The 54,210-nt window shown below is 71.3% G+C and carries 57 protein-coding genes and 1 riboswitch (1 of these 58 only partly in view); of the genes, 24 read left to right on the top strand and 33 right to left on the bottom strand.

Features of this window, described 5'->3' with window-relative positions; translation table 11 throughout:
- Together AB0C33_RS48770 and AB0C33_RS48775 are read right to left on the bottom strand one after the other, a co-directional pair.
- On the bottom strand, positions 1-560 hold a 560-nt coding region (locus AB0C33_RS48770; protein ID WP_358302080.1), incomplete at its 3' end, for a hypothetical protein.
- Between the two features lie 78 nt (positions 561-638).
- Positions 639-1,394, bottom strand: a complete 756-nt coding sequence (locus AB0C33_RS48775; RefSeq protein WP_358301922.1) for a hypothetical protein — start codon at positions 1,392-1,394, stop codon at positions 639-641.
- 151 nt (positions 1,395-1,545) lie between these two features.
- Between AB0C33_RS48775 and AB0C33_RS48780 the strand changes: the two genes are divergently transcribed.
- A complete protein-coding gene (locus tag AB0C33_RS48780) occupies positions 1,546-2,364 on the top strand; it encodes a nucleotidyltransferase domain-containing protein (RefSeq protein ID WP_358301925.1) in 819 nt (272 codons plus the stop codon).
- On the opposite strand, the gene AB0C33_RS48785 is transcribed toward AB0C33_RS48780, so the two are convergent.
- Positions 2,365-2,853, bottom strand: coding sequence for a hypothetical protein (locus tag AB0C33_RS48785; RefSeq protein ID WP_358301928.1), 489 nt, complete (start codon positions 2,851-2,853; stop codon positions 2,365-2,367).
- Between the two features lie 116 nt (positions 2,854-2,969).
- Here AB0C33_RS48785 and AB0C33_RS48790 point away from each other — a divergent pair, with 116 nt between their 5' ends.
- The gene (locus tag AB0C33_RS48790) at positions 2,970-3,446 is read left to right on the top strand and encodes an anthrone oxygenase family protein (RefSeq protein ID WP_358301931.1); all 477 of its coding nucleotides are present in this window, start codon (positions 2,970-2,972) and stop codon (positions 3,444-3,446) included.
- 100 nt (positions 3,447-3,546) lie between these two features.
- On the opposite strand, the gene lpdA is transcribed toward AB0C33_RS48790, so the two are convergent.
- On the bottom strand, positions 3,547-4,926 hold the full coding sequence (lpdA, locus tag AB0C33_RS48795) for a dihydrolipoyl dehydrogenase (protein WP_357708034.1): 1,380 nt from the start codon (positions 4,924-4,926) through the stop codon (positions 3,547-3,549).
- Between the two features lie 39 nt (positions 4,927-4,965).
- Positions 4,966-5,340: a tautomerase family protein gene (locus AB0C33_RS48800; RefSeq protein WP_358301934.1), complete on the bottom strand. Its 375-nt coding sequence runs from the start codon at positions 5,338-5,340 to the stop codon at positions 4,966-4,968.
- Between the two features lie 18 nt (positions 5,341-5,358).
- On the opposite strand from AB0C33_RS48800, the gene AB0C33_RS48805 reads away from it, so the two are divergent.
- Genes AB0C33_RS48805 through AB0C33_RS48815 form a run of 3 tightly spaced genes read left to right on the top strand, consistent with a single transcriptional unit; the run spans position 5,359 to position 7,647 of the window.
- On the top strand, positions 5,359-6,009 hold the full coding sequence (locus AB0C33_RS48805; protein WP_358301937.1) for a response regulator transcription factor: 651 nt from the start codon (positions 5,359-5,361) through the stop codon (positions 6,007-6,009).
- Between the two features lie 6 nt (positions 6,010-6,015).
- On the top strand, positions 6,016-7,068 hold the full coding sequence (locus AB0C33_RS48810; protein WP_358301940.1) for a quinone-dependent dihydroorotate dehydrogenase: 1,053 nt from the start codon (positions 6,016-6,018) through the stop codon (positions 7,066-7,068).
- Between the two features lie 18 nt (positions 7,069-7,086).
- Positions 7,087-7,647 (top strand): GNAT family N-acetyltransferase, encoded by a 561-nt coding sequence (locus AB0C33_RS48815; RefSeq protein WP_358301943.1) that lies wholly within the window; start codon positions 7,087-7,089, stop codon positions 7,645-7,647.
- 7 nt (positions 7,648-7,654) lie between these two features.
- Here AB0C33_RS48815 and AB0C33_RS48820 read toward each other — a convergent pair whose 3' ends face one another.
- The 4 genes from AB0C33_RS48820 to AB0C33_RS48835 form a co-directional block, all read right to left on the bottom strand.
- The gene (locus AB0C33_RS48820; protein WP_358301946.1) at positions 7,655-9,247 is read right to left on the bottom strand and encodes a beta-N-acetylhexosaminidase; all 1,593 of its coding nucleotides are present in this window, start codon (positions 9,245-9,247) and stop codon (positions 7,655-7,657) included.
- On the bottom strand, positions 9,244-10,092 hold the full coding sequence (locus AB0C33_RS48825; RefSeq protein ID WP_358301949.1) for an N-acetylmuramoyl-L-alanine amidase: 849 nt from the start codon (positions 10,090-10,092) through the stop codon (positions 9,244-9,246). The genes AB0C33_RS48820 and AB0C33_RS48825 overlap by 4 nt, the downstream gene beginning before the upstream one ends.
- Positions 10,093-10,223: 131 nt before the next feature.
- Positions 10,224-10,472 (bottom strand): hypothetical protein, encoded by a 249-nt coding sequence (locus tag AB0C33_RS48830; RefSeq protein ID WP_125645653.1) that lies wholly within the window; start codon positions 10,470-10,472, stop codon positions 10,224-10,226.
- A 208-nt stretch (positions 10,473-10,680) separates the two neighbouring features.
- Positions 10,681-11,673: a LacI family DNA-binding transcriptional regulator gene (locus AB0C33_RS48835; RefSeq protein WP_358301952.1), complete on the bottom strand. Its 993-nt coding sequence runs from the start codon at positions 11,671-11,673 to the stop codon at positions 10,681-10,683.
- A gap of 257 nt (positions 11,674-11,930) precedes the next feature.
- Between AB0C33_RS48835 and AB0C33_RS48840 the strand changes: the two genes are divergently transcribed.
- Positions 11,931-12,542, top strand: coding sequence for a TetR/AcrR family transcriptional regulator (locus AB0C33_RS48840; protein ID WP_358301955.1), 612 nt, complete (start codon positions 11,931-11,933; stop codon positions 12,540-12,542).
- Between the two features lie 121 nt (positions 12,543-12,663).
- On the opposite strand, the gene bldC is transcribed toward AB0C33_RS48840, so the two are convergent.
- Together bldC and AB0C33_RS48850 are read right to left on the bottom strand one after the other, a co-directional pair.
- Entirely contained in the window at positions 12,664-12,867 is a 204-nt protein-coding gene (bldC, locus tag AB0C33_RS48845; RefSeq protein WP_013133571.1) for a developmental transcriptional regulator BldC, read from the bottom strand.
- Between the two features lie 322 nt (positions 12,868-13,189).
- Positions 13,190-14,053, bottom strand: coding sequence for a hypothetical protein (locus AB0C33_RS48850; protein WP_358301957.1), 864 nt, complete (start codon positions 14,051-14,053; stop codon positions 13,190-13,192).
- Between the two features lie 105 nt (positions 14,054-14,158).
- Between AB0C33_RS48850 and AB0C33_RS48855 the strand changes: the two genes are divergently transcribed.
- Complete coding sequence (locus AB0C33_RS48855) at positions 14,159-15,238, top strand: Glu/Leu/Phe/Val dehydrogenase dimerization domain-containing protein (RefSeq protein WP_352320458.1); 1,080 nt, start codon at positions 14,159-14,161, stop codon at positions 15,236-15,238.
- 151 nt (positions 15,239-15,389) lie between these two features.
- On the top strand, positions 15,390-15,614 hold the full coding sequence (locus tag AB0C33_RS48860; protein ID WP_358301959.1) for a DUF3073 domain-containing protein: 225 nt from the start codon (positions 15,390-15,392) through the stop codon (positions 15,612-15,614).
- A 91-nt stretch (positions 15,615-15,705) separates the two neighbouring features.
- Here the strand turns inward: AB0C33_RS48860 and AB0C33_RS48865 are convergent, their stop codons facing one another.
- Positions 15,706-16,548: an alpha/beta hydrolase gene (locus AB0C33_RS48865; RefSeq protein ID WP_358301962.1), complete on the bottom strand. Its 843-nt coding sequence runs from the start codon at positions 16,546-16,548 to the stop codon at positions 15,706-15,708.
- Positions 16,549-16,634: 86 nt separating this feature from the next.
- On the opposite strand from AB0C33_RS48865, the gene AB0C33_RS48870 reads away from it, so the two are divergent.
- Entirely contained in the window at positions 16,635-17,180 is a 546-nt protein-coding gene (locus AB0C33_RS48870; RefSeq protein ID WP_358301965.1) for a CGNR zinc finger domain-containing protein, read from the top strand.
- A 33-nt stretch (positions 17,181-17,213) separates the two neighbouring features.
- On the opposite strand, the gene purM is transcribed toward AB0C33_RS48870, so the two are convergent.
- The 4 genes from purM to AB0C33_RS48890 all read right to left on the bottom strand — a co-directional run bounded on the left by purM (position 17,214) and on the right by AB0C33_RS48890 (position 20,969).
- Positions 17,214-18,239: a phosphoribosylformylglycinamidine cyclo-ligase gene (purM, locus tag AB0C33_RS48875; RefSeq protein WP_358301968.1), complete on the bottom strand. Its 1,026-nt coding sequence runs from the start codon at positions 18,237-18,239 to the stop codon at positions 17,214-17,216.
- On the bottom strand, positions 18,236-19,672 hold the full coding sequence (gene purF / locus AB0C33_RS48880; RefSeq protein ID WP_358301971.1) for an amidophosphoribosyltransferase: 1,437 nt from the start codon (positions 19,670-19,672) through the stop codon (positions 18,236-18,238). The genes purM and purF overlap by 4 nt, the downstream gene beginning before the upstream one ends.
- Before the next feature lie 51 nt (positions 19,673-19,723).
- The gene (locus tag AB0C33_RS48885; RefSeq protein WP_358301974.1) at positions 19,724-20,470 is read right to left on the bottom strand and encodes an SDR family NAD(P)-dependent oxidoreductase; all 747 of its coding nucleotides are present in this window, start codon (positions 20,468-20,470) and stop codon (positions 19,724-19,726) included.
- Positions 20,471-20,561: 91 nt separating this feature from the next.
- Complete coding sequence (locus AB0C33_RS48890; RefSeq protein WP_358301977.1) at positions 20,562-20,969, bottom strand: MarR family transcriptional regulator; 408 nt, start codon at positions 20,967-20,969, stop codon at positions 20,562-20,564.
- A gap of 1,789 nt (positions 20,970-22,758) precedes the next feature.
- Here AB0C33_RS48890 and AB0C33_RS48895 point away from each other — a divergent pair.
- The gene (locus AB0C33_RS48895; RefSeq protein ID WP_358301980.1) at positions 22,759-23,025 is read left to right on the top strand and encodes a DUF4190 domain-containing protein; all 267 of its coding nucleotides are present in this window, start codon (positions 22,759-22,761) and stop codon (positions 23,023-23,025) included.
- Here AB0C33_RS48895 and AB0C33_RS48900 read toward each other — a convergent pair.
- Positions 23,022-23,444 (bottom strand): sterol carrier family protein, encoded by a 423-nt coding sequence (locus tag AB0C33_RS48900; protein ID WP_352361113.1) that lies wholly within the window; start codon positions 23,442-23,444, stop codon positions 23,022-23,024. The genes AB0C33_RS48895 and AB0C33_RS48900 overlap by 4 nt on opposite strands.
- A 129-nt stretch (positions 23,445-23,573) precedes the next feature.
- Here AB0C33_RS48900 and AB0C33_RS48905 point away from each other — a divergent pair, with 129 nt between their 5' ends.
- Together AB0C33_RS48905 and AB0C33_RS48910 are read left to right on the top strand one after the other, a co-directional pair.
- Positions 23,574-25,646, top strand: a complete 2,073-nt coding sequence (locus tag AB0C33_RS48905) for a PhoX family phosphatase (protein ID WP_358301983.1) — start codon at positions 23,574-23,576, stop codon at positions 25,644-25,646.
- Between the two features lie 55 nt (positions 25,647-25,701).
- Positions 25,702-27,582 (top strand): ABC transporter ATP-binding protein, encoded by a 1,881-nt coding sequence (locus tag AB0C33_RS48910; protein ID WP_358301986.1) that lies wholly within the window; start codon positions 25,702-25,704, stop codon positions 27,580-27,582.
- Here AB0C33_RS48910 and AB0C33_RS48915 read toward each other — a convergent pair.
- Entirely contained in the window at positions 27,543-28,964 is a 1,422-nt protein-coding gene (locus AB0C33_RS48915) for an MFS transporter (RefSeq protein ID WP_358301989.1), read from the bottom strand. The genes AB0C33_RS48910 and AB0C33_RS48915 overlap by 40 nt on opposite strands.
- 73 nt (positions 28,965-29,037) lie before the next feature.
- Between AB0C33_RS48915 and AB0C33_RS48920 the strand changes: the two genes are divergently transcribed.
- Entirely contained in the window at positions 29,038-29,691 is a 654-nt protein-coding gene (locus AB0C33_RS48920; protein WP_358302074.1) for a TetR family transcriptional regulator, read from the top strand.
- A 10-nt stretch (positions 29,692-29,701) separates the two neighbouring features.
- Positions 29,702-30,448, top strand: coding sequence for a methylenetetrahydrofolate reductase (locus AB0C33_RS48925; protein ID WP_352320480.1), 747 nt, complete (start codon positions 29,702-29,704; stop codon positions 30,446-30,448).
- Here AB0C33_RS48925 and AB0C33_RS48930 read toward each other — a convergent pair.
- The 3 genes from AB0C33_RS48930 to AB0C33_RS48940 are packed head-to-tail and all read right to left on the bottom strand — an operon-like array spanning position 30,409 to position 34,631.
- Positions 30,409-31,878, bottom strand: a complete 1,470-nt coding sequence (locus tag AB0C33_RS48930; protein ID WP_358301992.1) for an MFS transporter — start codon at positions 31,876-31,878, stop codon at positions 30,409-30,411. The genes AB0C33_RS48925 and AB0C33_RS48930 overlap by 40 nt on opposite strands.
- Positions 31,879-31,923: 45 nt before the next feature.
- Positions 31,924-32,586, bottom strand: a complete 663-nt coding sequence (locus tag AB0C33_RS48935; RefSeq protein WP_358301995.1) for a Crp/Fnr family transcriptional regulator — start codon at positions 32,584-32,586, stop codon at positions 31,924-31,926.
- Between the two features lie 32 nt (positions 32,587-32,618).
- Complete coding sequence (locus AB0C33_RS48940) at positions 32,619-34,631, bottom strand: adenylate/guanylate cyclase domain-containing protein (protein ID WP_358301997.1); 2,013 nt, start codon at positions 34,629-34,631, stop codon at positions 32,619-32,621.
- Positions 34,632-34,827: 196 nt separating this feature from the next.
- Between AB0C33_RS48940 and AB0C33_RS48945 the strand changes: the two genes are divergently transcribed.
- Positions 34,828-35,760: a hypothetical protein gene (locus AB0C33_RS48945; protein ID WP_358302000.1), complete on the top strand. Its 933-nt coding sequence runs from the start codon at positions 34,828-34,830 to the stop codon at positions 35,758-35,760.
- A 57-nt stretch (positions 35,761-35,817) separates the two neighbouring features.
- On the opposite strand, the gene purL is transcribed toward AB0C33_RS48945, so the two are convergent.
- The 4 genes from purL to purS all read right to left on the bottom strand — a co-directional run bounded on the left by purL (position 35,818) and on the right by purS (position 39,736).
- The gene (gene purL, locus AB0C33_RS48950) at positions 35,818-38,070 is read right to left on the bottom strand and encodes a phosphoribosylformylglycinamidine synthase subunit PurL (protein ID WP_358302003.1); all 2,253 of its coding nucleotides are present in this window, start codon (positions 38,068-38,070) and stop codon (positions 35,818-35,820) included.
- Positions 38,067-38,750 (bottom strand): phosphoribosylformylglycinamidine synthase subunit PurQ, encoded by a 684-nt coding sequence (gene purQ, locus AB0C33_RS48955; RefSeq protein ID WP_358302006.1) that lies wholly within the window; start codon positions 38,748-38,750, stop codon positions 38,067-38,069. Before purQ ends, purL begins: the two co-directional genes overlap by 4 nt.
- Before the next feature lie 129 nt (positions 38,751-38,879).
- Positions 38,880-39,269, bottom strand: coding sequence for an ATP-binding protein (locus tag AB0C33_RS48960; protein WP_352361053.1), 390 nt, complete (start codon positions 39,267-39,269; stop codon positions 38,880-38,882).
- A 221-nt stretch (positions 39,270-39,490) separates the two neighbouring features.
- Positions 39,491-39,736, bottom strand: a complete 246-nt coding sequence (gene purS / locus AB0C33_RS48965; RefSeq protein ID WP_352320496.1) for a phosphoribosylformylglycinamidine synthase subunit PurS — start codon at positions 39,734-39,736, stop codon at positions 39,491-39,493.
- A 228-nt stretch (positions 39,737-39,964) separates the two neighbouring features.
- Between purS and pdhA the strand changes: the two genes are divergently transcribed.
- Genes pdhA through AB0C33_RS48980 form a run of 3 tightly spaced genes read left to right on the top strand, consistent with a single transcriptional unit; the run spans position 39,965 to position 43,559 of the window.
- Entirely contained in the window at positions 39,965-41,056 is a 1,092-nt protein-coding gene (pdhA, locus tag AB0C33_RS48970; protein WP_358302009.1) for a pyruvate dehydrogenase (acetyl-transferring) E1 component subunit alpha, read from the top strand.
- Positions 41,053-42,033 (top strand): alpha-ketoacid dehydrogenase subunit beta, encoded by a 981-nt coding sequence (locus tag AB0C33_RS48975; protein WP_358302012.1) that lies wholly within the window; start codon positions 41,053-41,055, stop codon positions 42,031-42,033. Before pdhA ends, AB0C33_RS48975 begins: the two co-directional genes overlap by 4 nt.
- Positions 42,034-42,050: 17 nt before the next feature.
- Positions 42,051-43,559 carry a dihydrolipoamide acetyltransferase family protein gene (locus AB0C33_RS48980; protein WP_358302015.1) on the top strand — a complete coding sequence of 503 codons (1,509 nt, stop codon included), beginning with the start codon at positions 42,051-42,053 and terminating at the stop codon, positions 43,557-43,559.
- A 106-nt stretch (positions 43,560-43,665) separates the two neighbouring features.
- On the opposite strand, the gene AB0C33_RS48985 is transcribed toward AB0C33_RS48980, so the two are convergent.
- The 4 genes from AB0C33_RS48985 to AB0C33_RS49000 are packed head-to-tail and all read right to left on the bottom strand — an operon-like array spanning position 43,666 to position 47,397.
- Positions 43,666-44,838, bottom strand: a complete 1,173-nt coding sequence (locus AB0C33_RS48985) for an adenylosuccinate synthetase (RefSeq protein WP_358302018.1) — start codon at positions 44,836-44,838, stop codon at positions 43,666-43,668.
- A complete protein-coding gene (locus tag AB0C33_RS48990; protein WP_358302021.1) occupies positions 44,835-45,803 on the bottom strand; it encodes a hypothetical protein in 969 nt (322 codons plus the stop codon). Before AB0C33_RS48990 ends, AB0C33_RS48985 begins: the two co-directional genes overlap by 4 nt.
- A gap of 11 nt (positions 45,804-45,814) precedes the next feature.
- Entirely contained in the window at positions 45,815-46,669 is an 855-nt protein-coding gene (locus AB0C33_RS48995; protein WP_358302024.1) for a molecular chaperone DnaJ, read from the bottom strand.
- Complete coding sequence (locus tag AB0C33_RS49000) at positions 46,666-47,397, bottom strand: NUDIX hydrolase (protein WP_358302027.1); 732 nt, start codon at positions 47,395-47,397, stop codon at positions 46,666-46,668. Before AB0C33_RS49000 ends, AB0C33_RS48995 begins: the two co-directional genes overlap by 4 nt.
- A gap of 79 nt (positions 47,398-47,476) precedes the next feature.
- Between AB0C33_RS49000 and AB0C33_RS49005 the strand changes: the two genes are divergently transcribed.
- Positions 47,477-47,770, top strand: a complete 294-nt coding sequence (locus AB0C33_RS49005) for a Dabb family protein (RefSeq protein ID WP_358302030.1) — start codon at positions 47,477-47,479, stop codon at positions 47,768-47,770.
- On the opposite strand, the gene AB0C33_RS49010 is transcribed toward AB0C33_RS49005, so the two are convergent.
- The 3 genes from AB0C33_RS49010 to AB0C33_RS49020 form a co-directional block, all read right to left on the bottom strand.
- Positions 47,767-47,991: a hypothetical protein gene (locus AB0C33_RS49010; protein ID WP_358302033.1), complete on the bottom strand. Its 225-nt coding sequence runs from the start codon at positions 47,989-47,991 to the stop codon at positions 47,767-47,769. The two genes, AB0C33_RS49005 and AB0C33_RS49010, sit on opposite strands and share 4 nt — an antisense overlap.
- A gap of 71 nt (positions 47,992-48,062) precedes the next feature.
- Positions 48,063-49,001: an MBL fold metallo-hydrolase gene (locus AB0C33_RS49015; RefSeq protein ID WP_358302036.1), complete on the bottom strand. Its 939-nt coding sequence runs from the start codon at positions 48,999-49,001 to the stop codon at positions 48,063-48,065.
- A 61-nt stretch (positions 49,002-49,062) separates the two neighbouring features.
- A complete protein-coding gene (locus AB0C33_RS49020) occupies positions 49,063-50,868 on the bottom strand; it encodes an acyl-CoA dehydrogenase (RefSeq protein WP_358302040.1) in 1,806 nt (601 codons plus the stop codon).
- Between the two features lie 103 nt (positions 50,869-50,971).
- On the opposite strand from AB0C33_RS49020, the gene AB0C33_RS49025 reads away from it, so the two are divergent.
- The 4 genes from AB0C33_RS49025 (at position 50,972) to AB0C33_RS49040 (ending at position 53,096) form a co-directional block, all read left to right on the top strand.
- Positions 50,972-51,769 carry a methyltransferase domain-containing protein gene (locus AB0C33_RS49025; RefSeq protein WP_352361077.1) on the top strand — a complete coding sequence of 266 codons (798 nt, stop codon included), beginning with the start codon at positions 50,972-50,974 and terminating at the stop codon, positions 51,767-51,769.
- Between the two features lie 23 nt (positions 51,770-51,792).
- Positions 51,793-51,854: riboswitch (guanidine-III (ykkC-III) riboswitch) on the top strand.
- A gap of 33 nt (positions 51,855-51,887) precedes the next feature.
- Positions 51,888-52,208 (top strand): multidrug efflux SMR transporter, encoded by a 321-nt coding sequence (locus tag AB0C33_RS49030; protein WP_358302043.1) that lies wholly within the window; start codon positions 51,888-51,890, stop codon positions 52,206-52,208.
- A gap of 4 nt (positions 52,209-52,212) precedes the next feature.
- Positions 52,213-52,596 (top strand): VOC family protein, encoded by a 384-nt coding sequence (locus AB0C33_RS49035; protein ID WP_358302046.1) that lies wholly within the window; start codon positions 52,213-52,215, stop codon positions 52,594-52,596.
- A 47-nt stretch (positions 52,597-52,643) separates the two neighbouring features.
- Positions 52,644-53,096 (top strand): zinc-binding dehydrogenase, encoded by a 453-nt coding sequence (locus tag AB0C33_RS49040; RefSeq protein ID WP_358302077.1) that lies wholly within the window; start codon positions 52,644-52,646, stop codon positions 53,094-53,096.
- Here the strand turns inward: AB0C33_RS49040 and AB0C33_RS49045 are convergent.
- Positions 53,062-53,511 carry a hypothetical protein gene (locus tag AB0C33_RS49045; protein WP_358302049.1) on the bottom strand — a complete coding sequence of 150 codons (450 nt, stop codon included), beginning with the start codon at positions 53,509-53,511 and terminating at the stop codon, positions 53,062-53,064. The two genes, AB0C33_RS49040 and AB0C33_RS49045, sit on opposite strands and share 35 nt — an antisense overlap.
- A gap of 75 nt (positions 53,512-53,586) precedes the next feature.
- On the opposite strand from AB0C33_RS49045, the gene AB0C33_RS49050 reads away from it, so the two are divergent.
- Positions 53,587-54,210 carry the 5' portion of a GNAT family N-acetyltransferase gene (locus AB0C33_RS49050; RefSeq protein ID WP_358302052.1) on the top strand. It continues 303 nt past the right edge of the window, so only the first 624 of its 927 coding nucleotides appear in the window; it begins with the start codon at positions 53,587-53,589; its stop codon lies beyond the right edge, outside the window.

The raw sequence follows: 54,210 nt of genomic DNA on the forward strand, positions 1-54,210 counted from the left end.
AAGCTGCTGGCCATCTGCCAGCGCTCCGACGACGGCCGCTCGTTCGGCGTGCGGGTGCACCCGGCGATGATCCCGCGCACCCACCCGCTGGCGGACTTCGACAGGTAGAGGGTCTTCCAGGTGCCGGCGTACAGGCAGTTCAGGGACGGCTTGGAGCCCTTGCCCTCGGCGCAGACCTTCAGCTCGACCTGGTAGACGTCGTGGTACTCGAAGGAGAACCGCTTGGCGGAGCTGGAGGAGCAGTTGCGGATGCCGCGCTCCTTGTTGGGCAGGTTGCTCCCGTCGCGGTAGGTGATGCGGAACACCGCCCAGCCGCAGGCGGAGTCCTTGCGGGTCGAGTCGGTCAGCTTGCCGGAGATCCGCACCACGTCGGCGGTCGGCAGGTCGGCGTGGTCCTCGCCGGTCGCGCTCAGCGTGCCGGTCGCCTTGGCGGCGTGCCCGGGGGCGTAGTAGGGACCCCAGGGTGCGGCCGAGGCGGCCTGGGCGGGGGAGGAGGCGAGCGCGACCAGGGCTGCGGCGGCGACACCGGTCAGGACGGCGGCGGTACGGGAGGCGGTCATCGAGGGGTTCCTTCCTCTCTGGGATGACCACACAGTGCATTGGCCCGATTTCAACCGGCTTGCGGGGCCGCTTGCAAGCTAGTTGTATTTGTACTGCCGCGTCGCGACCCGGTGGGAGCCGTTGTAGACCGACGCGCGGTACATGCTGATCGACTGGTCGCCGTGCTCGGCCTTGCCGCAGGTGTTGAGGCCGGCGAGCTGGTGGATCTCGTAGCGGGCGGTCGGGTCGCCGGCCACGAAGTACTCGGCGCGTGCCTGGTACTCGTCGGCCCTGGTGTCGCAGGCGAAGACGTACGTGTCGCGCTCGTGGAAGCACACGCTGGCCCCGCCCTTGGTGTACGAGCACAGCTTCGACCGGCCCCGAGCGGCGGCCGGGGTGACGCCGGTGTCGCGCTTGACCGGGTATTTGGTGAGGTTGCGGACGGTCTTCCAGCGGCCCACCCGGACGCGGTGGTTGCCCTCGTACACGGCGGCCCTGAACGTCACGGTCCTGCCGATCTCGCGGTTGCCCCGGATCTCGCCCTTGCCGGCCAGGTTGTGGATGACGTACTTGGTGCCCAGGTACTCGTTCAGGTGGTATTCGACGGCGGCGTGCAGCTTGTCGTTGCGGGTGTCCTCGACCCAGATGCCGGGCCGGTCGCTGCCGTCCGGGCCCACGCACACCTCGGCGCCCTTGACCCGCATGCAGGCGGGCTCGGCGACGGCGGCGGGGGTGGTGGTCAGAGCCGTGGTGGTCACGGGGGCCGGCTCCTGAACGGCGGCGGCGGCCGGGCGGGCCTCGCCCCGGGCCACGGCCCCTCCTGTGGTGAGCGCGGCGGCCGTCATCACGGCCATGGCTACGAGTTTGCGACCTGACGCCACTTCGGTCTCTCCAGTCTTATGGATCACACACCGGGCTGTGCTTGAGTGTGACGCGGAAAATGCCGGAGTGGTTCTGAAATATGCGGTTTGGGCCTTCGGTAGGTTGGACGCATGGCGGACCGGCATGCGTGACGAACGGCTGCGGGAGATCGCGGCGAAGCTGGCCGAGGTGCCCGGCGTGGTGGCGGTCGCGCTCGGCGGCAGCCGGGCGCGCGGCACGCACCGGCCGGACTCCGACGTCGATCTGGGCCTGTACTACCGGGGGCCGCTCGCCGTCGGCGACCTGCGCGCCCTCGCCCGGGAGATGACCGGCGAGCCGACCGAGGTGACCGAGCCCGGCGGCTGGGGCCCGTGGGTGGACGGCGGCGGCTGGCTCACCGTCGAGGGGTGGCGGGTGGACTGGATCTACCGCGACCTCGACCGGGTGCGCCGCGTCTGGCAGGACTGCCGCGCCGGACGGTACGAGATCGGCGTCCAGCCGGGCCATCCCCTGGGCTTCTACTCCCACGCCTACGCGGGCGAGGTGGCGCTGTGCAAGGTGCTGGCCGACCCGTCCGGCGAGCTGGCGGCCCTGCGCGCCGAGACAGCCGCGTACCCGCCCGCGCTGCGCGAGGCGCTGGTCCAGGGGTTGTGGGAGGCCGGCTTCTCGCTGACGATCGCCGCATACGGCGCCGCCGGGCGCGACCCGGTGTACGCCGCCGGGGCGCTGTTCCGCGCGATCGGCGTCGCCTGCCACGCCCTGCACGCGGCCGACGGCGCCTGGCTGATCAACGAGAAGGGCATGGTCGCCGCCGCCGACCGGCTGCCCTCGGCGCCCGCCGGCTTCGGCGAGCGGGCCCAGGCGCTGCTCGCCTCCGTCGGCGGCACGCCGGAGGAGATCGCCCGTACGGTGGCCGCCGCCGAACGGGTCATCGCCGACGTGCGGGCCGCCTGCGGGGTGTGATCAGGCGTTCCCCCTGGCCCTGGCGGGGGCCAGCGTGGTCAGCAGCAGCAGGAGCGCGCTCTGGGCGAGCATGCCGGGCGCGAGCGGCGGGGCCGGGCCGACGGACTTGGTCAGCGCGTACCACCATTGGGTGAGGGGCGAGAGGGTCTGCCAGGTGTCGGCGTGGCGCGGGTCGAAGGCGCCCATGTCATGGTTGGCCGAGATGTGCGCGTACACGCCGTAGGCGGAGGCGAGCAGCACCACCAGTGCGATCCCGCGGACGACCTTGAGCGTGAGGGGCGAGGCGTCCAGGGCCAGCAGCACGAGCGCGGCCCCGAGCGCCAGCAGCGCCACCCAGGGGACGAACTGCTGCCAGGACTGCCAGTGGCGTTCGAAGGCCAGCTCCAGGCCGGCGCCCAGGATGCCCAGCGCGACCAGCCCGAAGAGCCCCAGGCGTACCGTGACGGCCCCGAGCCGTCCGATCTGTGTTTGCGCGTTCGTTGGAGGCACGGGCACCACGGTGTGCTCCCGGTCTCAGAGAGATCTCAGGAATACATGAACGTTCAATGAGAATCGCGGATCTTCCGCCGTTTCTGGACAAGCGCGACTTAAGGGATCATAGGGACGTGAGCGTACTCGCGGTCGTCTCCTCGGTGCTCGCCCTCGTCCTGAACGGGCTGATGGCGGGCGTGTTCTTCGCCTTCTCCACCTCCGTCATGCCCGGCCTGGACGCCGTGGGGGAGTCCGTGGGGAAGGAGGGCGCGGCGGCCGCCATGCGCAGCATGAACAGGAAGATCCTGAACCCGGGGTTCCTGTCGACGTTCACGCTGGCGCCCGTGGCCTCGCTGCTGGCCGGCGTGTTCCTGCTGATCGGCGGGGACGGCGGGCCGGCGATGCTGGCGTTCGCGGCGGCCGTCGTCTACTTCCTGGGCTCGATCGCCGTCACGGCCGCGATCAACGTGCCGATGAACAACGCCCTGGAGGCGGGTGACCTGGCCTGGCAGGCGTACGCGCCGCGCTGGACCCGGTGGAACACGCTGCGCGGCTGGGCCTCGGCGCTGGCCGTGGCGCTGCTGGGCGTCGCCCTGTACGTCTGGGTCTGACCCGGCGTACGTCTGGGTCTGACCCGGCGTACGTCTGTGTCTGACCCGGCCGGATGCATCCCGATGGACGAGCACCGGGATGCGCATCCGCGCGACGGGATCACATGTTGATCATGTGGCCCGCGAGGCCGTGGATCGCCTCCTTGACCGCTTCGCCGAGCGTCGGGTGCGCGTGCACGTTGCGCGCGACCTCGTGCACGGTCAGGTCCCACTGCTGGGCCAGCGTGAGCTCGGGCAGCAGCTCGGTGACCTCGGGGCCGATCAGGTGGGCGCCGAGCAGCTCGCCGTGGGTGTTGTCACTGATGATCTTGACGAACCCGGCGGTGTCGCCCAGACCGTGGGCCTTGCCGTTGGCCGTGAAGGGGAACTTGGCCACCTTGACGTCGTAGCCCAGGTCGCGGGCCTGCGCCTCGGTGTAGCCGAAGCTGGCCACCTGCGGCTGGCAGTACGTGGCCCGCGGGATCATCACGTAGTCGAGCTCCATGGTCTCGGCGTCGCCGATGGTCTCGGCGGCGATGATGCCCATCGACTCGGCGGCGTGGGCCAGCATGAGCTTGGCGGTGACGTCGCCGATGGCGAAGATGTGGGGCACGTTCGTGCGGCAGCGGCCGTCGACGGCGATCGCGCCGCGCTCGGTGAGCTGCACGCCGGTCTTCTCCAGGCCGTAGCCGTCGACGCGCGGCTGGAAGCCGATGGCCTGCATGACCTTGTCGGCCTCGAGCACCTGGGTCTGGCCGTCGCGGGTGACGGTGACCTTGACCGAGCCGCCGGTGTCCTCGATGCCGTCGACGCGGGTCGAGGTCAGCACCTCGATGCCGAGTCGCTTGTAGCGCTTGGCCAGCTCGGCCGAGACCTCTTCGTCCTCCAGCGGCACGACCCGGTCGAGGAACTCCACGATCGTCACCTTGACGCCGTAGTTGTGCAGCACGTACGCGAACTCCACGCCGATCGCGCCCGCGCCCGCGATGATGATGCTGCGCGGCAGGTTCTCGGTGAGGATCTGCTCCTCGTACGTCACCACCCGCTCCGACAACTGCGTGCCCGGGATCAGTCTGGTGGTGGCCCCGGCCGCGATGATGCAGTGGTCGAACGTGATCGTCTCATCGTTGACCTGCAGAGTGTTGGCGTCGAGGAAGGTGCCGCGCCCGTCGTACTCGGTGATGGCGTTCTTCTTCATCAGGTAGTGAACGCCCTTGACCCGGCCGTCGGCGACCTTGCGGCTGCGCTGGAAGGCCGCGCCGTAGTCGAAGCTCACCTCGCCGCTGATGCCGAACGTCTTGGCCTCGTTGTGGAAGATGTGGGCCAGCTCGGCGTTGCGCAGCAGCGCCTTGGACGGGATGCAGCCCACGTTCAGGCAGACGCCACCCCAGTACTTCTCCTCGACGACCGCGGTACGCAGCCCGAGCTGGGCGGCGCGGACGGCGGCCGTGTATCCTCCCGGACCCGCGCCGAGAACGACGACGTCATAGTGAGTGCTCATGACTCGGACCATACCGCCCGCCCCAGGCCACCCTTGACGCTAGACCTCCACCTTGTACGGCAGCGTCAGCTCGTCGGCCGGAACGCCCCGGATTCCCCAGTTCACCTTGGGCATCTCAATGATCGTGATCTTCACATCCTCAGGGTCGTATCCCGACTTTTCGTAGATCGACCGGATCAGCGCGCGCTTGGCGTCGTCGCTGCGTCCCGTGAAGCACACGACCTCGATGATCAGGTAGTTCGCGCTGCGCCCCGGGCAGACGAAGTCGTCGGCGTCCAGCAGCAGGAACCGGTGGAACCGCTTCTCCTCGGGCACGCCCCACGCGCTGACCAGGCACGACTGCAGCAAGTCGGAGATCTCCCGCTGCCGTCCGGCCCACACGTCACGACGCCCGTAAACCTTCACCTGTGCCATGTCGGCAATATAGAGGGCGTGATCCGCGTACTCCTCGCCGACGACGAGGCCATGATCCGGGCCGGGGTCAAGGCGATCCTCGACTCCGACCCGTCCCTGGAGGTGGTCGCCGAGGCAGGCGACGGCAGACAGGCCGTCGACCTGGCCATCGGCCACCGTCCCGACGTCGCGCTGCTCGACATCCGCATGCCGCGCCTCGACGGCCTGGCCGCCGCGGCCGAGCTGCGCCGCGTCGCGCCCGCCACGGCCGTGGTGATGTTGACCACGTTCGGCGAGGACGACTACATCGCCAGGGCGCTGGAGGTGGGGGCCGCCGGGTTCCTGCTCAAGTCCGGCGACCCACGCGAGCTGATCGCCGGCATCCACGCGGTCGCCGACGGCGCGGCGTACCTGTCGCCCAAGGTGGCCCAGCGCGTGATCGCCCAGCTCGCCGGCGGCCGGATGGTCCGCGAGGCCGAGGCCCGCGACCGCGTCGGCGTGCTCACCGACCGCGAGCGGGAGGTCCTCGCGCTGCTCGGCGCGGGCCTGTCGAACGCGGAGATCGCCAAGCGGCTGCACATCGTGGAGGGCACCGTGAAGGCGTACGTGAGCACGATCCTGACCCGGCTCGACGTGCGCAACCGCGTCCAGGCCGCGATCATCGCCCACGAGGCGGGATTGGTAGCCTGACCCGTGATGTATCGCCTCGTGTTCACGCAGGTCTTGCGGCGTTTCGACGCCGAGGCCGTGCACCGTCTCACCGTCAAGGGCCTGGCCGTGCTCGCCCGGCTGCCCCTGCTCAAGCGGCTGCTCCACCGAGCGTTCGCCCCGCACGACCCGGTCCTGCGGGTGACCGCGTTCGGCGTGCACTTCCCCGGCCCGTTCGGCCTGGCCGCCGGGTTCGACAAGGACGCGGCCTGCGCCGAGGCGATCGCCGCGCTTGGCTTCGGCCACGTCGAGGTCGGCACCATCACCGCGCACGCCCAGCCCGGCAACCCGCAACCGCGCCTGTTCCGGCTGGTGGGGGAGCGGGCGGTGATCAACCGGATGGGCTTCAACAACTCCGGCGCCCGGGCCGCCGCCCGGCGGCTGCGCCGTACGCGCGGGGTGCCGGTCGTGGTCGGGGTGAACATCGGCAAGACCAAGGTGGTGCCGGAGTCCGAGGCGGTGGCCGACTACGTGACCGGCGCCAGGGAGCTGGCCCCGCTGGCCGACTACCTGGTGGTCAACGTCAGCTCGCCCAACACGCCCGGCCTGCGCAACCTCCAGGCCGTCGAGCTGCTGCGCCCGCTGCTGGTCGCGGTCAAGGAGGTCGCCGACGCGACGCCGCGCCGTACGCCGCTGCTGGTGAAGATCGCCCCCGACCTGGCCGACGAAGACGTCGACGCGGTCGCCGACCTGGCCGTGGAGCTGGGCCTGGACGGCATCATCGCGACCAACACCACCATCAGGCACGGCGGCGAGACCGGCGGCCTGTCCGGGCGTCCGCTCAAGGGGCGCTCGCTGGAGGTGCTGCGCCGGCTGCGCGCCAAGGTCGGCGACCGCCTCACGCTGGTCTCCGTGGGCGGCGTCGAGGACGTCGACGACGTCTGGGAGCGCCTGCTGGCCGGGGCCACCCTGGTCCAGGGGTACACCGGCTGGATCTACGGCGGCCCGCTGTGGGCCGCCCGCATCCACCGGCAGCTCGCCCGCCGGGTCCGCCGCCACGGCCTGTCCTCCGTCACCGAGGCGATCGGCCGCACCGCCTAGGGCCCCTATCGTGGAATCGTGATCAATGCCGAGGTGAAGCTCACCGACGACGTCGTCATGCGTCCCGTCGCCAGGTCCGACGCGCGGGCGCTGGCCGACGCCTACCGCCGCAACCGCGACTTCCTGCGCCCCTGGGAGCCCCGCAGGCCGGCCGACTTCTTCACCCCCGCGGGCCAGGCCGCACGCCTCGAACGACTGGCCGAGGACCGTGCGGCCGGCTTCGTGATGCCGTGGGTGCTCACGGACGGCGACCGCGTCGTGGGCAGGATGAACCTGAACAGCATCATCCGCGGCGCCGCCCAGAGCGCGTCGCTGGGCTACTGGGTGGACGCCGCCTACAACGGGCGGGGGCTGGCCACCAAGGCGGTGCTGGAGGCGTGCCGGGCCGCCGACGAGGACCTGAGCCTGCACCGGGTGGAGGCCGGCACGCTGCTGCACAACAAGGCCTCGCAGGCGGTCCTGCGCAAGGCGGGCTTCGAGGAGTACGGCATGGCCCCACGCGCCGTCAGCATCGACGGCGCGTGGCAGGACCACGTGCTGTTCCAGCGCATACTCAACGACCGCCCCGCGCCCATGTGACCGACGGTCAGACGCTCGGCCGGGTCGACTCCGCGTCGTGCGTCATGGCGTCGATGCGCTCCATCACCTCGTTCACCTTCACGCCGCTCGGCCGGTGCGGACGCCGCCGCTGCCACGGGTGCGGGCCCGCCGCCGGCCGGTACTCCACGCCGATGGCGTCGAGCCGCCGCAGGTGACTCTCCAGCCGTCCGGCGAACCCGTCGCCGTCCGAGCCGGCCCAGGCCACCTCCGCCAGCGCGCACGACCGCGGCCAGAGCCGGTAGTCGACGGTCCGGGGGTCGGGCACCCGCTCGGTCCAGAGCTGGGCCTGCACGCCCATGACGCGTGCCCGCTCCTCGTCCGTCCAGTCGGCGGGGGCCGGGTCGAACGCGGCCACGTCGGCCACCGTGGTGGTGTCGCCGATGGCCATCGGCTCGTCGGCGGAGGCCGCCTCGGCGTAGTCGAAGTAGAGCGGGAACACCGGGGTGGCGACCACGTCGTGGCCCGCCGCGGCGGCCCGCCGCCCGACGCCCATGCCGCGCCACGGCATGACGACGGTGTCCTGGCGCAGCCCGCCGCTGACGAACGCCTCGTCCCACACCACGGCCCGCGCGCCGCGCTCGGCCAGGGCGTCGGCGAGCGCGCGCAGGAACCACGCCTGCAGGTCGGGCACCGTGGACAGCCCCAGCGACTCGCGGTAGGCCGTGATCTGCGCCGACTGCGCCCAGTGGTCGAGCACGACCTCGTCCCCGCCGATGTGGAAGAAGGGCACCTCGCCCAGCGCGCCGATGATCTCGTCGAAGATCGTGATCAGGAACTCGACGGTGGGCGGCAGCGGCGACAGGATCGCCGGCGAGATGCCCCACCGGTCGAGCACGTCGTAGGGCTCGCCGGTGGCGCCGAGCGCCGGATAGGCGGCCAGGATCGCCGAGGCGTGCCCCGGCACGTCGATCTCGGGCACCACCGTGACGAACCTGGACCGCGCGTACGCGCCGATCTCGGCCAGGTCCTCCAGCGTGTAGTAGCCGCCGTGCGGGATGTCGTCGTACGCCTCCGGCTCCCGGTAGTAGTTGACGGCCGTGCGCGGCCGGTGCGAGGAGACCTCGTGGAGCAGCGGGTAGGCCCGGCTCTCCACCCGCCAGCCCTGGTCGTCGACCAGGTGGAGGTGCAGCCGGTTCAGCTTGTGCACGGCCATCAGGTCGATCAGCCGCAGCACCTCCCGCTTGGGGGAGAAATGCCGGGCCACGTCGAGGTGCAGCCCCCGCCAGGCGAACCGCGGCGCGTCCTCGATCCGCACCCCGGGCACCGGCCACGACGCGCCCTCGGCGAACCGGTAGGAGGCGTCCGGCAGCAACTGGTGCAACGACTGCGCGGCGTAGAACGCGCCCGCCGCCCCGCCGGCGACGATCTCGATCCCCCGCGACCCGGTGGTCAGCCGGTAGGCCTCCGCGCCGAGCGCGGGATCCTGGCGTACCTCGATCTCGCCCGAGTCTCCCGGGCGCAGGTCGAGGAGGGGCAGCGCGCGACGTACCGCGTCCGCGTACGGACCGGCGACGGTCGCGCCCGAGGTCAGCTCGAAGGAGCCGGAAAGATCACTGAGCAGCTTGGGGCGAGGAATCATGCTTCGAGATAGTGCTGCATCCCGTTCGCGAGTGCCAAGGCGATCCGCTGCCTGAACTTCGGGTCCTGGAACTTGGCCGCGTCGATGGCGTTGCGCATGTTGCCGCACTCGACGAGGACCTTCGGCACGGTCGAGAGGTTGAGCCCGCCGATGTCGTTGCGGAAGTTCAGCGCCTTGGCGCCGACGTAGTTGGAGTAGGGGATGCCGGTGCCCTTGAGGTAGGCGTCGCGTACGTCGATCCCCAGCTTGGTCGAGGCGCCCACGACCTTGTCGACCGGCCCGTTGATCTTCTTCGGGAGGATCACGTGGAACCCCCGGTGCGAGGGGTTGTCCGAGCCGTCGCCGTGGACCGAGATCGCGGCGTCGGCACGGGCCTTGTTGCCGATCGCGGCCCGCTTGTCGATGCACGGGCCGACGCCGTCGTTGCTCGACCTGGTCAGCTTGACGGTCGCGCCGCGCTGCTCAAGGATCTTCGCCATGCGGTTGGAGACGTCCCAGGTGAAGGCGGCCTCGCTGTAACCGCTCTTCGTGGCCGTGCCGGTCGTGTCGCATTCCTTCATCTTGGTCAGCACGTTGACCTTGCGGTTGATCTCCGCCGGATGGCGGTAATTGGCGCCGTTGTGCCCGGGGTCGATGACGATGACCTTGCCGGCGAGCGGTTTGGCGCCGGGCGGTGCCTGCTTCGCCGTGGCCGTCTCCGTCGGCCCGTCCTGGACGGACGCCTTGCCGGTCTCCTGGACGGTGGAGGGGGCCTGACCTGCCGCGGCGCCACCAGGCTCGGTGCCGCCGCACGCGGAGGCGATCAGGCCGCAGACGGCGAGGACGGTGGCTGGTAGAGCACGCATGAGCTCCAACTTACGTGAAGCCACGCGTTCAGGCCCGTATCAACAGCAATCCTGCGAGTCGGTCCGCGACCCCGCCGAAGTGCCGGACCGGGACCGCTGCGACGGTCCGCCTGGCGGTTTCGCCGTCCGCTTCACCACACGTGCTCGCCAACCTCCTGCCGTTCGAGCAGGGCGGCCAGCTCCCGCGCGTCCTCGGCGTCGAGGCCGAGGACGACGCGGGGGCGGCCCCACGGATGGTCGAGGGAATGCGCCACGTAGCTGGCGACGGACTCGGCGCCGACGTCGGTGCCCCGCCCCCTGCCCGCCCGCCAGTGCCCCCAGGCGCGTTCGAGCTCGGCCGCCGCGCGCTGGGCGCAGGACACCAGTTCTGGATCACGCATGACTGTCCCCCGGATCAGATCGTGACCGAACCAGATTCGGCCACAATTAGCATGACCCTGACGAGTAAACCGCCGTCCGGCGACGCTGCCGTACGGCTTGACCCAGGCTTTGGGCGGGCTTGCTGACGAGAGACCTGCGCATTGGCCCGCCGTGCCATTGCGGCGCCGGTAAAGGCCCGCAACGGCAGCGCAACCGGCAGATATCCCCTCAGGCGGGTCCCGTGCTGCGGCGCACGATCAGCTCGGGTTGGATCTCGCGCAGCCGGGCGCCCTTGGCCGGCTCGCCTATCCTGTCGCTCAGCAGCGCGGCCGCCGACCTGCCCATGGCACGGCGCGGCTGGTCGACCGAGGTGAGCGAGATGTGCCGTGAGGCCGACAGGTGGGTGTTGTCGTAGCCGACCACGGACAGGTCGTCCGGCACCCGCAGCCCCAGCTCGGCCGCGGCGGCCAGCACGCCCAGCGCCACCACGTCGTTGGCCGCGAACACGGCCGTCGGCCGCGGGTCGCGGGTCAGCAGGGCGATCGCCGCCTCGCGGCCGCCCTCCTCGGTCGCGTCCGCCGCCTCGACCATGATGTACGGGGCCAGCGAATGCCTGCGCATCGCCACGAGGTAACCCTCGCAGCGCGAGGACCGGGGGCCCTCGATGTGCGCGATCCGCTTGTGCCCCAGGTTCACCAGGTGGTCGATGGCCAGGCGGGCGCCGAGCCGGTCGTCGTCGACCACGATGTCGACGCCGTCGAGCTCGATGTCACGTTCCCCTACGACGACGGTCGGGGTGTAGGCGGTGGCCTCGATCAGCGTCTCGCTGGTCGGCGCGATGCCTAAGAGCACCAGCCCGTCGACCCGGAGCTCCAGGAAGGCCTCGACGGCCTCGTCCTCGAACGCCGGGTCCCACTGGCTGTTCCCGATCAGCATGCGCAGCCCGTCGCCGTGCAGGCTCTCCTGCAGGCCGTCGAGGAACTCGGCGTAGAACGGGTTGTGCAGGTCGGCGACGAGCGCCCCGACCAGATGTGTACGTCCTTCCACCAGGCTGCGCGCGACGGCGTTCGGCCGGTAGCCGAGCTCGCGCGCCGCCTGGAGCACTGCCTGCCGCCGATGCTCGCTCACGTGCGGGGATCCGCGCAGCACGAGTGAGACCAGCGACTTCGAGACGCCGGCTCGCTCGGCGACGTTGCGGATGGTGGGTCGTGGCCGAGGCAATGGCTCTACCTCGCGGAGCTCGGCGATGGTTGAAGTGTTGACGGGCGGTCCTGACATGTGTCTCCCCCGCGATGCGGATATGGGCACCTGTCTCACCAAACGATCGAGTAAGCCGCAGGGTACGGCTTCGGGTTAGGGAAGCCTGATATTGACCCATTCGCCACACGTCCGCTATTGGGCATGCCGTCGGATACTGTGCAGGTGTGACACCCGGGAAGTCAGCCGAGACGGCACGCCCCGCACGCCGAAGGCTGAGCGTGGACCGCCGTCGCGAGGAGCTCATGGCGGCCGCGCTGGAGCTGTTCAGCACCCGTGACGCCGAGGACGTCTCGATCGACGACGTCGCCTCCGCGGCAGGCGCCTCGCGGGCGCTGGTCTACCACTACTTCGGCGGCAAGCAGGAGCTCTACGTGGCCGCGCTGAGGAGCGCGGCCGAGCAGCTGGAGTCGCGGTTGCGCCCGGCCGAGGGCGGCAGGCCGCTCGACGAGCTGGCCGCGGGCCTCGGGCGTTACTTCGACTTCGTCGAGGAGCACGCCGCCGGCTTCGCCGCGCTGCTGCGCGGGGGGCCCGCCAACCGGGCGGGCGAGGTCGGGGAGATCGTCGACGGCGTGCGCCGGAGGCTGTTCCGCCTCATCCAGAAGCAGATGCGCGTCGAGGAGCCGAGCCCGGTGCTGCGCACCACGCTGCGCTCGTGGATCGCCTCCGTGGAGACGGCCGGCCTCGACTGGCTGGAGCACCGCGACGTCGAGCGGCCGATCCTGGAGAAGATGCTCGTCGACCACATGGTGGCCCTGCTCGGCGTGGCCGCCGCCTACGACGGCGAGGTCGGGGAGCTGCTCGACGTGCTCACCGGCGAGCAACTGGGGTAGCGGGGGAAGAGTGGCGCCGGGCGGGCGACGCCAACTTCCCCGTGCGACGTCACGTCGGTGGACCGGGCAAGCGTACCTGGTCCACCCTCAACCCCCCTGAGGTTCGTGACGACCCTTGCGACTACTCGGAACGCTGCTGCGGAATGCCCGCGAGCAGTGCGCGAACCTCGGTCTCCCGGTAACGCCGATGACCGCCGAGGGTACGAATCGACGTCAACTTGCCCGCCTTGGCCCACCGCGTAACGGTCTTGGGGTCGACCCTGAACATGGTCGCGACCTCAGCGGGCGTGAGCAGTGGCTCGGCCTCGGGTGTACGAGCTGACATTTGTGCGGCCTCTCCTCCGTGTGGACCGGCTTAGCGATCCTGTGACTGCCTTTGCGCGTGTCACGGATGTCCCCCTATGGCGCAGAGCGTGCGGCTTTTCTGAGCCATATGCGGCATCACCCGATGTGACCATACCGCCACGCAGAGCGATTGGCGAGCCCTTCTTTGACCCAACTGCCCGCCCCCATGGCGATGTCACGCTCGGTGATTCTAGCGACACGGTTCGTGGTATCGCAGTGAAAACGGCAAACTACTCAGTTCGCAGAAGAGAGCAGCCGCGAGACGTGACCTACTCATGCAGGTCAGACGGTTGTTTTGGGAATCAGTTGGCGGATTCCAGCTGTTGCATTGACTTCCACCGAAGGATGACGCGCTGGTACATGGCATAGGCAAGTTCTTCTTGACCCGTGTCCAGACCGGTCAAAGCGGCCGAAAGCTCAGCAACCGACTGGTCGGCCTGGAGGGCGTCGTCGTTCATCAGGTGGACCAGGCCGCCGTAGTCGAGTTCGACCAGCGAGTGCGGGTGGAACTCCTCCAGCCAGCGCGCGATGTCCTCCACGTCGAAGTTGGACGACGCGTCGCCGAGGTGCCGGCGCATCACGTTGAGGGCGCGGGCCGCCCGCCTCCTGGCCTGCGCCATGGAGGTGACGTAGATGAGGTTACGGCCCGTAGTGGTCGTCACGTCCTGTCCCGGGGTGGAGGAGCCGAGCACCAGCCAGCGCTCGTTCCCATCAAACGGCACGAACCACGATGGCGGCACATGCCACGCCGTGGTGCGAATGTGCGTACGCAAGGCGGACGAACCGGCCCGGCGCTTGAACCGGTCGAAGTCGTCGGCCGTCTGCTCGGCGATGGCCTTGGGCACGAGCCGGTCCATCAGCTTCACGGGAGTGGCGCCACGAAGCCTTGAGAAGGCCAGCCACGACCGCAGACGGGTCTGCCAGGGACATACGTACAAACGGTCCTCAACGCGCCGCAGATAGGCATTGGGGCTCTCCTGGGCGGGAACGGGCTGAGGGGGCATGCCGAGCAGGCGCATGACCGACTCGCTGTGCTCCGCGTTGAGCGCGTTCGCCCGGCGCGGACGGTCGCGTGAGTCGGCGTAGTCGGTCCACAGCTTGCGCTCGGACTCGGCGAACGCGGTCAGTGGCTCATAGACGCGGAGGTAGGCGGCATAGGGCAGCACGGAGGCATCGTGTCACGAAGAGCACCTGCGCGCACCGTCGGGCTCACTAGTCTGAGAGTGACCTCCGCCGCGAAGGAGCGGTGGACCGGACAGGGAGTCACTACCGTGACCGACGTCTTCGGCACGTCCCACAAGGACGTCCACGAGCAGGTCGTCTTCTGCGCCGACGAGCAGAGCGGCCTGCGTGCGATCATCGCCGTCCACAGCACGGCCCTCGGGCCCGCGCTCGGCGGCACCAGGTTCTATCCGTACGAGAACGAGCAGGCGGCCCTGGCCGACGTGCTCAACCTGGCCAAGGGCATGTCCTACAAGAACGCCCTGGCCGGCCTCGACCTCGGCGGCGGCAAGGCCGTCATCATCGGCGACCCGGCCAAGGTCAAGAGCGAGGCGCTGCTGCGCGCCTACGGCAGGTTCGTCGAGTCGCTCGGCGGGCGCTACATCACCGCCTGCGACGTCGGCACCTTCAGCGAGGACATGGACGTCGTCGCCCGCGAGTCCCGCCACGTCACCGGCCGCACCCTGGCCCACGGCGGCGCCGGCGACTCCTCGGTGCTGACCTCGTTCGGCGTCTTCCAGGGCATGCGCGCCTCGGCCGAACGGGTCTTCGGCACGCCGTCGCTGCACGGCAGGCGGGTCGGTGTCGAGGGGGTCGGGAAGGTGGGCCACCGCCTGGTCGACCTCCTGCGCGAGGACGGCGCCGAGGTCGTGATCTGCGACGTCGACCCACGGGCCGTCGAGCGGGTGCGCCAGCGGCATCCGGAGGTCGAGGTGGTCGCCGACGCCCAGGCGCTCACCACGTCCGACATCGACGTCTTCGCGCCCTGTGCGCTGGGCGGCGCGCTCGACGACGCCACGGTGGCCGGTCTGCGGGCGAAGATCGTCTGCGGCGCGGCCAACAACCAGCTCGCGCATCCCGGCGTCGAGAAGCAGCTGGCCGACCGCGGGATCCTGTACGCGCCCGACTACGTGGTCAACTCCGGCGGCGTCATCCAGGTCGCCGACGAGATCGAGGGCTTCAGCATGGACCGGGCCAGGGCGAAGGCGGCCCAGATCTACGACACGACTCTGAAGATCTTCGGGATCGCGGCGGACGAGGGCGTTCCGCCGGCTGTGGCAGCGGATAGGCTAGCTGAGCGCAGAATGTCGGAAGTCGGGCGTATTAGGGCCATTTGGCTGGGCCACTGACGCCCCACGCCCATACGACGTACCGAGCTGGGCACAAAACAGGTACGGTAATAGGCGAACGATAGGCTGACGTCCAAAGTCAGGCGGCGTCAGTGTGTGGTGCGTTAGCGACGAGGGGTCGGGGACGACCCCACACGAGGGGGTCGAGCCAATGGGGCGCGGCCGAGCAAAGGCCAAGCAGGTCAAGGTTGCTCGCCAGCTGAAGTACAACAGCGGTGGCACGGATCTTGACCGTCTGCGCGACGAACTCGGGGTCGGAGACTCCAGCAATGACGACGCCGACGACCTCAACGATGAGCTGGCGGATCGCTATGCCGATTACGCCGATGACTACGGCTCCGGGGACGACGAAGACGGCCGTCCCGGTCGCCGATAGCCGTTCTTCAGAGTGACGTGGCCGAGGATCCGGCATGTGCCGGGTCCTCGTTCATGAGCGTCGGGCCCCACGGGCAACCGTGGGGCTTTCGTCACGCTTGCGTGCGGTCGAGAAAGCCCGCGACCAGCGGCGCGATCTCAGGGAGCCTGTCCTCCAGCGCGAAGTGCCCGGTGTCGAGCACGTGCAGCTCGGCGTCCGGCAGGTCCCGCAGGTAGGCGTGCGCGCCCGGCTCCGGGAAGAAGGCGTCGTTGCGGCCCCACACGATCAGCGTGGGCGGCCGGTGGCGGCGCAGCCATGCCTGCCAGTCGGCGTAGAGCGCGAGGTTGGAGCGGTAGTCGAGCGCGAGCGCGAGCTGGGCTTCCCGGCGTCCGGGCAGGTCCAGGAAGTGCTGGTCGAGGGTCCATCCGTCGGGTGCGACCGCTGAGACGTCCGACGCGCCGCCCTCGTACTGGCCGCGCGTGACGGGCAGGGTGAACAGGTCGCCCAGGCTCTCCGCGGGCGCGTGGATGGTGGTGCGCGCCAGGTCCGACAGGCCCTCGTCGTAGGCGTTGGCGTTCTGGACGATCAGGCCGGCGATCCATTCGGGGTGCCGGGTGGCCAGGCGGAAGCCGACGGGGCCGCCGAAGTCGAAGGCGTACCAGACGAAGCGGTCGAGCCCGATCTTCTGCACGAAACCTTCGACCACGTCGGCCAGGCGGTCGAAGGAGTAGACGAAGTCGCCGGGGGCCTCGGTGTGGCCGAAGCCGGGATAGTCCGGCGCGATCAGGCGGTAGCGCGCGCCCAGCGCGTCCATCAGGCGTCTGTACTGGTGGGAGGCCGAGGGGAAGCCGTGCAGCAGGAGCACGGGGATGCCGTCGCGCGGGCCCGCCTCCCGGTAGAACACCTGCACGCCTTCCACGTCCACGAAACCGTGGCGGATCTCCGGGATCTCCATGCCTAATGCCTTTCTCGCGCAATGATGCGTTAGTTATAGCGAGCAGGCTTCTAACGCGTCAAATGGGGGATGTAGCATTAGAACCCATGGAGTTCCTGATCGGTGAGCCGCTCGCGCTGGACCTGGTGAACACCCGGGCCCAGGACTTCGACGTCCTCGACACGCCCGAGGTGTTCGGGAACTGGCTCGATCGTCAGGCGGGCCGGCTGACCTCCGTCGGGGGGCCGTACACGGCGGACGACCTGGGCGTGGTCCGGGAGTTGCGGGCGCATGTGGCGGCGGCGGTCGACGCCGTGCGCCGGGGCGAGAGACCGCCCGGCGAGGCGGTCGGGGCGATCAACGACGCGATGCGCGCCGCGCCCGCGTACGGGCAGCTGGACGTCACGGACGGCGGGCTCACCAAGGGCGCGCGCAGGGACGGCGACCGGCTCGCCCGCCTGCTCGCGCAGCTCGCCGAGGCCGCGGCCGACCTGCTCACCGATCCGGCGGCGAGCCGGATCCGGGCCTGCGAGGGGCCCCGGTGCCTCATGATCTTCCTGCCCGCCCATCCGCGGCGCCGCTGGTGCTCACCGGAGCTGTGCGGCAACCGGGTGCGCGTCGCCCGCCACTACCAGCGGCACAAGACCGGCTGAACGGGGGCCGGGGTCGAGCCGGCCCCCGTCGGGTCAGCGGTAGCGGGCCTGGCCCGAACCCTGGACGATCTCGCCCAGCACCCACGCGTGCAGACCGCGCTCGGCGAGCAGCCGGATGGCCTCGTCGGCCGAGCGGGGCGCCACCACGGCCGCCATGCCCACGCCGAGGTTGAACGTACGGTCCATGTCCTTCTGGGCGATCCGCCCGTGCCCGGCGAGGACGCCGAAGATCGCCGGCGGGGTCCAGGACGACCGGTCGAGCAGCGCGTCGAGGTGGCCGGGCAGCGACCGCGACAGGTTGGCCTCCAGGCCGCCGCCCGTGATGTGCGCGTAGGCGTGCACCTCGGTCGTGCGGGCCAGGTGGAGGCAGTCGAGCGAGTAGACGCGGGTCGGCTCCAGCAGCTCCTCGCCCAGCGGACGGCCCAGCTCGGGCAGCACCGCGTCGAGCGACAGCGACGCCTCGCGCAGCACGTGCCGCACCAGCGAGTAGCCGTTGGAGTGGATGCCGGAGGAGGCCAGCCCGAGGACCACGTCGCCCTCGCGGATCCGGTCGGGGCCCAGCATGGCGTCGGCCTCGACCACGCCGGTGCCGGCTCCGGCCAGGTCGTACTCGTCGGGGCCCATGGCGCCCGGGTGCTCGGCGGTCTCGCCGCCGACCAGCGCCGCGCCGGCCAGCCGGCAGCCCTCGGCCACGCCGCCGACGATCTCGGCGACGCGCTCGGGCACGACCTTGCCGACGGCGATGTAGTCGGTCATGAACAGCGGCTCGGCCCCGCAGACCACCAGGTCGTCGAGGACCATGCCGACCAGGTCGATGCCGATCGTGTCGTGCTTGCCGTAGCGCTGGGCGATCATGACCTTCGTGCCCACGCCGTCGGTGGAGGAGGCGAGCAGCGGACGCCGGTAGCGCAGCAGCGCCGAGGCGTCGAAGAGCCCGGCGAAGCCGCTGGCGTCGTCGACCACCTCCGGCCGGCGGGCCCGCGCCACCTTGTCCTTCATCAGGGTGACGGCGCGCTCGCCCGCCTCGATGTCGACGCCGGCGGCCTCGTAGGTACTCACGCTTTGCTCTCCAACACGAACTTGCCCACGTTGTCCTGGTCGATGGGGATCGGGTACGAGCCGTCGAAGCAGGCCCGGCAGAGCCGCTCGGCGGGGATGGTGGTGGCCTTGGTCAGGCCCTCCAGGGAGATGTACCCCAGCGAGTCGGCGCCCAGCGAGGCCCGGATCTCCTCGACCGACAGCGAGCCGGCGATCAGCTCGGCGCGGGTCGCGAAGTCGATGCCGTAGAAGCACGGCCAGGCCACGGGCGGCGAGGAGATGCGGACGTGCACCTCGCGCGCCCCCGCCTCGCGCAGCATCTTCACGATGGCGCGCTGGGTGTTGCCGCGCACGATCGAGTCGTCGACGACCACCAGGCGCTTGCCCGCGACGACCTCGCGCAGCGGGTTGAGCTTGAGCCGGATGCCGAGCTGGCGGATGGTCTGCGAGGGCTGGATGAACGTGCGGCCCACGTAGGAGTTCTTCACCAGGCCCTGGCCGTAGGGGATGCCGCTCTCCTCGGCGTAGCCGACGGCGGCCGGGGTGCCGGACTCGGGCGTGGGGATGACCAGGTCGGCCTCGACCGGGTGCTCGCGGGCCAGCACGCGGCCGACCTCGACCCGGGTGACCTGCACGCCGCGGCCCGCGATCGTGGTGTCGGGGCGGGCGAGGTAGACGTACTCGAACAGGCAGCCCTTGGGGTCGGGCAGGGCGAACCGGCGGGACCGGACGCCGTCCTCGTCGATGGTGAGCAGCTCGCCGGGCTCGACCTCGCGGACGAACGTGGCGCCCACGATGTCGAGGGCCGCCGTCTCGGAGGCCACCACCCAGCCGCGCTCCAGGCGGCCCAGGACCAGCGGGCGGATGCCCTGCGGGTCGCGGGCCGCGTAGAGCGTCTTCTCGTCCATGAACACCAGCGAGTACGCGCCCTTGACCTGCGGCAGCAGCTCGGCCGCCGAGTCTTCGATGGAACGCGTGCGATCCTGGGCGAGCAGCGAGGCCAGGACCTCGGTGTCGGTGGTCGCCCGGGTGGAGCCGGGAGCCAGGCGCTCGGCCAGCTCCGGCGTGTTGATCAGGTTGCCGTTGTGCGCGAGCGCGAGCCCGCCGACCTCGGTGGAGCTGAGGGTCGGCTGCGCGTTCTCCCACACGCTCGAACCGGTGGTGGAGTAACGGCAGTGGCCGATGGCCAGGTGGCCGCGGAGGGTGCCCAGCACCGACTCGTCGAAGACCTGGGCCACCAGGCCCATGTCCTTGTAGACGAGGATGCGGCTGCCCTCGCTGACCGCGATGCCCGCGGACTCCTGGCCGCGGTGCTGCAACGCGTACAGCCCGTAGTAGGTGAGTTTGGAAACTTCCTCGCCTGGCGCCCAGACGCCGAAGACGCCACAGGCGTCTTTGGGTGCGCGGTCGTGGGGGTCCAGGTCATGGCCGAGCCGGCCGTCGCCCTTCAGCACATGCCTCAGTTTAGGTTGCGGGCTTCCGTGCTCGCACACCCGGGTGCTCCATCAACCGGCGTGGGACGATCTGCCGGCGTTGGATCCGTCGCGGACGAACTCTCCGGTGACGTTGCGGTTCGCCGCCGATCCGAGGAAATGGATCAGCGCCGCCATGTCGTCGGCGGTCGAGAGCCGGCGGCTCGGCGTGCGGGCCGCGACGCGGTCGAGGGCCTCCTGGGTGACCGGGCGCTCGGCCTCGGTGATCGTGAGCCCGGCCACGGCCACGTTGACCAGCACGCCGTCCCTGCCGGCCTCCCAGGCCAGGGCGCGGGCCATGCCGTGCAGGGCCATCTTGGCGGTGCCGTACGGGCCGGGGCCCGGCTGGCCCTCCTCGGCGGCGCCCGAGGAGACGAAGACGATCCGGCCGAAGCCGTTCCGCCGCATCCCGGGCAGGAGGGCCTGGACGAGCAGGGCGTTGCCGACGACGTTCGCGTGCAGGGCGGCCGTCCATTCGGCGGCGGGCACGTCCTCGAAGCTCATGCTGTTGGGCATGATCGTGCCCCAGCGGACGGCGTTGAGCACGAGGGCGTCCACCGGGCCCGCCTGGGCGGCGGCGGGCGCGATGGTGGCGTGGTCCTCCAGGTCCAGGTGGACGGCCGCCGCCTGGCCGCCCGCCTCCTCGATGCGCTTGACGACCTCGGCGGCGCGGCCGGGGCCGGTGTTGTAGGTGATCGTGACCCGCGCGCCGGCCCTGGCGTAGGCGAGCGCGGTGGCGGCGCCGATGCCGGAGGAGCCGCCGGTGATGAACGCGTGCATGGGGATGCCTCTCTTGATTAGCCGACTAATTAGCCAGCTAAGTCGCTTTTGGCCGCTGGAGGCAAGGGGGTTTCGCTCTCGGTGAAGAGGGTTACTGGGGGATGGCGCGGACGAGGCGGGACAGCAGGGCGCGTTCGGTGTCGTCCAGGCCGTGCTGGAGTTCTTCGTCGGTCCTGGCCCAGATCTCCTCGACCGGCTCGCGCAGCGCCCTGCCCGCCTCCGTCAGGTGCACGCGGCCCACCCGCGGGCGGTCGGGGTCGGGGGAGCGCTGGACGAAGCCCGCGCGTTCCAGGCGCTGGAGGGTCTTGGTGACGGTCGGCGGCTCCACGCCCAGCCGGGCGATCAGCTCGCCCTGGGTGAGGCCGTCCTGCCGCCACAGCTGGTTGAGCAGCAGCTCCTGGCCCGTGTGCAGGCCCAGTGGCGCCAGGGCGGCGGCCATCCGGTTGCGGTGGGTCTTCATGACCATGATCAGGGCGTACGTCAGGGTCTCGTCCAGCATGCACTCATCTTGCCCGCCGCCTGCCGCTTTGGCGCATGGTGACCCAAGGATGGCGCCCGTCTTACCGTGTCGTGCGCTTTAGCCGATGCCCTCCGCGAAAAGGTGAAGTATCCGGCATGCAGACCCGTCGGGAGACGCAGACGTGACCACACCTGGGGACCCCAACGAACCCCGCGAGGGGCAGGACCCGCAGCACCCCGAAGGCCACCCCCGCGAGGGCCGGCCCGAATCCGCGCCGCCGCAGCACACGCCCGAATGGTGGCGGGAGGGGACGGCCGAGGAGGATCGGCCGGCGCCTGAGGAGGATCGGCCTGCGCCTGAGGAGGAGCCGCCGGAGATCGGGCCGTACGAGGGCGGGCCGACGAGCAACGAGTGGCGTCCGAGCGAGTGGGCCGTCGGTGGCCCGCCCGGCGCCGGGCCGACCGGCGGCGCGGGCACCCCGGAGGGCTGGACCGCCCCCGACCACGAACACGCCCCTGGACACGAGCACGCTCCTGGACGCGAACACGCCCCTGGACACGAGCACGCCTCTGCTCACGAGCACGCCTCTGGTCACGAGCACGGCGCTGGTCATGCGGACACTCCGCAGGGCGCGGCGTCCGGCGAAGGCGCCGGTCCCGTAGAGGGAGGCCGGTCGGGCGGCGGGCGGCACGAGGGTGGGCGGTCCGAGGGTGAAGGAGCTGGGGGGCAGCCCGGGGGTGGGCGGTGGGCGGATGAGTGGCCGTTCGAGGAGGAGCGGGAGGGCGAGGAGCCGATCGCGCCCGTGCCGCCCGTGGTGCCACCGCCGCCACCTGACGTGCCGCCGTCGCACGAGCCCAGGCCCGGGGGCCGTCCCGACCATCCCGACCTGCCCACCTCGCCCGAGACGCCGGGACCGGCCGAGGGCGGCGCCGGCAGGACGCGGTGGTCCGGCGGGGACGCCGAGGAGACGCAGGTCTATCCGGTGCCCGGCGGCACCCCGGCCTATCCCGGCTGGGGCACGCAACCGGACGAGGAGCCGAGCCGCCCCGCGCCCTCCCGGTACGAATACGGCGACGTGCCCACCTTCGAGCCCCCGCCCACCGGCACCCACGCGGCCAGGGGCCCCGAGGAGCCGGGCGGCGCTGAGGGCGCTGAGGGGGCTGAAGGGGCCGGGGGCATCGCAGGCGCGCCGGACTTCCGGAGCCCGCCGGGCGAGGGCGCACCGGGCCAGGCCGGCACCCCCGCGCCAGGAGGTGCAGGAGGCCCTGGCGGTGCCGTAGGCCCAGGAGGTGCGGAAGGCCCTGGCGGCGCCGTAGGCCCGGGAGGTGCTGAAGGCCGTGGCGGGGCCGTAGGCCCAGGTGCCACAGCCGGCGCGGGAGGCGTGACGCCGACCCCCGGAGGCGCGGGTGTGCCCCCAGGAGGGCCTGGCGCCCCTTACGGGGGCGAAGGAGCTTACGGCGGGCCGGGGGCGCCGTACGGGGGCGAGGGAGCCTACGGCGGCCCCTCAGCGCCCGGCGGCGGGGAGGGGCCCCATGGAGGGCCGGGATCCGGTGGCGAAGGGCCCCATGGGGGGCCGGGGGCTGGTGGCGGCGAGGGGGCCTATGGGGGGCCGGCGGCCGGCGGGTCCTATGAGGGGGCTCCGGGGGCGTACGAGGCCGGGGGCCGGGACGCGTCCGTTCCCGGTACCACCCCCTCCAGCCCCTACGGCGGCCCGCCCGGTTACGGCCCGCCGCCGGGAGCCCCCGCCTACGGCCAGTACGGCCCCTACGGCGCCCAGCCGACCGCGCCGCCGGGCAGCGGCCTGGCCACCGCCTCGCTGGTGCTGGGCGTGGCGAGCCCGTTCCTGGTGTTCGTCTGCTTCACCGGCGTGCTCACGGCGATCCTGTCGATCGTCTTCGGCTGTGTGGCGCTCGCCAAGCGGGTGGGCAGGGGCCGGGCCATCGCCGGGATCGTGATCAGCGCATTGTCGCTGGTGTTGTTCGCGATCGTCGCGATCTGGTTCTGGAAGGTGGTCCAGGAGTGCGGCCAGCTTCCCGGCCAGCTCGCCGACCAGTGCTTCGAGAGCAGGTTCCCCTGGATGGGCAAGGGCCGCTAGAGCGGCAGGTGGGCTGACAGGTCGGCGCGGGAGCCGCTCGCCGCGACCGAGCCCCTGGCCATGGCCTCGTCCCAGGTCAGCCGGCCGAGCGCGAGCTCCAGCCAGGTGCGGGCGTCGGTCTCCACCACGTTCGGCGGCGTGCCGCGGGTGTGGCGGGGGCCGGGGACGGCCTGGACGGCCGCGTAAGGCGGCACGCGCACCTCGACCGTGCGGCCGGGAGCCGCGGCGGCCAGCTTCTCCAGCAGGTGGCGCACCGCCTGCCTGGCCGCGTCGCGCTCGGGGGCGAGCCCGCGGTCGTAGGCGGTCAGCACCGCGGCGACCAGGGCGTCGGGCAGGGCCGAGGCAGGGCCGTCGTAGGGCGGTTCGTCGAGGGCGACGAGCTGGCCGTCGAGGGCCGCGCGCAGCTTCTCCGGGTCCATCTTGCGTGGTGGCACGGGTCCATTGTCTCGCGGCAAGCGTTCATCGGGGCGGAGGTCGTCGTTCACCCCGGGTTTCGTTGACGACCGTAACGTCCCCGCCGTACAACCGCGCACATATCTGGAGGACCTGTGGCGAACCCTGAGGCGGGGCGGCTGCTGCCGCTGCTTTCCACCCCGCACAAAGGTGGCCGATCCGCTCTGACCTGTCAGTTCCGTTGCGGGAACGCGTGCGCGCACGACGTGGCCAACACGACGGGCAACGCCTACTTCGGCGACGTGGTGAAGGAGGCGCTGACGCGCCGCGGCGTGCTGCGCGCGGGCGCGCTCGGCGCGCTGGTGGCGGGCGTGGGCGTGGCGGGCGCGGTCCCGGCGCTCGCCGACGAGCCGGCGGCCGAGACCGCCGCCGCGCCGGTCGCGGTGGGCGGGCGCGGCCCGGGTGAGATCGCCTTCGCCCCGGTGCCGCCGAACAAGGACGACGCGCTGCGCATCCCCGACGGCTACACCTCCTCCGTGGTCGTGCGCTGGGGCGACCCGGTGCTGCACGACGCGCCGGCCTTCGACTTCGACAACCAGACGGCCGACGCCCAGAACAAGCAGTTCGGCTACAACTGCGACTACGTGACGTTCTTCCCGATGGGCCAGAACCGCGGCCTGCTGTGGGTGAACCACGAGTACACCGACGAGAACCTGATGTTCCGCGGGTACACGGGCGGCGCGGCCGCGACCGAGGAGCAGATCAAGATCGCGCTGGCCGCGCACGGCGGCTCGGTCGTGGAGATCGAGCGGGCGCACGGCACCGGCGAGTGGAGGCTCACCACCAAGGGCCGCCGCCGCTACAACCGGCGCGTCACCGCGCAGACGCCGATGCGCTTCTCCGGCCCCGCCGCCGGTCACGCCCTGCTCAGGACGGCCGCCGACCCCAAGGGCCTGGCGCCGGTCGGCATGCTGAACAACTGCTCGGGCGGTTCCACCCCGTGGGGCACGGTCCTGACCGCCGAGGAGAACTTCGACCAGTACTTCGTCAACGGCGACAAGGTCCCCGAGGCGCAGCGGCCGTACATCTCGCGTTACACGATCACGACGGGCACCCCGGCGAGCAGCCGCCGCTTCGACCGGGTCGAGGAGCGCTTCGACCTGGCCAAGCACCCGAACGAGGCCAACAGGTTCGGGTGGATCGTGGAGATCGACCCGTTCGACCCCGACTCCACGCCGATCAAGCGCACCGCGCTCGGCAGGTTCAAGCACGAGGCCGCCAACACCACCCTGGCCGCGGACGGTCGTCTGGTCGTCTACATGGGTGACGACTCGCGCTTCGAGTACATCTACAAGTTCGTCTCCAAGGACCGGTACATCCCGGGCTTCGACCGTCACAACCGCACCCTGCTGGACGAGGGCACCCTGTACGTCGCCAAGTTCACCGGCGACAGCCCGGCCGCCGAGATCGACGGCTCCGGCAAGCTGCCCTCCGACGGGCTGTTCGACGGCTCGGGCCGGTGGATCCCGCTGGTGTCGGGCGACAAGTCGTACGTGGACGGCATGACCGCCGCCGAGGTGCTGGTCTACACCCGTACCGCGGCCGACAAGGTCGGCGCGACCAAGATGGACCGTCCGGAGGACATGGAGCGCAACCCGGTCACCGGCGGCGTCTACGTGGCCCTGACCAACAACTCCAACCGCACCGCCGCCCAGGTGGACGAGGCCAACCCGCGCCCGTCCAACAAGCACGGTCACATCCTGGAGGTGGCCGAGCGGCGCAACGACGCGGGCGAGACCACCTTCGCCTGGTCGCTCCCGCTCGTCTGCGGCGACCCGAACGACCCCGCGACCTACTTCGCCGGCTTCGACAAGACCAAGGTCTCGCCGATCTCGTGCCCGGACAACGTGACGTTCGACGCCGACGGCAACCTGTGGATCTCCACCGACGGCAACCAGCTCGGCAGCAACGACGGCCTGTTCGTCATGCCGGTGCGCGGCTCCGACCGCGGCCACCTGCGCCAGTTCCTCACGGTCCCGCTCGGCGCCGAGACCTGCGGCCCGCTGGTCACCGCGGACCAGAAGAGCGTGTTCGTGGCCGTGCAGCACCCGGGCGAGATCGACGGCGCGACCCCGGAGAACCCGGCCAGCCGCTGGCCCGACGGCGACCAGCCGCGCCCGTCGGTGGCGGTGGTCTGGCACGGCGGGGGCAAGAAGATCGGCAGCTGATCCCTGGCGAAAACCAGTTGACCTCAAGTTAACTTGAGGAAATAGTCTCCCATGCATGAGCATGGAAGTGACCGCCTGGCATCAGCTTTACTCGATGAACAACCGGCCGGAGCGTCGCCCGCTGAACAGGGCGACGCTTCGGCGTATCGGCGGGTTCGCCCGTCCCCACCGCCGCAGGATCGTGCTGTTCCTGGTGCTCAGCGTGGTGCTGGCGGGTTTGGCCGTGGTGTCGCCGCTGCTCGCGGGGCGGGTGGTCGACGCGATCTTCAACGGTGAGCCGCTCGGCGTGGTGGTCGTGGTCGCGCTGCTGATCGCGGGCCTGGCGCTCGCGGAGGCCGGGCTCGGCCTGCTGAACCGCTGGCAGTCGGCCACCATCGGCGAAGGGCTGATCCTCGACCTGCGCACGGCGGTCTTCGACCACGTGCAGCGCATGCCGGTCGCGTTCTTCATGCGGACGCGCACCGGGGCGCTGGTGAGCCGGTTGAACAACGACGTGATCGGCGCGCAGCGGGCCTTCACCGACACCTTGTCCAGCGTGGCGGGCAACCTGGTGCAGCTCGTGCTGACGCTCACCGTGATGATCGGCATCTCGTGGCAGATCACGCTGCTCGCGCTGCTGCTCCTGCCGGTGTTCGTGCTGCCCGCGCGCCGGATGGGCGTCAGGATCGCGCAGCTGCGGCGCGAGGCCGCCGACCACAACGCCGCCATGGGCACCCAGATGACCGAGCGGTTCTCCGCGCCGGGCGCGACGCTGGTGAAGCTGTTCGGCCGTCCGGCGCGCGAGTCGGCCGAGTTCGCCGCGCGGGCGCGGCGGGTGCGCGACATCGGCGTGCGCTCGGCCATGAACCAGTCGGTGTTCGTCACGGCCCTGACCCTGGTCTCGGCGCTCGCGCTGGCCCTCGTCTACGGCCTCGGCGGCTTCTACGCCCTGCGCGACCAGCTCGAACCCGGCGCCGTGGTGTCACTGGCCCTGCTGCTGACCCGCCTCTACGCGCCCCTGACCGCCCTGGCCAGCGCCCGGGTGGACGTGATGAGCGCCCTGGTCAGCTTCGAGCGCGTCTTCGAGGTGCTCGACCTCAAGCCGCTGATCCAGGAGCGCGCGGACGCCCGCGACGTCCCCGAGGGCCCGGTCGCGGTCGAGTTCGACGACGTGCGCTTCGCCTACCCCGCCGCCGACAAGGTGTCGCTGGCCTCGCTGGAGGAGGTCGCCACGCTGGACTCGCGGGGTGGCGAGGAGGTGCTGCACGGCATCTCGTTCACGGCACTGCCGGGCCAGATGGTGGCGCTGGTGGGCTCGTCGGGGGCCGGCAAGTCCACGATCGCCCAGCTGCTGCCCAGGCTGTACGACGTCGACTCCGGCGCGGTCCGCCTCGGCGGCGTGGACGTACGGGACCTGACCTTCGACGCCATCCGCGACACCCTCGGCATGGTCACCCAGGACGGCCACCTCTTCCACGACACGATCAGGGAGAACCTGCTGCTGGCCAGGCCGGCGGCGAGCGAGGAGGAGATCTGGGACGCCCTGTCCAGGGCCCGGCTGCGGACGCTGATCGAGTCGCTGCCCGACGGCCTGGACACCGTGGTCGGCGAGCGCGGCTACCGGCTGTCCGGCGGCGAGCGCCAGCGGCTCACGATCGCCCGGCTCCTGCTGGCCAGGCCGCGCGTGGTGATCCTGGACGAGGCCACCGCCGCGCTCGACTCCACCTCCGAGGCGGCCGTGCAGGAGGCCCTGGGGGAGGCGCTGGCGGGCCGGACCGCCGTGGTGATCGCGCACCGGCTGTCGACCGTGCGGGCGGCCGACCAGATCCTGGTGATCGAGGACGGCCGCGTGGCCGAGCGGGGCACGCACGCCGAACTGCTGGCCATGGGCGGCCGCTACGAGGAGCTGTACCGCACTCAGTTCGACGAGCCGACGGTCGCCGGGGCGGTGGCCTGAGGCTCGTCCGTCACCGGCGGGCGGCGGGACGGGCGCAGCGCGTACAGGCCGAGCGGGACGGCGGCCAGCACGATCACCGCCGCGATGACCAGCGTGAACTGGTAGGCGTCGAGGAAGGCGGCCAGCGGGGGCCGGTCGCTCCCGCTCTGGCGGGAGCTGAGGATCGCGCCCAGCACGGTGATGCCGAGCAGGCCGAACACCTCGCGCGAGACGTTCAGCACGCCTGAGGCCACGCCCGCCCTGTCCTTGGGCAGGCCGCCGAGGATCGCCGAGGTCAGCGGCACCAGCAGGCCCCCGCCGAGGCCGTAGAGCAGGAACCAGGGGGCGACGTCGGCGTAGTCGCCGTCGGCCCCGACGCCGGAGATCAGGTAGATCGCCGCGCCCATGAGCGCCATGCCGAGCGCCACCGTGCGGCCGGTGCCGAGCCGCGCGGAGATCCGCTGCGAGGTGATGGCGACGACCGCCATGACCAGGGCCATCGGCACGAACGCCAGGCCGGCCTGCGTGGGGGAGAAGCCGAGCACGTTCTGCAGCCACAGGGCGCTGAAGAAGTAGATGCCGAACACGCCGAACGACCAGATGCCCATGGTCAGCGCGCCGCCGGTGAACACCCGCGAGCGGAAGAGCGACAGGTCGATCATCGGGCGCTCGGATCGCGTCTCGACCAGCGCGAACGCCACGGCGGCCGCCGCCGCGAGCCCGAACGCGGCCAGGATCTCGGCCGACGTCCATCCGGCGCGGTCGCCCTCGATGAGCGCGTAGGTCAGGGAGACCAGCGCGAGCGCCGAGGTGGCCAGGCCGGGCAGGTCGAGCCGGTGCCGGCGGCGGGTGAAGTCGGGCCGGACCGCCCACAGGGCCAGGCCGAGGGTGGCGATCCCGATCGGCACGTTGATCAGGTAGATCCAGCCCCAGTGCAGGTGCTCGCTGATGAAACCGCCGGCCGCCGGGCCGAGCGCCATGGACAGCGCCCCGGACGCGCTCCAGATGCCCACGGCCCTGCCGCGCTCGCCGGGCTCGGGGAAGATCTGGCTGATCAGGGTGAGCGACGTGGGCGTGAGCAGCGCCGCCCCCACGCCCTGGACGGCCCGCGCCGCGATCAGCGCGCCGCCCGAGGTGGCCAGCCCCGCGCCCAGCGAGGCCGCGGTGAAGACGGAGAGCCCGGCCAGGAACACCACGCGGGCCCCGAACAGGTCCGCGAGCCGGCCGCCGACCAGCATGAGCCCGGCGAAGACCAGGATGTACGAGCTCACGATCCACTCCAGCCCGGAGATCGTCAGCCCGAGCTCCCGCTGGATCGTCGGCAATGCGACGTTCCCCACGTTGTTGTCGAGATAGGTCATGAAGGTGCCCAATGTCACGGCACCCAGCGCCCACCATCGCATGTCGCCAACCTCCTATACGTCGTACTTGTACGTCGTACAGTTCAACTTGTACGGCGTATAGTTGTCAACCGTGATGGGAAAACTGGACGCGCGGACCATCGCCGAGCGGGCGTTGGAGATCGGCGACACCGAAGGGCTCGACGCCGTGACGATCCGCCGGCTGGCGACCGACCTGGGCGTGACGCCGATGGCCCTCTACTGGCACTTCAAGAACAAGGACCAGCTCCTGGTCGGCATGGCCGACCACCTGGTCGGCGGCTTCGTGCCGGAGCCGGCCGACGAGCGGCCCTGGCAGGAGCAGCTCCGCGACCTGACCCACGGGCTCATCAGGACCCTGCGCACCCATCCCTGCGCCAAGAACGTCATCGAGCAGATCGACCCGATCTCCGTCCCCAACTTCCTGGTCGTCTGGGACAAGGCGCTGGGCCTGGCCCGTACGGCCGGGTTCGACGTGGAGGAGAGCTGCCTGATCACCAAGTACCTGCTGCAGAGCGCCCTGTCGATCGCCGACGCGCCCGTGCACTTCAAGGCCGGCCGGACCGGCGAGGAGATCGCCGAGATGGTCAGGGTCAAGCGGGCCGGCCTCCAGTCGCTGCCGCCCGAGAGGTACCCGTACCTGGTCGAGATGGCCTCACCGCTGGTCGCGGGCGCCGACCCGGCCTTCTACGACTCCTTCGGCGTCGATCTCGTGCTGCGCGGCATCGAGGCGCTGGCCGCCGAGCGTTAGGGTCGGGATCATGCCTTTCGAGCTGGTCTGCGAGATCGAACCGCCCACCAAGCCCGATCTGAAGCGGGTACGCCACCAGATCGGCACGCTCAGCCAGGTCGCGCATTCCTTCCTGATCCCCGACAACCACATCGGCCGGGCCACCGTGTCCAGCGTGGCGGTGGCCCACGAGGTCGAGGCGATGGGCGGGCGCAGCATCGCCTGTCTCAACTCCCGCGACCGCAACCTGCTCGGCTTCCACCGCGACCTGCTGACGGCCGCGGCGTACGGCGTCGACCAGTTCCTGTTCGTCCACGGCGACAAGCCCGCCAGCGGCAGCCGGACCAGCGATCTGACGGTCCGCTCGATGATCGAGGAGGCCAGGGGCTTCTCACCGGCCTTCCGCGTCGGCGCGGCGGCCGGGCTGCGCCCGCTGCCCGCCTGGAAGCGCGCGGCCGACTTCCTGTTCGCCCAGGTCAGCTTCTCGGTCGAGGCGCAGGTCCGGTGGCGCGAGGCCAACCAGGTCGACGTGCCGGTCTACGCGGGCGTCATGGTGCTGGCCAGCGAGCGCCACGCCCGTACGCTGGCCGCCGCCATCCCCGACATCGCCCTGCCCGGCGAGCTGGTCGAGCGGGTGGCCGCCGACCGCATGGCGGGCGTCGAGGCGGCCTGCGAGCAGGTGTTCGCGCTGCGCGACTCGGGCGCGTTCGACGGCGTGCACCTCATCCCGGTCTCGCGCTACCGTGACGTGGAGTCGAGGCTCGCCGGAGCCCTCTGAGACCGGGCGAGCGCGGCCAGCACCGCGCCGGCCAGCGCCACGGCGAACAGCACCGCGTACGCCCGCTGGAAGCCGTCCATGAGCTGCCCGACGGCCACCGGGGAGAGCGTGGACAGCGTGCCCGCGTACACCTGGGCGCGCAGCTCCGGGCCCACGGAGCTGGTCACGACGCTGAGCGACAGGCCCACGCTGATCACGATGCCGACGTTCATGATCATGACTCGGAAGCCGTTGACCACGCCCAGGCTGCCGCTCGGCAGGGCGGCCATGACCTGGGTGGTGTTGCCGGTCAGGAACGTCCCGCTGCCGCAGCCGGCCACGAACAGGGCGATCCCCGTCACCCAGTACGGCGTCGCCGGGTCGGCCGTCAGCATGAGCGCGCCCAGCCCCAGCGCGCTCATCGCCGCGCCGCCGATCGACAGCCCGTACGGCGAGACCCGCGGCCCGAGCAGGCCCGCGATCGGCGAGGCCAGCCCGATGCCCACCGGCACCGGCAGCACGCTCAGCCCGGCCGAGAACGCGTCGAGCCCGCGCGCCGCCTGGAAGTAGAGCGCGACCACCAGGATCAGCGCGGAACGCGCGAGCGCGTTGCAGAAGGAGGCCAGGTTGGCGTAGGCCAGCAGCCGGCCGCCGAACAGCCGCAGGTCCAGCACCGGGTTGGCCGAGCGCCGCTCGGCCAGCACGATCAGCGGCACCAGCAGCACGAACAGCGCCGCCCCCGTCAGGACGACCGGGCTGGTCAGGCCGCCCGACCCGGCCTCGTTGACGGCCAGCAGCACGGCCGACAGCGCGGCGAACACCAGCACGTTGCCGAGCGCGTCCACCGGCTGCCTGGGCCTCTTCGGCATCTTGCGTAAGATCACCGCGCCCCAGCCGAGCGCGATCAGCCCGGCGGGCACGTTCACCCAGAAGATCCACTGCCAGCCGGCGGTCTCGGCGATCAGGCCGCCGAGCGTCGGACCGGCGAGCTGGGCCACCGACAGCGTGCCGATGTAGACGCCCATGCCCTGGCTGAGCCGTTCGGGCGGGAACGCGTCGGTGATGATCACCGTGCCGTTGGCCAGGATCATGGCCGAGCCGATCGCCTGGAGCACGCGCATGCCGACCAGGAACCAGACGTCCGGTGACAGCCCGGCCAGCAGCGAGGCCACGGTGAACAGGGCGAAGCCCGCCAGGTACACCTCGCGCCGGCCGAGCAGGTCGGCGACCCGCCCGAAGAACACCAGGCTCGCGGTGTTGACCAGCAGGAACGCCAGCAGGATCCATCCCGACTGCGTCGCGTCGGCGTGGAAGTGCCGCACGACGGTCGGCAGCGCGACGTTGAGCGTGCTGCCGGCGATGCCGATGAGGACGAGGCCCAGGCTGGTGACCGAGCACACGCGCCAGGCGTAGCGCATGCGGGTGCCGGCTTCGGGGGTGACCGCGACCATGCCTCCCACTATGACGTACGTCGTACGTCCGTTTTGTACCAGGGGTCACCTGGCTCGCCTGCGTAACCCCTCGACGTCGTGGATGACCACCCGTCGCCGGCCGGTCTCGATGAGCCCGCGGTCGCGCAGGGTCCGCAGCGCCTTGCTCACCGCCTCCCGCGAGGAGCCCGTCCAGCCGGCCAGCTCGTCCTGGCTGAGCGGCAGGGCCACCCGCACGCCGGTGCTGGTGCGCTCGCCGTACCGGTCGGCCAGTTCGAGCAGCCGGGTCGCCACCCGGCCGGTGGTGTCGAACGCGCCGTACTCGACGCGCTTGCGGTCGGCGTCGCGCAGCCGGCCGACGAGGAGCTGCAGGAGCAGGACGGCGATGCGGCCGTGCGCGGCCAGGAAAGCGCTGAAGTCGCGGACCACGATGCCCTGGATCGGCTCCAGCGCGGTCACGGAGTTCGAGCGCGGCGAGCCGTCCACGGCCGACATGTCGCCCAGCAGCGCCCCTGGGCCGCGTACCGCGAGGATCACCTCGGTGCCGCTGCTCGTGTGCGAGGACACCTTGACCCGGCCCTGCGTCAGCACGAGCACCCAGTCGGCCGCGTCGCCCTCGGTGATCACCGTCGTGCCGCGGTCCCATCGGCGCGGGCGCCCGGCGGCTCGCAGCGCCTCGACCTCCTCGGCGGTGAGCAGGGAAAGGAACTCGCCGGGCTCTGGATCCATGCGCCGATTATGTACGCACGGCTATTGCCGTTCTATGGCATTCCAGTCAGAACGTACGCGGCCACGAGCTCTTCCTTGCCCTTCAGGCTGAGCCGTCCGAGGGCGTTCACCGAGGCGTCGCGGCCGAGCTGTCTGAGTGTCGTCTCGCCGATCACCACCGTGCCCGGCTCGGCCAGGGCCTGGAGCCTGGCGGCCACGTTGACGCAGTCGCCCATCGCGTTGAAGCCGCGTAACTCGGGGCTGCCGATGTTGCCGACCAGCGCGGGGCCGGTGTTGACGCCGACCCGGAAGGTCGGCCACTCCACCTCGTCGACGCGTTTCCAGGCCATCTCCTCGGCCACCTCGGCGGCGGCCCGCTGCATCTCCAGCGCGGCCCGGCAGGCCGCCCTGGCGTGACCGGCCTGCGGGGCGGGCGCGTTGAACAGGGCCAGCATCGCGTCTCCGACGAACTGCACGATCGTGCCGCCGTTGTTCAGCACGCAGGGGACGGCGGCCGTGTGGTAGCGGTTGAGCATCTCGACGATCTCGCCGGGCGCGACCTGCTCGGAGAACGAGGTGAACCCCTTGAGGTCGGCGAAGAGCGCGGTCAGCTCCCGCAGCTCGCCGCCGAGCGCCGCCCGCGCCGGGTCGGCGAGCAGGGCGTTGGCCACGTCGGGCGACATGTACTGGCGGAAGAGGGTGTCCAGCTCCTGGTAGAGGCGGGCGTTCTCCAGCGAGATGGACAACTGGCCGGCGAGCGTGGCGGCCAGCGCCTCGTCGTGGCCGCCGCGGCCCACCGGCACCTCCAGCACGCCGGCGAGGTGGCCCCTGACCGTGAGCGGGTAGGCCAGCCGGTGGTCGCGGCGGATCGGGCCGTCGCCCTCGAACTCGTACGCGCGCGAGCCGATCTGGGTCTTCCCCTCCGACACCAGTGCGATCTTGACGTCTCCGTACGCCTGCCTGACCCGGTCGAGCGCGGTGGTCAGCAGCTCGCCCTCCGGCAGGCCCACGCGGGTCTGCGCGCTCACCGCCACCAGCGCGGCCAGCCGCTCCGACAGCTCCCGCTCGTGGGCCAGCGCCGTCCCGGCCCGGTCGAGCACGGCGGCCTGGCTCTCGTTCAGCCGGAACTTGCCCGACAACCGGGCCGCGGCCAGCGGCTCGCCCCGGCGTACGTGCTCGACCAGCTCCTCCAGGGCCTGGTCGTAGTCCTGCTGGAGGCGGGCGACGGTCGCCGCCAGCGTCACCGAGTCGAACAGCCCCGCGCTCGACCCCTCGCGCCGGAACTGCAGGTAGGCGCTGTAGGCCACGAACACGAAGGCGAGGGTGAGCAGCGCGTGCCACTCCCACCACGTCAGGTGCCAGTTGAGCTGCGACATCCCGGCGACCATCGCCTCGGCCAGCAGCGCGTACGCGGTGATCAGGCTGACCAGCATGGCCGAGGGGCGGCGGCGGTGGAGCAGGAACATCAGCACGCCGGCCGCGCCGTACAGCAGGACGCCGGGGATCGAGGCCGCGCCCAGCCAGCTCACCGGCGCGACCGGCGGCGGCTGACTGAGCTCGGTCAGCTCGGGCACCAGCGAGATCAGCGCCCACAGCAGCATGAACCCGAACAACACCGCCCGGACGAAGTGCTGCCCCGCGAGCACGCTCCTGGCCGCCCGCTCGCCCAGCGGCAGGGCCGAGGCGAACGCGAACATCGAGGCGATCGTGAGCCCCACCTGCTGCCCGAGGTCGAAGCCCAGCGAGCCGGTCGGCAGGATAATCCCCGGCGTGGCCAGGCCGTGCAGGAGGAAGAAGCCCGCGCTGCTGAGGAACACCATGGAGACCAGGAACAGCCGGGCGTCCTGACGGCGGCGCGCGGCCTCGGTGATCAGCCCGCCGAGCGCCACGTTGATCCCGGCCACCGCGACGATCATCCAGAAGTGGCTCGCGTTGTGCTGCCAGACGACGTTGAGGTGGGGCTGGGCGAGCAGCAACCAGAGCCCCAGCAGGGGAAGGGCGAGGTGGATGACCCAGACCACGCCTCGGACGGGCTGCGTGGCCGGCGGCAGGTAGGTGCTGGGCACAGACCCGATTATGCACGCGGGATCGCCGCCGCCAATGCGTCCTTTTACCCACTACGACGGCGACAGTCGGTCAATCCGGTCAGTAACCCTCCGTTTCGTGACAAATACGTTATGTAGTTTCTGCCAACCTTTGGAACGGTCGAAACGTGAATCTCATGCACCACATGAGCATCACTTGTTTCCTGGAAGGAAAGCCGTGGCTATCAACGTTCGCGGTGGGCGTACGCTCACCCTCGCCACTGTCGGAGCGCTCGCCGCCTCGCTCCTCGCCGTCGGTGGCGTGGCCACCGCCTCGTCGGCGGCGAGCGAGGTGTACGCCTGCGTGCACAAGAAGACGCGGTACGTCCGCATCGTCAACCCGACCACGCCGTGCCGCAAGACCGAAGAGCGGATCGTGATCGGCGGCAGCACGACGCAGCTGAACGGCGGCACGTCCGGCCCCAAGGGCGACCAGGGCCCCCAGGGCAAGCAGGGCCCGCAGGGCGAGACGGGTCCGGTGGGCCCCCAGGGCAAGCCCGGCCTCCCCGGCAAGGACGGCAAGGACGGCCTGCCTGGCAAGAACGGCCAGGACGGCAAGGACGGCGAGCGCGGCCCGGCGGGCCCCCAGGGCCCGAAGGGCGACGACGGCAAGCAGGGCCTCCCCGGCAAGGACGGCCAGGACGGCAAGGACGGCCTCCCCGGTAAGGACGGCCTCCCCGGCAAGAACGGCCAGGACGGCAAGAACGGCCTTCCGGGCAAGGACGGCAAGGACGGCGAGCGCGGCCCTGCGGGCCCCCAAGGCCCGCAGGGCCCCAAGGGTGAGCCCGGCAAGGACGGCGCCGGCGCCGCCTACACCACCTACACCAACAGCGTGTCCATCAGCGGCCTCGGCTCGGAGACCGCCACCTGCAACAACGGCGGCACCCCCACCGGCGGCGGCTTCTCCTTCGGCACCCTGAAGAACGCCGAAGTCCTGGGCAGCTACCCCGGCGCCGGCGGCTGGACGGTCACCGTCGCCAAGGACGACAACGGCGGCGGCAACAACCTCACCGCCGACACGCAGACCACCCAGAGCACCCAGAGCCACGGTGGCGGCAACGGCACCAGCGTCTCCGGCAAGGTGTACGTCATCTGCATCAAGAAGGTCTGACAAAGCGGAATGGGCCGGTGCGGGGGATCACCCCGCACCGGCCCTTTCCGTTGAACGTCAGCCGAACAGCGCCGGCAGCGTCGCCGAGTGGGTCTCGCGGATCTCCTCGACCCCCACCTCGAACACGCCCTCGACCACCAGCGACGCCCCGCCGGTGACGCCGAGCCCGTAGCACGGCACCTCGTGCCGCCCGCACAGCGCCGCGAACTCCTCGAACGCCTCCGGCCGCACCGCGACCAGGGCCCGCGCCGCCGACTCGCTGAACAGGTCGGTGAACGGCTCGCCGCTCAGCGCCACCGTGGCCCCGATGCCGCGGGCCAGGCACGACTCGGCCAGCGCCACGGCCAGGCCGCCGTCGGACAGGTCGTGCGACCCCTCCAGCAGCCCGCGGGCAGCGGCCTCGACCAGCACGGTCGCCAGCGCCTGCTCGGCCTCCAGGTCGGCGTGCGGCGGCAGGCCGCCCAGGTGGCGGTGGGCCACGTGCGCCCACTCCGAGCCGCCGAACTCCTCGGCGGTGTCGCCGAGCAGCACCACCCGCAGCCCCTCGGCGGTGAACCCGGACGGCACCCGCTTGGCCACGTCGTCGATGACGCCGAGCACGCCCACGACCGGTGTGGGGTTGATGGCCGTCGAGCCCGTCTGGTTGTAGAAGGAGACGTTCCCGCCGGTCACCGGCACGCCGAGGGTGCGGCAGGCGTCGGCGAGCCCGCGTACGGCCTCGGCGAACTGCCACATCACCTCGGGGTCCTCCGGCGAGCCGAAGTTGAGGCAGTTGGTGACGGCCAGCGGCTTGGCGCCGGTCACGGCCACGTTCCGGTACGCCTCGGCCAGCGCCAGCTGCGCCCCCGCGTAGGGGTCGAGCTTGGCGTAACGGCCGTTGCCGTCGGTGGACAGCGCGATGCCCCGGGTCGTCGGCTCGGCTCCGGCGATGACCTCGGAGATGCGCAGCATCCCGGCGTCGGCGGGCTGGGCCAGCACGGTGTTGGAGCGGACGTAGCGGTCGTACTGGGAGGTCACCCACTCCTTGGAGGCCAGGTTGGGCGAGCCGAGGAGCTGCAGCAGGGTGGCCCGCAGGTCGTCGGGGCGCGCCAGCCGGTCGGTGGTGTCGGCGTTGAGCGCGGCCTGCCCGGCCGGCTCGTGGTAGGGACGCTCGTAGACCGGGCCCTCGTCGGCGGCGGTGCCCGGCGGGATGTCCACGATGACCTCGCCGTCCCAGGTCATGACCAGGCGGCCGGTGTCGGTGACCTCGCCGATGACGGTGGCCGGGACGTCCCACTTGGCGCAGATCGCCATGAACGCGGGGATGTCGTCGGGCCGGACCACGGCCATCATCCGCTCCTGGGACTCGCTCATCAGGATCTCCTCGGGCTTGAGCGAGGAGTCGCGGAGCGGGACCAGGTTGAGGTCGACCTTCATGCCGCCGGTGCCCTTGGCGGCCAGCTCGGTCGTGGCGCAGGAGACGCCGGCCGCGCCGAGGTCCTGGATGCCGACGACCACGTCGGCCGCGTAGAGCTCCAGGCAGCACTCGATGAGCAGCTTCTCCATGAACGGGTCGCCCACCTGCACGGCGGGCCGCTTGGCCTGCGACTCGTCCTCGAACGTCGCCGAGGCCAGCACGGACGCGCCGCCGATGCCGTCGGGACCCGTGGACGCGCCGAACAGCACGACCTGGTTGCCCGGCCCCGGCGCGGTGGCCAGCTTGATCTGGTCCTTGCGCAGCAGGCCGACGCACAGCGCGTTGACCAGGGGGTTGCCGATGTAGCAGGGGTCGAAGACGACCTCGCCGCCGATGTTGGGCAGGCCCAGGCAGTTGCCGTAGTGGCTGATGCCCTCGACCACGCCGGGCAGCACCCGCCGGGTGTCCACGGCGTCGGCGCCGCCGAAGCGCAGCGCGTCCATGACGGCGATCGGGCGGGCGCCCATCGACATGATGTCGCGCACGATCCCGCCGACGCCGGTGGCCGCGCCCTGGTGCGGCTCGACGTAGGACGGGTGGTTGTGCGACTCGATCTTGAACGTGGCCGCCCAGCCGTCGCCGATGTCGACGACGCCCGCGTTCTCGCCCATGCCCACGAGCAGCGCCTCGGACTTGGGCGCCTTGGTGGCGAACTGCCGCAGATGCACCTTGGACGACTTGTACGAGCAGTGCTCGGACCACATGACGCTGTAGATGGCCAGCTCGGAGCCGGTGGGACGGCGACCCAGGATCTGCTTGACCCGGTCGTACTCGTCCTGCTTCATCCCCAGCTCGGCGAAGGGCATCGGCTCGTCGGGGGTCTCGGCGGCCCGCTTGACGTTGTCGGTGCTCATGCGTTCACCAGATTCTTCAGGATGGACGTGAAGAAGCCGAGCCCGTCGGTGCTCGGCGCTCCGACCAGCTCCTCCACGGCGTGCTCGGGGTGCGGCATGAGGCCGACCACGTTGCCCGCCTCGTTGCGGATGCCGGCGATGTCGTTGAGCGAGCCGTTGGGGTTGCCCCCGGCGTAACGCACGACGACGTGGCCGCCGGACTCCAGCTCGGCCAGCGTCTCCGCAGAGGCGACGTAACGGCCCTCGCCGTGCTTGACCGGCAGCACGATCTCCTGGCCGCGCTCGAAGGAGCCGGTCCAGGCGGTGGCGGTCTGCTCCACCGTGAGCCGCTGGTCGCGGCAGACGTAGTGGAGCGAGGCGTTGCGGGTGAGCGCGCCGGGCAGCAGGTGGGCCTCGCAGAGGATCTGGAAGCCGTTGCAGGTGCCGATGACCGGCAGACCGGCCTTGGCGGCCGGGACGAGCTCGTCCATCAGCGGGGCGAACTTGGAGATCGCGCCGCACCGCAGGTAGTCGCCGTAGGAGAAGCCGCCGGGCAGGAAGACGGCGTCGACTCCCTTCAGGTCGTGGTCGGCGTGCCACAGCGGGACCGCCTGCGCGCCCACGAGGCGCACGGCTCTGGCGGCGTCCTGGTCGTCGAGAGTTCCTGGAAACGTGACTACGCCCACACGGGCAGCGCTCATGACAGTCGTCCCCTCCGAGGAATGCGCACGCGCGTGCCACCGTCTCTTTGGGGGCGGACGGCGGTCTACGGCGGTGTACTCAGATTATCGGGTGCGCGGCTGTGTTCCGGGCAGCGGGTCGGACGGCGGTCAGACGGCGGCCAGCTCGCGGTGACGGGCGCCCTCGGCCTCGTCGTCCCAGGCGAGCGTCTTGCGCAGGTGGACCGTCGTGCCGCGGCCGGGTGTGGTGCCGAAGGAGATCTCGTCCACCACGGACCGCATGATGAGCAGGCCGCGGCCGTTCTCGGTGTCGGGCGGAGGGAAGTGCAGCGGCATCGACGGGAGGCCGTCGCCGTTGTCGGCGACGCGCACGTCGCAGCGGCCGTAGCCGATCGACGCCGAGACCTCGTAACGGTTGGCGGGGCCGCCGTGTCGCACCGCGTTGGAGCACGCCTCGGAGACGGCGAGCAGCATGTCGGCGATGCAGGTCTCACTCACGTTGAGTGACCGCATCGCGTCGCCAAGCACTCGCCTGACCATCGGTATGCCGATCGCATCCCGAGGCAGCGCCAACGAGAACTCAATATCCACCGGACTCCTCCGGGCTCCGGAATGTCACCTGGAGTAGGTTTCCCTGTGAAATCGGGGCTAACCGCAAAATCACGTTGTTGTTATTTAGTGTTGGCACGCCCGTGGCATTGTGGCATGCCCGAACGCGACTTTAACTCACCAGGGGTAAAACCAGGCATCAAATGTGCCTTCTACCCCTCAACCCGGACGCTGTAGTCCTCGATCACGGTGTTGGCCAGGAGTGTCTCGGCCATCTTCCGTACCTCGTCGAGGGCCGCCTCGTCGGCCGGGCCCTCCAGCTCGACCTCGAACCGCTTGCCCTGACGGACCGCCGAGACGCCGGAGAAACCGAGCCTGGGCAGCGCCCTGGCGATGGCCTGGCCCTGCGGGTCGAGGATCTCGGGCTTGAGCATGACGTCGACGATGACGCGCGCCACTACGTTCCTCCTGGGTGGAGTGGGTGCTTGGGAAAGCAAGCCTACCGGCGCGCATGGCCGTCAACACAACGGGAACGGGGAGGACATGGGGCTTGCGCGGAGGGCTGTGACGTCTGCCACGATGTCCCCAAACGCGTATGAACCACCACCACATGGTTCGCACGCACACACGGCTGGCCTCAGGTGGCGACCCCATCGACACCGGCCCCGATCGCACAGGAGCGGCACGTGACAGTCGACGCCTCTCGTGGTGCCGAAGCACCCCCTGAGCTCGTGCAGTTGCTCACCCCCGAGGGAGTGAGGGTCGAGCATCCCGACTACGACATAGACCTGACGCCCGAAGAGGTCAGGTCGCTCTACCGCGACCTGGTGCTCGTCCGGCGCATCGACCTGGAGGCCGTGGCGCTGCAACGTCAGGGCGAGCTGGGCATCTGGGCCTCGCTGCTCGGCCAGGAGGCCGCCCAGATCGGCTCGGGCCGCGCGCTCACCGACTCCGACATGGCCTTCCCCACCTACCGCGAGCACGGCGTCGCCTGGTGCCGCGACGTCGACCCGGTGAAGCTGCTCGGCCTGTTCAGGGGCGTCAACCACGGGGGCTGGGACCCCAAGGAGCACAACTTCCACCTGTACACGATCGTGATCGGCAGCCAGACCCTGCACGCGGTCGGCTACGCCATGGGCATCCAGCGCGACGACGCCTCCGCCGCCACGATCGTCTACTTCGGCGACGGCGCCACCAGCCAGGGCGACGTCAACGAGTCGTTCATCTGGGCCAGCGTGTTCAACGCGCCCGTCGTCTTCTTCTGCCAGAACAACCAGTGGGCCATCTCCGAGCCGCTGGAGAAGCAGAGCCGCATCCCCCTCTACCGCCGGGCCTCGGGCTTCGGCTTCCCGGGCATCAGGGTCGACGGCAACGACGTGTTCGCCTGCCTCGCGGTGACCAGGAAGGCGCTCGAAGCCGCCCGTACGGGCCAGGGGCCGACGCTGATCGAGGCGTTCACGTACCGGATGGGCGCCCACACCACGACCGACGACCCGACCCGCTACCGGGTGGCCAGCGAGCTGGAGGCGTGGAAGCTGAAGGACCCGATCGAGCGGGTCAAGTCGTACCTGTTCCGCAACGAACTGGCCGACCAGGGCTTCTTCGACGCCGTGACCGCCGAGGCCGACCAGCTCGGCGCCGACCTGCGCAGGCGGTGCCTGGCGATGCCCGACCCCGAGCCGCTCGATATCTTCGACCACGTCTATCGCGAGCCCCACGCGCTCATCGACGGAGAGCGCGCTCAGTTCGCCGCCTACTTGGAGGGCTTCGAGAAATGACGGTGTTGAGCCTGTCCAAGGCGCTTAACGAGGGCATGCGCCGCGCCATGGAGGACGACCCCAAGGTCCTCATCATGGGCGAGGACGTCGGCAAGCTCGGCGGCGTGTTCCGCGTCACCGACGGCCTGCAGAAGGACTTCGGCGAAGACCGGGTCATCGACACGCCGCTCGCCGAGTCCGGCATCATCGGCACCGCGATCGGCCTGGCGCTGCGCGGCTACCGGCCGGTGTGCGAGATCCAGTTCGACGGGTTCGTCTTCCCGGCGGCCGACCAGATCATCACGCAGCTCGCCAAGATGCCGATGCGCTCGCTCGGCGCGATCAAGCTGCCCGTCGTCGTGCGCATCCCGTGCGGTGGCGGCATCGGCGCGGTCGAGCACCACAGCGAGTCGCCCGAGGCGTACTTCGCGCACACGGCCGGCCTGCGCGTGGTCGCCTGCTCCAACCCGGCCGACGCCTACACCATGATCCAGCAGGCCATCCGGAGCGACGACCCGGTCATCTTCTTCGAGCCCAAGCGCCGCTACTGGGAGAAGGCCGACATCGACACGGCCTCGACCGACTGGTGGACGCCGTTCGACAAGGCCACGGTCGTACGGCCCGGCTCCGACGTCACGCTGCTGGCCTACGGCCCGATGGTCAAGACCTGCCTGGAGGCCGCCACGGCCGCCGAGGACGACGGCCGCTCGCTGGAGGTGATCGACCTGCGCTCGCTCAACCCGCTGGACGAGCCGCTGGTCATGGAGTCCGTCCGCCGCACCGGCCGGGTGGTCGTGGTCCACGAGGCGCCCGTCTACAGCGGCTTCGGCGCCGAGCTGGCGGCCCGGATCACCGAGCAGTGCTTCTACCACCTGGAGTCGCCCGTCCTGCGGGTCGGCGGCTTCTCCACCCCCTACCCGCCGTCGAAGCTCGAAGAGCACTACCTGCCCGACCTGGACCGGGTGCTGCACGCCGTCGACCGCGCCTTCGGGTTCTGAAAGGGGGACGCGCTTCCATGCGACGCGAGTTCAAGCTTCCCGACGTCGGGGAGGGCCTGACCGAGGCCGAGATCGTCCGCTGGCACGTGCGGCCGGGCGACGAGGTCAAGGTCAACCAGATCGTGGTGGAGATCGAGACCGCCAAGTCCATCGTCGAGCTGCCGATCCCCTGGGACGGCGTGGTCGCGGGCGTGCTGGTCGAGGAGGGCCGCACGGTCGACGTCGGCACGCCGATCGTCGCCGTGGACACCGGCGGCGAGGCGGGCGGCGCCGACCAGGGCCCCGCCGGCCAGCACCGTGCCGACCAGGGCCTCGCTGACCAGGGCCCCGTTGACCAGGGCCTCAAGGCGCTGGCCGACGACATGGTCCCCAAGCCGCCGGAGGAGGGCGCGGTCGAGCCCGGCGCCCACGGCAGCCCCGCGCCCAAGGAGGAGCGGCAGGCCGTCCTGGTGGGTTACGGGGTCAAGACCGGCGCCTCCAAGCGCCGTCCCCGCAAGCAGCCGCCGGAGCCGATCCCGGCCGCGCCCGTGGCCAACCCGGCCCGCGTGGAGGTGCCCGGCCCGGCCCCGACGGCCCGTCCGGCCGAGCCCGTCCCCGCCGCCGCGCCGGCCGCCGGGGTGGTCGCCGGTTCCGGCCGCGTGGCCGTGCTGGCCAAGCCGCCGGTCCGCAAGCTGGCCAAGGACCTGGGCGTCGACCTCGCCACGCTCACCGGCACCGGCCCCCAGGGCTCCATCACCCGCGACGACGTGCACGCCGCCGCGCAGGGCGGTCTCCAGGGTGGTCCTCAGGCGGCGCCCGAGCCCGTCCGGCAGGCCGAGCCCCAGCGGCGGGAGGAGCGCGTCCCCGTCAAGGGCGTGCGCAAGATGACCGCCCAGGCGATGGTGGCCAGCGCCTTCACGGCCCCGCACGTCACCGAGTTCCTCCAGGTGGACGTGACGGAGACCATGGAGGCGGTCCGGCGACTGCGGGCCCTGCCCGACTTCGCCGAGGTCAAGGTCTCCCCGCTGCTGCTGGTCTGCCGGGCCCTGCTCACCGGGGTCAGGCGCTACCCGATGATCAACTCGTCCTGGGACGAGGCGGCCCAGGAGATCGTGGTCAAGCACTACGTGAACCTGGGCATCGCCGCCGCCACCCCGCGCGGCCTCGTCGTGCCCAACATCAAGGACGCCCACGCCCTCCCGCTCCCCGAGCTGGCCAGGCAACTGGGCGCGCTGGCGGAGACGGCCAGGGCCGGCCGCACCCAGCCGGCCGAGATGGCGGGCGGGACGATCACCATCACCAACGTGGGCGTGTTCGGCGTCGACGCCGGCACCCCCATCCTCAACCCGGGCGAGTCCGCCATCCTGGCCTTCGGCCAGGTCAGGGACATGCCTTGGGTGGTGGACGGCGAGCTGGCGGTGCGCAAGGTGACCACTCTCGCGCTCAGCTTCGACCACCGGATCGTCGACGGCGAGCTGGGCTCGATGTTCCTGCGCGACGTCGGCGCGATGCTGGAGGACCCGCTCCGCATGCTCGCCTGGGGCTGAAACCGGGCTGAAACCGGGCCGAAACTGGGCCGAAGCCGGGCCGAGCTGGGCCGAAGCCGGGCCGAAGCCGGGCGGCGACCGCCGGGAGGACCCCTCTCCCCGGCGGTCACCGCAGGCTCGGCCAGGGCGCCTTCTTGTCCCGCGCGCGGGGGCCGTACGACTCCAGCCACACGGGCGCGCCCACGACATGAGAGACCGCCGTGGGCCAGTCTGATACACCCTCCTCGTAGACCGGCGTCGCCCGCAGCAGCCGGGCCGTGCGGTCCGGCTCGGCGAACGTGACGGGCCGGTCGTAGCGCACGCACATGCGGGTGACGTCCGCGTCGAGGTGGGTGAGCGCGAGACCGTCCACGCCGCCGGCCGCCTCGGCCGCGTACCGGTGGGCGACCGCGTCGAAGTGCCCGCGGCGGAAGGCCCCCTGCCACGGCCCGGTCACGTTGTGCGGCTCGGGCAGCTCCAGGCCGGGGTCCTCGGTCACCAGCGGGCCGGGGCCGTGCCGGGTGGTGTAGGTCCGCAGCACGCCGAGCCGCGCCGCCCCGGACCCGTCCAGCAGTTCCAGCGCGTTGGCGAAGGTCGTCGTGCTCCACGTCGTGTACGGGTCGAACCCCTGCCGCTCGTCCAGCAGCACGCCCTGCGCGCCCTCGAACACCACCGGCCCCCGCCTGACCAGCCGGGCGGTGTACGACGAGTCCACCAGCCGCACCCGCTCGGCGAACGCCCGGTAGACGGCCACGCAGTCGGCCACCGGCGGACCCTCGACCCCCAGCGCCTCCCGCAGCACGGTCAGCTTGCGCGTCAGCTCGCGCGGCGGGTCGCCCGCCCGGGGCGCGAGCGCGCCGTGCTCCAGGTGGTACGCCATCGTCTCCCCGACGCCCATCCCGCAGGACCCGTGCCGCGCCTCCCCGCGCGCCAGCTCCCGCCTGCGCCCGGCCTCGACGTGGTACGGCGTCGCCAGCAGGCAGTCCCGGTCCACCGTGAGCAGCCCGAAGGGGTCGGGCACGCCGAGCCGGGCCAGGTGCTCCGCCTCGGCCGACAACGCCAGCGGATCGACCACCACGAACCGCGAGAGATGCGTGCGAACCCCCTGGAACGTCCCGGCGCCGAACTGCGCGAACGTGTGGTGCCGCCCGTCGTCCAGGACGACGTTGTGCCCCGCCTGGGCGCCCCCGTTGAACCGGACCACGGCGTGGACGGGCAGCGTGGCGCACGCCCAGTCCACGACCGTGCCCTTGCCGGCGTCGCCGTACCCGAGGTCGACGACGACCAGGTGCTCGTTCACGGCAGGACCCCGCCCAGCCCGCCCCCGAGTCCGCTGTCGAGCCCGTCGAGCGGCTCGGCGGTGACCACCGTGCCGCGGTCGAGCCTGGCCAGGGCCCGCGACACCGACGCGCCGGCCGTCGAGCCCAGCTCGGCCAGGTCCTCAAGGCCCTCGTCCAGGCCGATCGCGTCCTCGCCGAGCCCGACGGTGAGCGCGATCGTCTCGCACACGGCGTCGAGGTCGTCCAGCTCCAGCACGTTCTGGCCGAGCAGACGGCGCCAGGAGTCCAGCACTTCGGGGTCGCCGGCGTAGCTGGCCCCCTGCGGGAGGATGAAGTAGACGTCGTACTTGCGGGTCAGCTCGGCCACGACGTCGTCCACCCCGAGGGGCGCGGTCAGCCGGTCGCCGACGAGGTCCTTGACGTGGTTCCTGGACACCCGCTGGTAGGGCATCTCGTCGCCGATGACGAACAGGTAGCCGCGCTTGCCGCGCTTCTCGTGGCAGTCGATGGAGGTGTGCCTGGCCATGAAGTACATGGCCAGCTCGTAGGACTCGCGCTTCTGCCCGCCGCCGCCGCCCTCCAGCAGGATCAGGCCGAGCTGGTCGTCCATGCGGTTGTCGGACTCGAACTGGCCGACCTGCAGCGGCGCCCGGTCGCAGGTGGCGTCGCCGATCGCGCCGAACATGATCTGCGGGTCGGTGGCGTACCCCTTGCGCAGCAGCAGCCCGAGCAGGTCGGGCAGGCGCGTCTGCAGCGTGCGGGGGACCGCGCGCATCGAGCCGGTCACGTCGAAGAGCACGGCGATGGCCAGCGAGTCGGGGTGCTCGGCCGAGTCGCGGCTCTCCCGCGTCACGCCGAAGGGGTCGAGGTCGGGGTGGACGCGCCGGGCTCCGCCGTCGCTGTAGGCGAAGGCGCTGGAGCCGGTGGCCGCGCGGTAGCGCGCGGCGGAGTCGTAGACGTTCGTGGACCAGATTCCGCTGCCCATGGCAGCCTCCCTCAAAGGTGGAGCGGACGGTACGTACGGGGTCCGTAGAGGTCGTCGAGCAGGTCGTCCAGCTCGCGCAGCAGCTCCCACGCGTCGGACGGCGGGCGCAGCAGGCAGCCGCGGACGAAGGCGCGCATCCGGCGCGGGCATTCGCCCATCAGGTGGTCGACGCACCGGGTCAGCGCGGCGATGTCGGCGCGCTCGTCGAGCCGGTCGCCGTGGCACCAGTCGACCAGCACGAGCCCGTGGTCGAGCGGATGGATGAGGACGTGGCGGGGGAGCACGGCGCCGTGCGCGACGCCGGCCCGGTGGGCGAGCCCGGCGGCCACGAGCAGCCGCCGCCAGATCCAGGCCACGTCGCGCGGGTCGAGGCCGGTGCCGGCGCGTTCGAGGGTGACGAACCCGGCGGGCGCCCGGCTGACCACGTTCGCCTGCCGGACCACCTCGCCGGCGCGGTAGCGGAAGCTCGCGACGAGGCGGGGGACGTACGGCAGGAAGCGTGGGTCGCCGTCGGCCGCGATCTTCCGCAGCGCGGCGGCCTCGCGGACCAGCAGCCGGTCGGCGGCCGGGTTACGGGCCACCTTGAGCAGCGAGTCCCGCTCTGCGCCGCGCCCGGACGGGTAGAGCACGGCGGTGCCGCCCTTGTACAGCGGCGGCCCGACCAGGAAGTCGCCGACCCGTTGGCCCCGGTGGTAGGTCTCCCAGAGCGCGACCAGCCGCTTGAACGCCTCCTCGCCGCCCGGCGCGAGGTCGGGATGCAGCGCCCTGGCCAGCCGCCGGTAGACGCGGGCCGCGGACCCGCCGGCGAAGAGCTCCTGGGCCGATCGCGCACCCATGACGATCGCCGCCGCCCGCTCGGTGTTCATCGCACCTCCTCCTCCCGGGCGGGCCGCAGCAGCGCGGGGTGGAGCAGCCGGGCGTCGCCCGCGCGGTAGAGCTTGGCCCGCGGGCCGCCTCTGGGGCCGCCGGTCTCGGTCGTCTGTCCGGTGCTCTCGACGAACCCGGGGACGGACAGGACCTTGCGGTGGAAGTTGCCCGCGTGCAGCGGCGTGCCCCACACGGTCTCGTAGATCAGCCGCAGCTCGGAGACGGTGAACTCGGCGCCGGCGAAGGCCGTGGCCAGCGGCGTGTACTCCAGCTTCGACCGGGCCCGTTCGACGCCGTCGGCCAGGATGCGGGCGTGGTCGAAGGCGAGCGGCGGCACGTCGTCGACCGGGTGCCAGACGGCCGCGGCGGCGTCCGTGCCGGGCCTGGGGTCGGGCAGGTCGGGGGCGAAGGCGAGGTAGGAGATCGACACCACCCGCATGCGGGGGTCGCGGCCGGGGCCGCCGTAGCTGGCCAGCTGCTCGATGTGGGCCGGGCGGGTGGCCACGCCGGTCTCCTCGGCCAGCTCGCGCACCGCGGCCTCGGCCAGGTCCTCGTCCGGCTTGATGAAGCCGCCGGGCAGGGCCCAGCGGCCCGCGTACGGCTCCACGCCGCGCTCGACGATCAGGACGTGCAGCCGCCGGTCGCGGATGGTCAGCGCCACCACGTCGACGGTGACCGCGACCGGCGCGTAGAGCCGGGGGTTGTAGCCGGCCAGGAACTCTTCCATTCCCAAGTCCTTCTCAGTTCGAGTCAATCTCGACTTGAGAATAACTCCGCCGACGGGTGTGTGTCGATAGGGTTGGCGCATGATCCGTCACATTGTGCTGTTCACCTGGGCTGACGACGCCACCGACGAGCAGAAGGCCGCGGTCGCGACCGAGCTGCGCAAGCTGCCGGGCGAGATCCCGCAGCTACGGGCGTACACGGTGGGGCCCGACGCCGGCATCACCCCCGGCAACCACGAGTTCGCCGTGGTCGCCGACCTCGACAGCGTGGACGACTTCGTGATCTACCGCGACCATCCCCGGCACCAGGCCGTGATCGCGGAGTACATCAAGCCGATCCTGGCGACGCGCGCCGCCGTGCAGCTCAGCCTCTAGAGCTCGGGCGGGTGGTTCTCGCGGTGCATCAGCCGGTCCTCGGAGGTGCGCCCGCGCCGGGGCGCGAGCACGATGCTGAGCACGACGCCCACGCCTCCGACGATCATGAAGATGACGCCGACGATGTCCATGTGCACGCTCTGGCCGAACACGTCGGGTTCGATGGCGAACCGCAGGATGGCGCCGAGCGTGAGGAAGAAGATGCTGACCCCGACACCCATGACGACCTCCAGGCAAAGGCGAGATGTGCCCACGGTCATACCCGGGTATCGGTGATCACACCCCCGCCGCGTCAGGCGAGACAGGACAGTGGCCGCCCGCCGTTGTAGGCGATCATGTCCTGGACGGCCGCGCCGACGTCGATCGGCGCGCCCGGCGGGCGGCCGTCCAGCTCGGCGTAGGCGCGGTGGAGGTTGCCCACGATCCGTTCGGGGTCGAGCAGCGCGCCCCACTCGCCGAGGTCGGTCTCCCGCGCCGCCTCCAGGGGCGTCCGGCCCGCCGCGTGGCCCCGCCGGGCGGTCTCCTGGACGAACCGCAGGTAGCCCTCGACCCGGTCGTAGACCTCGGGCCCGCACACCTCGCCGTGCCCGGGGACGATCGTCTCCGCGCCCAGCGCCCTGAGCGTGTCCAGGGCGGCGATCGTCCCGGCCACCGAGCCCATCAGGACGAACGGCGTGCCGCCGTTGAAGACCAGGTCGCCGGAGAACAGCACCCGCCGTTCCGGGATCCAGACGATCGAGTCGTTGGTCGTGTGCGCGGCCGGCCCGACGTGCCGCACCTCGCAGCGCAGGTCGTCGGACCAGAGGGTGACCCCCTCTGAGTACGTCAGGAACGGCGGCGCGACCTCCATCGCCCCCCACACCACCTCCGGCGACCAGGCCCCCCGGTACGCCGGGACCCCGTCGGCCAGGATCTGGGCGCGTACGCCCTCGTGCCCGACGATCGTGGCCTCGGGGAACAGCCAGTTGCCGAAGGTGTGGTCGCCGTGGTGGTGGGTGTTGACCAGCGTGGTGATCGGCCCGCCGCTGACCTTGCCGACGGCCGCCCGCAGGTCGCGGGTGCGGCGCTCGGTCGAGCAGGCGTCCACGCAGATCACGCCGCGCCGCCCGGCCAGGAAGCCGGTGTTGTTGATCCACCAGCTCCCGTCGGGCTGGACGTAGGCGTAGACGCCCTCGGAGACCTCTTCGACGCGCGGCGGGGGCAGGGGGTGGTCATGAGGTGAAGAGCTCATGCCCGGAACCTAACAGCGACGCCCGCCCCCCGGACGGGAGGCGGGCGTCACAAGCGGTGGCTCAGAAGGCCTCTTCGGGAAGCTCCATGAGGTCCTGGCCGGTGGCGGCGAGGACGCGCCGCTCGGCCGTCAGCCTGGGCAGCACGGTCGTGGCGAAGAACGACGCCGCGGCCACCTTGCCCTGGTAGAACGGGTCCTCCGACTCCGCCAGCCGGGCCAGGGCCACCTCGGCCTGGCGCAGCAGCAGCCAGCCGATCACCAGGTCGCCCAGCGAGAGCAGGAACCGGGTGCTGTTCAGGCCGACCTTGTAGACCTCCGCCGGCTTCTCCAGCGAGCCGAGCGCCCAGCCGGCCATGGTGTCGCCCATGACCTTGACCTCGGCGGCGGCCTCGGCGAGCAGCTTGCGCTCCTCCTTGAGCCGGCCGTTGCCCGCCTCGGAGGCGGCGAACTCGTTGATCTCGGCGAGCAGCGCGCCGACCGCGGCGCCCTGGTTGCGCAGGATCTTCCGGAAGAACAGGTCGAGGCCCTGGATCGCGGTGGTGCCCTCGTACAGGGAGTCGATCTTGGCGTCGCGGATGTACTGCTCGATCGGGTAGTCCTGCAGGTAGCCCGAGCCGCCCAGGGTCTGCAGCGAGCGGGCCAGCAGCTCGTACGAGCGCTCGGAGCCGACGCCCTTGACCAGGGGCAGCAGCAGGTCGTTCATGGCCTCCGCGTGCCGGTCCGCCGGGTCGATCAACAGGGCGTCCTGGAAGGTGGCCGTGTAGAGGACCAGGGCGCGCATGCCCTCGGCGTACGCCTTCTGCAGCATCAGCTCGCGGCGCACGTCCGGGTGGTGGGTGATGGTCACCCGGGGGGCGGACTTGTCGGCCATCTTGGTCAGGTCCGCGCCCTGGTAGCGGGACTTGGCGTAGTCGAGGGCGTTCAGGTAGCCGGTGGAGAGCGTGGCGATGGCCTTGGTGCCGACCATCATGCGGGCGTGCTCGATCACCATGAACATCTGCTTGATGCCCTCGTGCACGTCGCCGACCAGCCAGCCGATCGCCGGGTGCTTGTCGCCGAAGGTGAGCTCGCAGGTCGTGGAGACCTTCAGGCCCATCTTCTTCTCGACGTTGGTGACGTAGGCGCCGTTGCGCTCGCCCAGCTCGCCGGTCTCCAGGTCCACGTGGAACTTGGGCACCAGGAACATCGACAGGCCCTTGGTGCCCGGACCGTGGCCCTCGGGACGGGCCAGGACCAGGTGGAAGATGTTGTCGGCCATGTCGTGCTCGGCGCTGGTGATGAAGCGCTTGACGCCCTCGATGTGCCAGGTGCCGTCGGGCTGCTGGACCGCCCTGGCCCGGCCGGCGCCGACGTCCGAGCCCGCGTCCGGCTCGGTGAGCACCATGGTGGCGCCCCAGTTCTTCTCGATGGCCAGCTCGGCGAAGCGCTTCTGCTCCGGCGTGCCCAGCTTCCACAGGGTGTAGGCGAAGTTGGGGCCGGCGGCGTACATGTACAGGGCCGGGTTGGAGCCGAGCACCATCTCGGCCGTCGCCCAGGCGAGGCTGCGCGGGATGCCGGGGCCGCCCAGCTCGGCGGGCAGGTCGAGGTGCGCCCAGCCGCCGTCCACCAGCGCCTTGTACGACTTCTTGACGCCGGCCGGGACGGTCACCGTGCTCGTCGCGGGGTCGAACACCGGCGGGGTGCGGTCGCCCTCCTCGAAGGAGTCGGCGAGCACGCCGGTCGCCAGCCTGTTGACCTCGTCCAGGATGCTCCGCGCGACGTCCTCGTCCACTTCGCCGAAGGGCCCGGTGCCGAGGATCTCGCGTCGACCGAACACCTCGAAGAGGTTGAATTCCAGGTCACGCACGTTGCTCTTGTAGTGGCCCATGGGTGCAGATCTCCTTGAACCGAGGTCTTCATGTACTGGCCAGTAACCTTACCTGCAATGCTACCCGCGGGTAACCCCGCCCATGCGTGGCATGCTCGACTCCATGGACGCCGAAGAACTCGCCACAAGATGGCGGGAGCGACTGGAATCCTGGGCCATCCCCGAGGAGATCCTGGCCAAGGCTCCGGCCGATCCGTGGAGCCACTCGCCGGCCCGGTTCGCCACGCGGACCGACCGGGCGCTGGCCGAGCCCGACGACGGCCCGACCATGACCCGGCTGGCCGAGGCGCTGCCCGACAAGGGCACGCTGCTCGACGTCGGCTCGGGCCCCGGCGCCGCGTCGCTGCCGCTGCGCGAGCGCATCGGCCACCTCTACGCGGTCGACACGTCCGCGCCCATGCTGGAGGGCCTGAAGGTCCGCGCGATGGACCTCGGCGTGCCCGCCACCACCGTCGAGGGGCGCTGGCCGGACGTGGCCGACCAGGTGCCGGTGGCCGACGTGTCCGTCGCCGCGCACGTGGTCTACAACGTGCCCGACCTGGCGGAGTTCCTCCAGGCGCTCGACCGCCGCACCCGCGGCCGGGTGGTGCTCGAACTGCCCCACCGCCATCCCATGAGCTGGATGACGCCGCTCTGGCAGCACTTCCACGGCGTCGACCGTCCGGTCCGGCCCATCGCCGAAGACTGCGTGGCCCTGGCCGCGGCGCTGGGCTTCCCCGTGCGCGTGGAGGAGCGGGAGGCGCCCCTGGAACGTTTCACGACCGTCGAGGAGCTGGCCGAGAGCGCCTGCCGCCGGGTGTGCCTCGACCCGTCCAGGGTGGAGGAGGTGGCCGAGACCGCCGTCGAGCTGGGCATGTGGCCGGTGCCGCGTGACCGGTGGGTCACCGTCTGGTGGGAATGATCCGTTTCGCTCAGCCGTTGTACGCATTGAGCTGACCGCTCCCGGACGAGACGCGCCGTACCCGGACACGCCAAGACGACGCACGTACCTGTACGTCTCGTCCTCAGGAGTACTGATCATGGCGTGGATCCTCATCGTGCTGGCCGGCCTGTTCGAGGTGGCCATGGCACTGTCGCTCAAGCTCAGCAACGGCCTCGGCAACCTGTGGTGGACCCTGTCCTTCCTGGCCACGGCCGCCCTCAGCTTCGGCCTGCTCGCCTACGCGCTCAAGACCCTGGAGGTCGGCACCGCGTACGCCGTGTGGACCGGCATCGGGGCCGTCGGCACCGCGATCCTCGGCATGGTCGCCATGGGCGACGACGTGTCGCCACTGCGCCTGACCTCGATCGCGCTCATCCTGGCCGGTGTCGTGGGGCTCAATCTGGCTGGTGGACACTAGTGCGATGATTGAGATCCATGCCATCACCGTCGACGCCACCGACCCCTACGAGATCGCGAGCTGGTGGAGCCAGGCCACCGGGTGGCCGCTGGCCGAGGGCGACAAGCCGGGCGCCGACGAGGTGATGCTGCGCACGCCGCAGGACCCGTTCCTGCTGTTCATCCGCGTGCCCGAGGGCAAGACCGGCAAGAACCGGGTGCATTTCGACGTCAACGGCACCGAGGGCCGTACGCGTGACGAGGAGGTCGAGCGGCTGCTCGGCCTCGGCGCGACCGTCTTCCAGGACCAGCGCAGGCCCGACGGCACGGGCTGGGTGACCATGCTCGACCCCGAGGGGAACGAGTTCTGCGTGTGCCGGAGCGAGGCGGAGAAGGCCTTGCCGGAATGATGTTCTGTCGGTGAAGCTGGCCCCATGAGCGTGAGGGCCGTCGTCTGCTGGCGGCGGCGTCCACCGGCGAGAAGAGGGAGCGCGCCCGGCGGGCGGGAGCCGACGACGTGATCGGCTACGACGGGCTGAAGGAAGCGGCCAGGGCGTGGGCCGTGGACGTGGCCGTCGACCCGGTCGGCGGCGAGCTGTCCGAGCAGGCCCTTCGCGGGTTGCGCGAGGGCGGGCGGCTCCTGGTCGTCGGATTCGCCTCGGGCGGAATCGCGAAGCTGCCGGCCAACCAGGTGCTGCTGCGTAACCGGGCCGTGGTGGGCGTCGACTGGGGCGCGTGGTCCATGGGCCACGCCGTGAAGAACCGGGCCATGCTCGAAGGTCTGCTGGCGATGCCGGGCATCGTCCCGGCGGCGCCGGAGGTCAGGCCGCTGGCGGAGGCGGGCCGGGCCATGGACGACCTGCTGGAGCGGCGGGTCACTGGGAAGATCGTGCTCGTCCCTTCATCGTGAGGGTCAGGATCGCGGCGATCAGGTAGACCAGCGCGCCGTGCCACATCGCCTGCACGGCCGAGCCGAACACGCCCTCGTCGTCGAGCACGAGCTGCACCGGGTAGTCGAGCACCGCCGTGATCGCGGCGGGCAGGAGCGCGAACTTCCACGGGTGCCGCAGCGACCAGAGCCGGGCCTGACGGGTGACGCGGTCGCCCTCGTGCGGCTTGGCGACCGCGCCGATCGCGGCGATCAGCGCGAACAGGCTGATGCCGAGGCCCAGGGCCCAGACCAGGTCACCGCCGCCGGTGACCAGGCCCATCCCGAAGCTGGCGGCCGACACCACGACGCCGCCGATGGCGGCGGTCTTCCAAGGGGCGCCCCGCAGGGCCGCCGCGGACAGTGAGACCTCGTCGCGTCTACTGATTTCGTTCATGTCCTCATGGTGCCGCCGCGGGCCCCCATGAGGCATCGGGGACGGACCCTGACCTGTCCCTGACATGATTCCCATATGACGGAAATCGCCATTGTGCAGTTGGGGCCGGACGAAGGGGAACGACTGAGGGACGTCCGGCTGCGGGCGCTCCAGGAGTCACCGGACGCGTTCGGCTCCTCCTACGCGCGGGAGGTCGCGTTCTCCGCCGACGACTGGGCCGACCGGCTGAAGAACCCGCACTCGCGCTGGTGGGTGGCCGAGGACGACGGCCTGGGCGACGTCGGCCTGGTGTGCATGCTGCTGGAGGAGTCCGGCGCCCACCTGCTGTCCATGTGGGTCGCCCCCGAGGCCAGGGGACGCGGGCTCGCCTCCCGGCTGGTCGACCGATCCGTGGAGTGGGCCCGTTCGGCCGGGGCCGAGCAGGTGCAGCTCTGGGCCGTCGACGGCAACCACGCCGCCCGCGCGCTCTACGCGGCCAAGGGCTTCGTGCGCAGCGGCAAGGTCATGGCCCTGCCCTCCAACCCGTCCCTGATGGAGTCCCACTACGTGCTGTCCCTGCTGTTCCGCCAGGCGCGCAAGGAGGACGTCCCGGCCATCGTCCGGCTGCTGGCCGACGACCCGCTCGGCGCGGCCCGCGAGGGAGCCCCCGACGACACCCGCTACCTGATGGCCTTCGACCGCATCGAGGCCAACCCGCAC

Origin of the sequence: Nonomuraea sp. NPDC048881 (assembly GCF_040649795.1) — a bacterium.
Taxonomy (GTDB): Bacteria; Actinomycetota; Actinomycetes; order Streptosporangiales; family Streptosporangiaceae; genus Nonomuraea.

What these genes read in the sequence shown, in the direction of transcription:
- AB0C33_RS49020 (WP_358302040.1), bottom strand. Translation starts at nt 50,868, where the DNA reads ATGGGCCACTACAAGAGCAACGTGCGTGACCTGGAATTCAACCTCTTC.
- AB0C33_RS48930 (WP_358301992.1), bottom strand. Translation starts at nt 31,878, where the DNA reads ATGGTCGCGGTCACCCCCGAAGCCGGCACCCGCATGCGCTACGCCTGG.
- AB0C33_RS48885 (WP_358301974.1), bottom strand. Translation starts at nt 20,470, where the DNA reads ATGCACGCGTTCATCACCGGCGGCTCCTCCGGCATCGGCGCCGCCACC.
- AB0C33_RS48865 (WP_358301962.1), bottom strand. Translation starts at nt 16,548, where the DNA reads ATGGAGATCCCGGAGATCCGCCACGGTTTCGTGGACGTGGAAGGCGTG.
- AB0C33_RS48820 (WP_358301946.1), bottom strand. Translation starts at nt 9,247, where the DNA reads ATGATTCCTCGCCCCAAGCTGCTCAGTGATCTTTCCGGCTCCTTCGAG.
- lpdA (WP_357708034.1), bottom strand. Translation starts at nt 4,926, where the DNA reads ATGAGCACTCACTATGACGTCGTCGTTCTCGGCGCGGGTCCGGGAGGA.
- AB0C33_RS48825 (WP_358301949.1), bottom strand. Translation starts at nt 10,092, where the DNA reads ATGCGTGCTCTACCAGCCACCGTCCTCGCCGTCTGCGGCCTGATCGCC.
- AB0C33_RS48995 (WP_358302024.1), bottom strand. Translation starts at nt 46,669, where the DNA reads ATGAACACCGAGCGGGCGGCGGCGATCGTCATGGGTGCGCGATCGGCC.
- AB0C33_RS48975 (WP_358302012.1), top strand. Translation starts at nt 41,053, where the DNA reads ATGACGGTGTTGAGCCTGTCCAAGGCGCTTAACGAGGGCATGCGCCGC.
- AB0C33_RS49045 (WP_358302049.1), bottom strand. Translation starts at nt 53,511, where the DNA reads ATGAACGAAATCAGTAGACGCGACGAGGTCTCACTGTCCGCGGCGGCC.
- AB0C33_RS49000 (WP_358302027.1), bottom strand. Translation starts at nt 47,397, where the DNA reads ATGGAAGAGTTCCTGGCCGGCTACAACCCCCGGCTCTACGCGCCGGTC.
- AB0C33_RS48980 (WP_358302015.1), top strand. Translation starts at nt 42,051, where the DNA reads ATGCGACGCGAGTTCAAGCTTCCCGACGTCGGGGAGGGCCTGACCGAG.
- bldC (WP_013133571.1), bottom strand. Translation starts at nt 12,867, where the DNA reads ATGTCAGCTCGTACACCCGAGGCCGAGCCACTGCTCACGCCCGCTGAG.
- AB0C33_RS48935 (WP_358301995.1), bottom strand. Translation starts at nt 32,586, where the DNA reads ATGGATCCAGAGCCCGGCGAGTTCCTTTCCCTGCTCACCGCCGAGGAG.
- AB0C33_RS48920 (WP_358302074.1), top strand. Translation starts at nt 29,038, where the DNA reads ATGGGAAAACTGGACGCGCGGACCATCGCCGAGCGGGCGTTGGAGATC.
- purQ (WP_358302006.1), bottom strand. Translation starts at nt 38,750, where the DNA reads ATGAGCGCTGCCCGTGTGGGCGTAGTCACGTTTCCAGGAACTCTCGAC.
- AB0C33_RS49025 (WP_352361077.1), top strand. Translation starts at nt 50,972, where the DNA reads ATGGACGCCGAAGAACTCGCCACAAGATGGCGGGAGCGACTGGAATCC.
- AB0C33_RS48830 (WP_125645653.1), bottom strand. Translation starts at nt 10,472, where the DNA reads ATGCGTGATCCAGAACTGGTGTCCTGCGCCCAGCGCGCGGCGGCCGAG.
- AB0C33_RS48925 (WP_352320480.1), top strand. Translation starts at nt 29,702, where the DNA reads ATGCCTTTCGAGCTGGTCTGCGAGATCGAACCGCCCACCAAGCCCGAT.
- AB0C33_RS49005 (WP_358302030.1), top strand. Translation starts at nt 47,477, where the DNA reads ATGATCCGTCACATTGTGCTGTTCACCTGGGCTGACGACGCCACCGAC.
- AB0C33_RS48890 (WP_358301977.1), bottom strand. Translation starts at nt 20,969, where the DNA reads ATGCTGGACGAGACCCTGACGTACGCCCTGATCATGGTCATGAAGACC.
- AB0C33_RS49030 (WP_358302043.1), top strand. Translation starts at nt 51,888, where the DNA reads ATGGCGTGGATCCTCATCGTGCTGGCCGGCCTGTTCGAGGTGGCCATG.
- AB0C33_RS48915 (WP_358301989.1), bottom strand. Translation starts at nt 28,964, where the DNA reads ATGCGATGGTGGGCGCTGGGTGCCGTGACATTGGGCACCTTCATGACC.
- AB0C33_RS49015 (WP_358302036.1), bottom strand. Translation starts at nt 49,001, where the DNA reads ATGAGCTCTTCACCTCATGACCACCCCCTGCCCCCGCCGCGCGTCGAA.
- AB0C33_RS48990 (WP_358302021.1), bottom strand. Translation starts at nt 45,803, where the DNA reads ATGGGCAGCGGAATCTGGTCCACGAACGTCTACGACTCCGCCGCGCGC.
- AB0C33_RS48810 (WP_358301940.1), top strand. Translation starts at nt 6,016, where the DNA reads ATGTATCGCCTCGTGTTCACGCAGGTCTTGCGGCGTTTCGACGCCGAG.
- AB0C33_RS48900 (WP_352361113.1), bottom strand. Translation starts at nt 23,444, where the DNA reads ATGGACCCGGAGAAGCTGCGCGCGGCCCTCGACGGCCAGCTCGTCGCC.
- AB0C33_RS48775 (WP_358301922.1), bottom strand. Translation starts at nt 1,394, where the DNA reads ATGGCCGTGATGACGGCCGCCGCGCTCACCACAGGAGGGGCCGTGGCC.
- AB0C33_RS48860 (WP_358301959.1), top strand. Translation starts at nt 15,390, where the DNA reads ATGGGGCGCGGCCGAGCAAAGGCCAAGCAGGTCAAGGTTGCTCGCCAG.
- AB0C33_RS49035 (WP_358302046.1), top strand. Translation starts at nt 52,213, where the DNA reads ATGATTGAGATCCATGCCATCACCGTCGACGCCACCGACCCCTACGAG.
- AB0C33_RS48870 (WP_358301965.1), top strand. Translation starts at nt 16,635, where the DNA reads ATGGAGTTCCTGATCGGTGAGCCGCTCGCGCTGGACCTGGTGAACACC.
- AB0C33_RS48800 (WP_358301934.1), bottom strand. Translation starts at nt 5,340, where the DNA reads ATGGCACAGGTGAAGGTTTACGGGCGTCGTGACGTGTGGGCCGGACGG.
- AB0C33_RS48910 (WP_358301986.1), top strand. Translation starts at nt 25,702, where the DNA reads ATGAGCATGGAAGTGACCGCCTGGCATCAGCTTTACTCGATGAACAAC.
- AB0C33_RS48960 (WP_352361053.1), bottom strand. Translation starts at nt 39,269, where the DNA reads ATGGTCAGGCGAGTGCTTGGCGACGCGATGCGGTCACTCAACGTGAGT.
- purL (WP_358302003.1), bottom strand. Translation starts at nt 38,070, where the DNA reads ATGAGCACCGACAACGTCAAGCGGGCCGCCGAGACCCCCGACGAGCCG.
- AB0C33_RS48780 (WP_358301925.1), top strand. Translation starts at nt 1,546, where the DNA reads ATGCGTGACGAACGGCTGCGGGAGATCGCGGCGAAGCTGGCCGAGGTG.
- AB0C33_RS49010 (WP_358302033.1), bottom strand. Translation starts at nt 47,991, where the DNA reads ATGGGTGTCGGGGTCAGCATCTTCTTCCTCACGCTCGGCGCCATCCTG.